Raw genomic sequence first — 57044 nt, 5'->3', positions numbered from 1 at the left:
CACTCATCTCCGCCACTGTGATTAACCTGCTCTCGCCAAATCGCGTGCTCATGCTCAACGAGCGCCTTGCCGTTTTCCGCTCGAAAATTACGGACATTTTGGCTGGAAAGACGCTCAAGACCAGCGGCATACGCAACAACACGCACTGCTCTGTCCTTGCCGTACACTGCAGGGACGGCTCCTCCTGCATCAATCCTCCTGCGGACTTCGAGCTGAAAAGAGACGACGTCATCTATCTCATAGGCGATAACCAGGCCCAGCAGCTCTACAAGTCGTACTATGGCATTGTGATGCCGGACGAGCCCGCGAGCGCCCAATGGCAGGCTGGTATCCAGCTGGAGAAAAGGGAGCAGGCCTGAGCATGTGCGAAAGGTGCAAAAATCCCGCGACCATCCCCTTGGCGTGTATTGTGCTTTGCGCAAGATAGGGCTAGAAAATTCCCCTCATTAGTGCTGCACTTGCAAACCATGTCCGTACCCAGGGTCCGGACAAGTGGAGATTTTCGTATGGGGATGAACGACTACCTCAAAAAGATTCTGCTTAGTCGCGTCTATGACGTGGCCAGCGAAACACCTCTCGACAAGGCCGAAACCCTGTCAAAACGTCTGGGCAACACTGTTTTGCTGAAGCGCGAGGACACCCAGCCCGTCTTTTCCTTCAAGCTGCGCGGCGCCTACAACAAGATGGCGCAGCTCTCCAGTGATGAGCTCAAGCGTGGTGTCATTGCTGCCTCGGCCGGAAACCACGCCCAGGGCGTTGCCCTTTCCGCAAGGCACCTTGGCTGCGAGGCCACCATTGTCATGCCTGAAACAAGCCCTGCCATCAAGGTCCACGCAGTGGAACGCCTCGGCGGCAAGGTGGTCCTCTCTGGCGAATCCTTCAGTGACTGCGCCCAAAAGACCAGGGAGCTCATAGAGGAAACAGGAGCAGTCTTCATTCCTCCCTTTGACGACGAGGAAGTCATTGCCGGCCAGGGCACCATTGCCATGGAAATTTTGCGCCAGAATCCCGGCCCCCTGGACGCTGTCTTCGTGCCCATTGGTGGCGGCGGCCTGGCCGCTGGCGTCAGCGTCTACATCAAGCAGCTGCGCCCGGAGGTCAAGGTCATTGGCGTTGAGCCTGTGGACAGCGACGACATGCGTCGCTCCATTGCAGCCGGAAGGCCTGTGGAGATGCGCGAGGTGGGGCTTTTTGCGGACGGTGTCGCAGTGAAGCTGGTGGGCCAGAAGACCTTCGAGCTGTGCCGCGACTGCCTGGATGACATTGTTCTTGTGGACACGGACGCCATCTGTTCCGCCATCCAGGACATCTTCGAGGACACACGTGCAGTGGCAGAGCCTGCGGGAGCCTTGTCCCTGGCTGGCCTCAAGGCCTACGCGAAGGAGCACAACCTGCACGGGGCACGCCTTGTGGCCATAGTGAGTGGCGCAAACATGAATTTCGACCGCCTTGGCTACGTGACGGATCGCGCAGCCATCGGTTCGGCCAGCGAAGCCCTTATTGCCGTGGACATTCCCGAAAAGATAGGCTCCTTCAGGACCCTCATCCACTGCATTGGCAAGCGCAACATTACCGAAGTCTGTACCCGTTTCTCGGATCCTGTACGCGGACACGTGCTTCTCGGCCTTTCCCTTGGCAGCGCAGACGCCAAGGAGACAGTGCTGGATGATTTGAGAAAGGCCGGCTTCGGCATCATGGATTTGAGCAACAACGAGCTTGCGAAGCTGCACATACGCCACCTTGTGGGCGGCAATGCGCCCAACATCAAGAACGAAAAGCTCTACCGCTTTGTCTTCCCGGAACACCCTGGCGCGCTTTTGAACTTCATCGATGCCATGCACATGGACTTCAACATCACCCTCTTCCAGTACCGCTACCACGGCGCGGACTTTGGCCGCGTGCTGGTGGGCATAGATGTGCCGAAAGACAAGGAAGACAAGTTTGCAGCCTTCCTTGAGCGCGTGCACCTCATGGGCTACCCCTACGTCAACGAGACGGACAACGATGCCTACCGCATCTTCCTTGGCTGGCACGACGGCGAAAAGTAGAGCCTACATACATTGGACATGGAAAATCGGGCGGATCCTCAAAAGAGGAGCCGCCCGATTTTTCATTGTGTGGCAAAGCCCTTGGCTAGAAGCCTGCTACAGCCCGCAAGAGGATGAGCAGGACAGGCAAGAGAGCCAGGAGGAATTTGGTTCTGGTCGGTTTGGCAAAAAGGAAGGCCCAGCAGACAAGGGATCCTGCTGTCACGAGAAAGGGCCCGAAGCGGAGCAGGGCCGAGTAGCCGCCAAAGCCCATCTGGGCTGCAGAGGAAAAGGCCACAAAGCCTGCGTCCAGAAGCTGGAAGGTTGCGCCAGCCAGAGCAAAGGCCAGGGCCATGCGCAGTTCGGCCACTTCCTTGTCGCTCAAGGGGCGGATTTCCTCTGCCGTGCCGGGAATGACTTCCCTGGACTTCATCTCCCTTTCCCTGTTCCGTTCCGAGGCCGAGAGCCCTGGCAACCGCAAGAAGAGAGCCAGAACGGCAAGGCCGCCGGCAGGCATGAGGGCTGCGCACGACTCGCGCCAGGCGTTTTGCAAAAGGATGGAGATGGCTGCCTCCCTGGTCATCTGGTAGGGGAGGCCAAGGAAGGGCCAGTTGCGCAGGACAAGGGTGGCAAAGAAGCAGACGCAGGCCGCAAACGCGAACAGTCCTGCCCAGACTGCCCACTTGTCGATTTTTTTCGCAGAATCCTCATCCATGTCCACAAGGGCTGTCTGAAAGAAGGGACGTGCCACTCTGCGCGCGACAAGAAGAAGGAGAATGCCGCAGCTCCAGGCTGCAAAGCTTGTGATTGTGGAGCGCCAGGGAAGGGAAGTGAACTCGAAGGGGGAGGGGACAAGCTGCGGCATGGCTGCTGGCAGGGCACGTAAGGAGACGTAGCCGTGGCCAGCGATGTCAATGAGGCCGAAGATGGCAGTGACAAGGGCAATGGTTACAAAGAGCTCGCCGCACCCTGCCATGGCAGAGCGCAGGCGTCTGCGCCCGAGAAAGAGGCAGAGAGCAGCCATGAAGGGCAGAACTACCGCCGCCTCGGTTGCGACGGACAAAAGTGAGGCTGCAGCCTGCCAGACAGGCAGCCAGACTGGTGCTTGCATGAATATTCCTTGATGTGCACCCCTGGGGACAGGGGGGAGGGATTTTTGTTTGCGGGGTCTACTTTCTGCGCAGGCGCAGAAGGATTTTCTGACCCTGGGGGCTCTTGAGATAGTGGAAGAGCCTTGAAGCCGCAGGGTCGAAACGTTTTGTGTCCAGAATGGGGGCAAGGGCCTTTTCCCAATCTTCGGGGAAGGCTCCTTCCCTGGGATGCATGATGGTGCACACTTCCTCTGCTATGCCGAGGTAGCGCGCTGGTTTGGAAATTTCCTCGCCCTTCAGGTGGCGCGGAAAGCCCGACCCGTCCAGACGCTCGTACATGTCGGAAACGGTTTCCTGCACGGGCAGACCGGCAAAGTCAAGACCTGCCAGGGAGATGGCTACCCTGCGGCTTGTGTCCCCTGTGCCCAACAGAATCTGATTGCTCTTGCGCGTGGCATTGCCGAACAGGAAGAGCCTGCCTGCAAGGGAGAGGATCTGTGCTGTCTTTTTGCTTTTGTCGTTGTCCAGTTCGGCAACAATCTGGGCTATGTCCGCAACCAATGTGGCAATCTTGCCAGCGTGGGGATCCAGAATGCCGGCAATCTTGTGCAGTGCAGCGGCATTTTGCTCGACCATGAGTTCGCATCTCTCTCTCAGGGCAAGGCGGTTGCTCATGTCCCTGTAGACAAGGATGACGCCAGCAAGAAAGCCGTCCTCATCGATGTAGGGCGTTGCCAGCACCTGAAAGCTGCGCCACACGCCCTTCTCGCAGAGTCTTGTCTCGCCTTCCATGGCCCTGGGCGTTTCCCAGATGAGGGCTGTCCTTTGCGCAATATCCGCGGAGAGATCCTGGGGAAGATCGTTGGTGGTAAGATGGGCAAGGCTCCCCGTCTCCTCCCTGCCCGCAAGGTGTGCAAAGCTTGTGTTGGCAAGAAGGATGTTCCTGTCAAAGTCCGTGCACACCATGGCAAGGTTCATGCCACTGTCCACGGCCTGCAGGACCTGACCTTGCTGAAGCGTTCTTGCTGCCTCGCTCCTTGTTTTCTCTGTTATCTCCCGTTCGCGCTGCCTGAAGACAAAAAGCCAGAAGAGGAACAGGGCAAGGAGCAGGACTACGGCCTTAAGGCAGGTTGCCACAAGACCTGTCCTTTGGGCATTGGGGGCCGCAAGTTCCGCAGCCTGTTCCGGCAGGGCAGAGACAAGGAAGAGCTGAGTGGTCAAAAAGCGTTTTCCCACACTGTAGACAGAGCTTCCAAGCCCCGGGATGCGGTAGAGGCCGAAGGCTATGCCGCTTTCGGTGGCGGCAAGTTCTTTCAGGGTGACCTTTTGCGTGCCCGTGCGCGAGAGTGCCACAAGGCTTTCGTCTGGCTGCAGTTCAAGGACTGCGGTGCGCACGCTGCTTTTCTCGCTCAAGGCGGCCTGTACCCTGTCCATGGCGTCGCCAAGGTCAATGGTCACGACCAGGATGCCCACATTGTAGGTCAGCACATTACGCTTGTCCGTGAGCACCATGGGGACGGCTATGTCCACGCACAGCTTGTCCTCGCTCACGTAGGCGGGCAGCGAGAGGGCCGGGTTGGCGCTGCCCTGCATGCCAGGCACAATGGTCTTGGAAATATCGAGGAATCTGGCAGGAAAGGTGGTGGTACCAAGACAGGGCATGCCCTCCACGGAGAAGAGGTAGGCTGCCATGAAGTTGTAGCGGTCTGCCAGTTCGCGAAGCTGTGTGCGCATGGCATCTGCGTCCGCGGCAAAGGAGCGCAGCCTTTCCATTTCCTCTGCGCTGCGCCTTTGCGCGAGCAGGGCCAGCATGGATTTTTGTTCCTCGCTCCTGCCTGTGAGCGAAAAGAGCACGTCTCTGCCAAGTCCCATGCCGCTCACCCTGCTTGTGAAGGTCGAGAAGGTGCTGTTGTCCGCAAGGACACGCAGGGACTGGGCAAAATCCCTGACCCAGACCCTCTCCATGGTGTCCTGGCTCTTTTCGAGCTCGCCTATGACCCGGGTCAGGTAGAGGGTGCTTCCCCTGTTGCTGTCCTCCCAGAGAGAAACAAGACCCCAGAGCGCCAGAAGGCAGGCGAGGACAAATGATGCCGCAAGGAGAAGTCCGGATTTTCCCTTGAATGTGATCATATCTAGCGTTCCGTGAGGGCGTTTTGCTTGGCCTTGAGAATGGGCTTCATGAGATACTGCAGGATGGTTTTCTTGCCTGTGAGAATGTCCGCCTGCACGATCATGCCCGGAATGATGGGCAGGATCTCGTTGTTGTGCTCCAGATAGGTTCTGGAGGTCCGTATCTTGGCAAGGTAGTAGAACTCGCCCTGCTTGCCCTCGATGGTGTCGGCACTGATCTGTTCGAGCTTGCCCTCGAGGCCGCCGTAGATGGAAAAGTCGTAGGCAGTGACCTTGATCATGACATTCTGGCCTGGCCTCAAAAAGGCCACGTCCTGGGGGCGGACCCTGGCTTCCACAAGGAGGGTGTCGTCCAGGGGCACGATGTCCAGTATGGGCTCGCCGGGCTTGATAACACCGCCAATGGTGTTGATGTAGATCTGCTTCACTATGCCGCGCACAGGGGAGCGCACATCCGTTCTGGTCACGCGATCGCCGCCTGCGGCCAGGGTTTCCTGCAGGGTGGTGAGCTCCACGCGCCGCTTGTTGATTTCTTCGGTGATGGTGTTGCGGAACTCTGCCACGTGGGATTCGATGCGATGCCTGGCCTCGGCAGCTGCAGCCTGGGCCCTAGAAATGGAGGCGCCGAGCATATCGATCTGGCCCTGCAGTTCGACCACACGCGATTCCATGTTCAAAAACTCCAGCCGCGAGAAATTGTTCCTGCGCACGAGCTGTTCGGCAGCGTCGCGCTGCTGTTTGGCAAGACTCAGGCTTTGCTGAAGCTGCTCCCTGTGCGTTGTCTGCTCCTGGATCTCGCGGTCACGCTGGATGAGCTGGTTGTTCAAAACCTCTCTGTCCACTTCAAAGCGTTCCTTGCGCGATGTCCAAAGGCTCTTCTGGTCGCGCACAATCTGCTGGGCCTGCTGCATGATGGATGCATCGGGCCTTGTGCCAAAGTAGTCCGCAGCCCAGGCGTAGAGGTCCTGTGGGAAGACGGGCTCCTCCCCTTTGAGTTCAGCCTCAAGGCGTATGAGGGCAAAGACGTTGTCCATGCTGCGCTGCATGGCGTCCCTGTAGGAGGAGGCTGCCATTTCATTGTCTATCTGGGCAATGACATCGCCTTTTTGCACAGTGGAGCCGTCGCGAACAAGCATGGCGCGCAATATACCGCCCTCGAGGTTGGATATGGTCTGGGTGCTTTGCGAGCCTACCACGCTGCCTTCGGAATGGGTGACCTCGTCGATTTTGGAAAAACCAGCCCAGACAAGCAAAATGGCAAAGAAGACGATGGTGACAGTGGAGATAAAGCGCGCGCCGACCTTTGGCCTGCGGCTAAGGGCTGCGTCCACGTCACCCGCGTACTCTATGTCGTCCGGGGTCAGTCCCTGCAAGGGGGCGTCGAGGGCAGAGAAAAGCCCCTGTCCCTGCATGGTCGTGCTGCGCGCCCCCTGTCCCTGCTGGCGCTTTCCCTTCACAAGGTCGCCCACAAGGCTTGCCAGGGATCGATCCGGGGTCTGTTCGTTTTTGCTCTTGTGCACCAGGGAGAGGAGGAAGGAGAGAAAGCCCCGGACATTGGAAGATTCCGCGGCAATATCCTTTTTTTGAGGGGTACCTTGGCCTGGGGCAGAAGGCGCATTTAAGGGACGCCTTGTGGGAAGGTGCTGGGCATAGGCCTGGGCCCTGGCCTGTTCGAGGGAGAGCGGTGGCTGCGCAGGCGGGGCACTTTGGGCAGGGGTTGCAGGAAGAGGACCCTTTTCCATCCTCTCCGCAGCGGCAAAGATGTTGGCAACAGGCACGGCACTTCCGCCTTGTCCCAGGGGCTCTTCGGAGGGGCTTGCAGTCTGCTCCTTTTCGGTCAGCGAGGGGACGAGGAGTGCGCCTTCCTGTTCCCTTGGCGCAGCAAACCTGTCCTGGTTTGGGGCAGGGCTGATTCCTGCTTCCTCGTCCTTTTTGGGGGGCAGGACAAGGCTTGGCCTTTGCAGGCCCTGCCCCGCAAACTTGTTTAGTCTTGCAGCAGACGAGGCTCCGCGTATGCCCTGGTAGCGGGTGCCTCGCGCTTTGCTTGTCTGTTCACTCATGACTGACTATCCTGCGTATTTTCCCTGGAAGTTCCAGGCTTTGGCGTCACATTGGGCTGTGTGCGAAGGATTTTGGGCTGGAGCCGCGTTCCTGCCTGCCCGCTTCCCTGTGCAGGTCTTGTCGCTGTCTGGACTCTCGGTCCCTGCGCCGGCTTTTGCTCGTGCGCTTCGGGCTGCGTGCGCTGCGCAGCCTGGGGATGGAGCGCCCGGGAATTGGGAGTCTGGGCGTTGGACGTCTGGGGGGCAGTCTGGCCCTTGGGGTGGAAGAGCTCGCAGGCATCCCTCGGGCCGTCGTAGACAATGCGCCCTTCCTTCAGGATGATGAGACGATCCACAAGGCGCAGCATGCTCAGGCGATGGGTTATGAGGATGAGTGTCCGCCCCCTTGCTATCTGGGCCAGGCGCCTTTGCAAAAGGCGCTCGGAGTCCGTGTCCATGTTGCTCGTGGGCTCGTCCAGAATAAGCACTTCCGGATCGTGGACAAGGGCTCTTGCCAGGGCAACGGCCTGACGCTGACCTCCGGAGAGTTCCTTGCCCTGTTCGCCCACCTGGGCAGCAAATCCTGCAGGATTGTTGCGCAAGAAGTCCGTTACGCCTGCAATGCTTGCCGCGCGCAGGACAAGGTGATCGTTGATGGTGGGATCCCCAAGGGCTATATTGTCCCGTATGGTGCCGTAGAAGAGCACAACGTCCTGGGGAAGGACACCCACGCGGCTGCGTAGCTCGGAGGTGGCAAACTGGCGTATGTCCACACCGCCGAACTTTACTGCTCCCTCCTTGGGCTGGTAGAGACCTGTGAGCAGCCTTGAGAGGGTGCTCTTGCCTGAGCCCATGGTGCCTATGATGCCCACGTGCTCGCCGGGCTCTATGTGGAGGCTCACCTGATCGAGGGCAAGGCGCTGGGCCTTGGGGTAGGCAAAGCTCACCTTTTCCAGGGTCAGGGAGGGGCGCAGCATGCCGAAATCCAGGGGAGTCTTCTCGGCCTCGTTTTCCGAGGGCAGGGCCATGAGCAGATCCAGGGCCTTCAGGGCCACGTGGCTGTTCTGCACGCGGGTAAGCAGGGACGCCACCTGCATGAGGGGAGCCATGGTGCGGCCAAGGAGGATGTTTGCGCCAATGAGCGCACCCATGGTCATGAGCCCTTCCTCGATGCGGTACACGCCCCAGATGACCAGTATGACAGAGACGAACTGTGTTATGAGAAGCGAAGCGTTGACTGCCAGGTTGTTGAACTTGCGTGACTCGGAATTGGATTTGGCCGAGAGTCCCACAATGGCTTCCCACAGCCTTTGCATGCGGCTTTCCGCCTGGCTCGACTTGATGGTTTCAAGGCCGTTGACTATCTCCACAAGCAGCGCGTTTTTCTGCATGCTCTGCTTGTAGGAGGCCTCGGCGCTGCGGCGGGCAAGGCCCTGTATGGCTATGCCAAGGCCGACCAGTACAGGTATGGCGCAGATGGGCAAAAGGCACATGGGTCCTGCAATTATGCCTATGAAGATGATGAAGATGGCGAGGAAGGGCACATCAATGCATGCAAGAAGCGTCGAGGAACTGAAGAAGTCGCGCAGCTGCTCGAATTCGCGCAGGTTGTTGGCAAGGGCTCCAGTGGATTCCGGCTTGTTGTCCAGGCGCATGCTGAGCACCTTGTTCATGAGCGTGCTCGAAAGGACAACGTCTGCGTTTCTGCCAGCCACATCCACGAAATAGACGCGCATGGAACGCAGGGCAAAGTCGAAGATGTAGGCAATGAGCACGCCGGTGGCCAAAACCCAGAGTGTTTCCATGGCCGCGTTGGGCACCACACGGTCGTACACGTTCATGACAAAGAGCGGAGTGGCCACGGCAATGAGGTTCGTCACAATGCTTGCCAGGGCCACGTGGCGGTAGATGGGCGCGTAGTAGCGCAAAACGTCCCAGAACCAGCGCTTGCCCCTGGCAATGGTAAACGCGTTTGTGCGCTCGTCGGGCTTGCTTTCCACAGAGGCAAAGAGCGCATAGCCGCTGTACTCGCCCTTCAGGGCCTCAAGGGGAACGTTCTGGGCCGCATTGTCCGTTTCAGGAAAGATGACCTGGATGTGCTCGCCCTTCTTGCTTACAAGCACGCAGGCGCGATCGTTGCTCAAGAGCAGGATGCAGGGAAGAGTCAGGGCAGGAATGTCCTCGAGCCTTGGACGGTAGAGAATGCGACCTGCAAGGCCAGCCTTGCGGGCAACGCGCAGGCAGCCTTCCGGTGTCACATGGCTGCCGTTGAGGCCTGCCATGAGAAACTGTGGCGAGACAATGACGCCCTTGAGACGCAGGAGAATGGACATGCAGCGCAATATTCCAGGCATGAAGTCCACGTTGGAGGGCCTTAGGGGATCGGTCACAAACTGCTGTCCCTGTGCAGCTGTCCCTTCCTCCCTGTTTGCCCTGGCAAGGATGGCTGCCGCCTGCCCGTCAAGCCTTGGGCCCTGTTCCATATTTTCGGCAGACCCTTTTCTGTCTGCGCTGCCCTCAAGGCCGGAGTCCCGGGCACTATTTCTTGTTTTCCTGTCCTCGCTCATACTGCACCGCCACTTGTCCGTTATGCTCTGTCAGACCCTGGCCGCTGCCTTCAGGGCATGGGGCGCAGGGACGAAAAGAGAAATAAGTCCATTTGCCAGGGCCGTCAATTTGCAGGCCGGGAGCGGTACACAAGACCGGATTTCTGCACTAAAAAGGGGGCATTGCGCGTTTTGCGCAATGCCCCCCTTGAGACTTTTGTGTCAACTTTTGGACAGTCGACTAGTACTCTTCTTCACCTTCCCACTTGATGTAGCCGGGGTTCACGTCAACCATGCAGTTGACGATGAGTTCCACAAGGCCACCGTAGGCAAAGCTGTTCTTGGTGTAGAGGTCGTTCTCTTCCAGAATGTCGCGGATCTGGCCCTTGCAGTTGGAGCAGGGAGCGCAGATGTACTTCTTGGTCTCGGGTCCGAGGCATTCCTTGAAGGCTTCGCTGATCTGCCAGAACTTCTTGCGGCCGGAGATGTTGGTACGCCAGACGTTGGTGTTGTTGCGGGTGATGATGGCAAAGCCGGAACCGCCGCCGCAGCAGTAGTTGTGCACGCCGTTGCAGGGCATTTCCCTGAACTGGGGAGCGATGACGCGCAGGATTTCGCGCTGGGGCTCCACAACACCCATGAGGCGCACAACGTTGCAGGGATCGTGCAGGGTGACGGGGAAGTTGTTGCGCGAGGGATCGAGCTTCAGCCTGCCCTGCTTGATGATGTCGCGCAGGGTCACGTAGCAGGTTTCTCTCGGCACCTGCATGTCGTAGGGAACGACGCGGTCGGCAATGACAGTCAGGGCCTTGGTGGCATGGCCGCATTCGCCGATGACGATCTTCTTGACACCGAGTTCCCTTGCTGCCTCCATGTGCTGGATGGCGATGCGGGCGGTCTGGGCGTCGTCGTAGAAGACGCCGTAGTTCACGCCGTCGTAGCCCAGTGTGCGGCTGGACATGGTCCAGCTCAGGCCTGCGGCATTGAAGATCAGGGAGAAGGCTGCCACGTTTTCGGGCCAAGCCATGATTTCGCCGGCATTGTGGATGAGCATGATGTCCGCACCCTTCTTGTCGAAGGGGGTCTCGATGCCAACGCCCGTGATTTCGGAGTAATCCTCGTCGATGAACTCAACGTTGTCTCTCACGATTTCGGGGGTCATGCCGGTAGAGGAGCCCTTCTGCATCTGCAGTTCGGTGCCCTTGGTGTGCAGTTCCTGGGGGCTGATGCCCAGTTCCTGGCTGAAGATCTTGCGTATTTCGCGGGCAATGAGGCCGTTGTCAACGCCGATGGGGCAGACCTGGGCGCAGCGACGGCAGAGGTTGCAGCGATAGGCCAGTTCGCCCAGACGCACCACGGTCTTCCAGTTCAGGGGCATGTCGCCGTAACGCAGTTTGGCGAGAGGCTCCTTCTTGATGTACTGGTGGTAGATGCGGCGGAAGATTTCCGAGCGGAAGTTGGGGCGGTACATGGTGTGACCGCCGCTCATCTCGTACAGATGGCAGGCCTCGGAACAGGAGTTGCACTGGGCGCAGGTGTCCATGCTGGCTTCGAGCATGTTCACGAAGGTCCAGTTGTTCTCCGTGGAGAAAAGCTTGCGCATGCCGGAAAGGAACTTGTCGACCAGTTCCTGTTCCTCGAGGGCGTTCTTCGGACGGGGGATGTTGAGAACGGAAACGCCGTCCAGAAGATCGCAGGCGTAGTCTTCCTTCATCTTGTCGGAGAAGGGCTTGCAGGGAAGCTTTTCTATATCAAGGGGAAGATCCGGAATGTCATTGAGATCATATTCAATGAGCTGGCCTTCCTTGGTGGATATATCGGTCAGTTTCAGATTGGATGTCATATGTGGTAAACCTCGTTACGCGTCTTTTTTCTGTTCCTGAGCAGGGTATCCGGAAGTGGCCACGTCGACCCAGGTCTTGTCCTCGCCCTTGGGATTCATGTGGGGAGCAGCCCAGGTGACCTTGTACTTCAGAGCGGCGTTGATGAGATCCTGACGCTTCTTGCTCATGCTGGTAGCCACGTCTTCCCAGCGGATGTCGTGGTAGAGGAAGTACTTGAGCAGAATGTGGCTCATGAAGGTGATGGGGATCCACAGCATCAGGAAGAAGCCAATGACCATGTGCAGGACAAAGCCACCGCTGCCGAGAGATTCAAAGTTGAAGGTCAGGGCATTGTAGACGAAGTCGCTGGCAAGTTCCGCGAAACAGGGATTGGTCACCCAGGTGATGAAGCCGGTCAGGCCAAAGAAGGCGAACAGGCCCAGGTCGAAAAAGTGTTCGGGGGTGGAGAAGGTGCGCAGTCCGGGGTCACCGACACGACGCATGATAAGGCCAACACCGCCACCAATGAGGCACAGGCAGCCAACGAAGGAGATGATATCGATGAGGCCGTAGATGAGCCAGATCAGGGTGCTGGTCTCGTGATCAAGGCCAAACATGCGCAGGATGGCGGTGAAGATCAGGATGATGGCTCCGCCCATGAGCATGTAGAGGCCAAGGTGGAAGGGATAGGTGCGGTACCACAGGGGACGATTGTGCTTGAAGGTGGCTTCGAGGAAGAGAACTTCCATCAGAAGAGCGCCGAGATCGCCCAGATGGTTGGGCTTGTGCTCATGCTTCCACCAGTCGGTATCCTCCATGTAGCTGCCACCGTGTTTGGCCTTGGCACCTTCATGCGGAATGGGGTAGAGTTCCCAGCGAGCATGCATCGGCGTTTTTTTCATATAGTTTCTGATTTTGAGAAACGATGTGATTGCACAGCCGATGAGTGCGAGGTACCCCAGCAAGTAAAAGAGTGTAATCATGCGTCTACTCCGGTTTGGGCATAAGCCCGTGAATTATGTTCGCGCAAGGTCTGCGATTCGCACGATGCGGAATTGAAGCCTGCTGTCTTTTCCCTCAGGCACATGGAAGACAGCTTTGTGCCGCGACCACGACCAGGGCTGAATATTGCTGTAAGAGCCTGTTTTGCCGCATCAAATCGCAAAAACGAAAGTTTGCGGCTTTGCATCGGGCCAAATTGGCTGACCAATACCTTAAACAATTTTGAGAAAAAAGCAAAGAAACGTTTTTTTCGGAAGGGGTACAAACACCCTTTTTTCATGCCCTGCTATATAGTGCTTTTGTTGTAAAAACATTGAAATTTCAATGTCTTGAAAGGAGATTTTGCAGGGAAGGCCCTTGTTTTTTGCAAAAGGGGACCAACAAGGCCTGCTCACAATTTTGTCAGGGCAAAAAAAGGGTATGAAAATGGGACCGCCTCTCCCAGGGGGGAAGGCGGTCCCTGAATACGGCTACCGAACCTTGGGACTAGCCCTGGTACAGGGGTTCTTCAAGGGTATCGAGGAACTTGTTGGGCTTTTCCTTCTGCTCGGGCACGGAAATTTCCGCGTTGATGTACTGGCGAAGGCCAGTGCCTGCGGGGATGAGACGGCCCACAATGACGTTTTCCTTGAGGCCGGCCAGGTGGTCCACCTTGCCCTTGAGGGCTGCTTCCGTGAGCACCTTGGTGGTTTCCTGGAAGGAAGCCGCGGAGATGAAGGAGGAGGTGGTCAGCGATGCCTGGGTGATGCCGAGCACCATGGGCTCTGCCGTGGCAGGCTTGCGGCCCTCGGCAATGGCCTTCTTGTTGATGGCCCTGAATTCGCCCTTGTCCACCTGTTCGCCTTCCAGAAGGCTGGTGCCGCCGGAGTCGATGACGCTGACCTTGCGCAGCATCTGGCGCACGATGGTCTCGAAGTGCTTGTCGTCGATGGCAACGCCCTGGAAGCGGTAGATATCCTGGATCTCGTTCACAAGGTAGCTTGCCAGATACTTTTCGCCCTTGGTGCGCAGGATGTCGTGCAGTTCGGGGCTGCCCTCTGTGAGGGTTTCACCTGCCTCCACGAAGTCGCCGTCGGCAGCAGTGATGTGCTTGCCGCGCGGTACCAGGTATTCCTTGGCCTCGCCGATGTCGGGCGTGACAATGAGCCTGCGCTTGCCCTTGCTGTCGCCACCGTAGGTGACGGTTCCGGAAATTTCCGAAACAACAGCCATGTCCTTGGGCTTGCGCACTTCGAAGAGTTCTGCAACGCGCGGAAGACCACCCACGATATCCTTGGTCTTGGAAGTTTCGCGGGGACGGCGGGCAATGGTCTGACCCTGCTTGACCTCGTCACCGTTCTTGACCATGACGATGGCGCCTGCGGGCAGGGAGTAGGTCGCCTCGGTCTCGGTGGTGCCGTGGCGGCGCATCTTCTTGGCGCCCGTGACAGGATCCACGATGCTGATGGAGGGCTTGTAGGCCGTGGTGCGGAATTCCATGACCGTGAGGGCAATGTTGTTGTTGGTCTCGTCGACCTTTTCCTGCACGGTCTTGCCCTCGATGAGGTCGTTGAACTGGACGATACCGTCTTCCTCGACGATGAAGGGCTCGTAGAAGGGTTCCCACATGGCCATCACATCGCCCTTGTTCACTTCCTGGCCATCCCTGACCAGAATGCGGGCACCGGAGGGGATGTTGTCCTTCTGGGTCTCGCGGCCGCTGGCGTCCACGATGACAAACTGACCGCTCTTGCCGATGTTGACCAGCTCGCCTTCGGGGTTTTGCACTGCGTGCAGATGCACCAGCTTGACCTGACCGGAGCCCATGGCCTCGATCTTGCTGCGTTCGATGGTGGAGGATGCCGTACCACCGATGTGGAAGGTACGCATGGTCAGCTGGGTACCGGGTTCGCCAATGGACTGGGCTGCGATAATGCCCACTGCTTCGCCTATGTTCACCATGTGACCACGGGCAAGGTCGCGTCCGTAGCAGCGGGCGCAGATGCCGTGCTCAGCAGCGCAGGTGAGAGGCGATCTCACGGTGATGGAGGTCACGCCGTGCTCGTCGAGAATCTTGGCCTCGGCGTCCTTGATCTCGGTGTTCTCCTTGAGCAGGAGCTCCTGGGTCTGGGGATCGCGCACAGGGTAGAGGAGCACGCGGCCAATGGCGCGCTGGGACACACGGGTGCGGACCTCGCCGCCTTCCATGATGTCCGTGAGCTCGATACCGTCAACAGTGTTGCAATCCTCCATGGAGATGACCACATCCTGCACGACGTCAACCAGACGCCTGGTAAGGTAACCGGAGTTTGCGGTCTTCAGAGCGGTATCTGCCAGACCCTTGCGTGCGCCGTGGGTGGAGGTGAAGTACTGCAGCACCGAGAGACCCTCACGGAAGGATGCCGTGATGGGGGTTTCGATGATTTCGCCGTTAGGCTTGGCCATAAGGCCGCGCATGCCTGCGAGCTGACGCATCTGGTCCTGGTTGCCTCGGGCACCGGAGTTGGACATCATGTAGATCGGGTTGAAGCTCACGTCCTCCACGGTCTCGCCCGTGAGGGGATTCGTGCGCAATTCGTGGCTGATCTCCTTGTTCATCTCCTGGCTGACGCTCTGGGTAGCCTGGGTCCAGACGTCGACGACCTTGTTGTACTTTTCGGTCTTGGTGATGATACCGTCGCGGTACTGGCCCTCGATGTCGTCCACCTCTGCCTGGCTCTTGGCAAGGATCTCTTCCTTCCTGTGGGGAACAAGCATGTCCTTCAAGCCGATGGAGATGCCGGAACGGGTCGCGTACTCGTAGCCCATGTTCTTGATCTTGTCGCAGAGCAGAACAGTGGCCTTTGTGCCGCAGGTCTTGTAGGTGGCGTCCACCAGTTTGGCGATGTTCTTCTTGGTGAGCACAAGGTTCACGTGGGAGAAGTCCATGCCCTCGGGCAGGATGTTGCCAACCAGCACACGGCCGGGGGTAGTTTCGACGAGCTTGCCGTTGATGCGCACCTTGATGATGGCCTGCAGGCTCACGATACCCTGATCGTAGGCGGACTCGACTTCCCATGTGTCACAGAAGACCATGCCTTCGCCTGGCTCGAAGCGCTTGGCACTGGTCATGTAGTACAGGCCAAGGACCATGTCCTGCGAGGGGACAATGATGGGGCCGCCGTTTGCGGGCGAAAGAATGTTGTTGGTGCTCATCATGAGCACGCGGCACTCGATCTGCGCTTCCACGGACAGGGGAATGTGCACTGCCATCTGGTCGCCGTCGAAGTCTGCGTTGTAGGCTGTGCAGACCAGAGGATGCAGACGGATGGCCTTGCCTTCCACAAGCAGGGGCTCGAAGGACTGGATGCCGAGCCTGTGCAGCGTAGGTGCGCGGTTGAGCATGACAGGGTATTCCTTGACCACATCGGCCAGGATATCCCAGACCACCACTTCCTCTCGCTCGACCATCTTCTTGGCGCTCTTGATGGTGGAGGCCAGGCCCCTTTTCTCGAGTTCGGAGTAGATAAAGGGCTTGAACAGTTCGAGAGCCATCTTCTTGGGCAGACCGCACTGATGCAGTTTGAGGTACGGGCCCACGCAGATGACGGAACGGCCGGAGTAGTCCACGCGCTTGCCAAGCAGGTTTTGACGGAAACGGCCCTGCTTGCCCTTGATCATGTCGGACAGGGACTTGAGTGCCCTGCCGTTGGTGCCGGTGATGGCGCGGCCGCGGCGACCGTTGTCGAAGAGGGCGTCGACCGCTTCCTGGAGCATGCGCTTTTCGTTGCGGATGATGATTTCCGGAGCGCCGAGTTCCATGAGCCTTTTCAGGCGGTTGTTGCGGTTGATGACGCGGCGGTAGAGGTCGTTCAGATCCGAGGTGGCGAAACGGCCGCCATCCAGGGGAACGAGGGGACGCAGTTCCGGGGGAATGACAGGAATGACTTCCATGATCATCCACTCGGGCCTGTTGTTGGATTCGATGAAGGCCTCGACTATCTTGAGGCGCTTTGTGATCTTCTTCTTCTTGGTCTGGCTCTTGGTCTCGTCGCCCTCCTTATGGAGTTCGGCGCGCAGAGTCGGGAGATCGATCTCTTCGAGCAGGGAACGGATGGCCTCTGCGCCCATGCCGACCTTGATGCAATCCTCGCTGCCGTAGTGCTCAATGATCTGCAGATACTGATCCTCGGAAATGACCTGCTGTTTGGTCAGGGTGGTCTGACCTGGATCGAGCACGATGTAGCTGTCGAAGTAGAGGACCTTTTCAAGGTCGTTCATGGTCATGTCGAGCAGCGTGCCGATCTTGGAAGGCAGGGTCTTCAAAAACCAGATATGGGCAACGGGGGCAGCAAGTTCGATGTGGCCCATGCGCTCGCGGCGCACCTTGGCGGCAATGACTTCAACGCCGCACTTTTCGCAGACAATGCCGCGGTGCTTCATGCGCTTGTACTTGCCGCAGTTGCACTCGAAGTCCTTCACAGGGCCGAAGATGCGGGCGCAGAACAGGCCGTCACGCTCGGGCTTGAAGGTCCTGTAGTTGATGGTCTCGGGTTTCTTTACTTCGCCGTAGGACCATTCGCGTATGGCTTCCGGAGAGGCTATGGAAATCTGTATGGCCTTCAGGTTGCGCACATTGGTGGCATTGCCCGAAGTTCCACGGTTGGAATAGAGATCATCCATGCTCATATGCTGTATGTTCCTTGCTTTGATACGGGCTGACCGTATAAGCGTTTAGTTGCATGAAGGTCTGAACCAAAAGCATTGTTCCTCAAAAAAGCCTGCCTGAGGCTTGCATGTGCCCCGGGATATGAATCCCGGGGCAGGCGGAACTATCTTTCGTTGAAGGGCACAAGACCAAGCGGACGCTGCCGCTTCTTGCTTTCTTCCTGATGCAGGGTCACGTTGAGGCCAAGGCTCATGAGTTCCTTGACCAGAACGTTGAAGGATTCGGGCAGTCCTGCTTCGAGGAAGTTGTCGCCCTTGACTATCTTCTCGTACATCTTCACGCGTCCGGTCACGTCGTCCGACTTGATGGTCAGGAATTCCTGCAGGAGATAGGAGGCGCCGTAGGCTTCCAGACCCCAGACTTCCATTTCACCAAGGCGCTGGCCACCGAACTGTGCCTTGCCGCCCAGAGGCTGCTGAGTCACGAGGGAGTATGGACCAGTGGAGCGGGCGTGGATCTTTTCGTCGACAAGGTGGTGGAGTTTGAGCATGTACATGACACCCACCGTAACCTTGTTCTTGAAGGCTTCGCCAGTGCGGCCGTCGTAGAGAACGGTCTTGCCGTCGTTGTTGAGGCCCGCACGATCCATCCAGCCCCAGATCTCTTCTTCGGTTGCGCCGTCGAAGACAGGTGTCCTGGTGGTGATGCCCTTTCTCAGCTTGCGCACGGACGCAGCGAATTCCTCGTCGTCCATGCTGTCCACAAGCTTGCTTATTTCCGGAGAATTGAAAGCGCTCTTCACATCGTCGCGAACAACCTGCATGGCAGTGCCGCTTTCCACAAGCTTGGCGAGCTGGCGGCCCAGTTCCTTGGCACCCCAGCCGAGGTGGGTTTCCATGATCTGGCCGATGTTCATGCGCGAAGGCACGCCCAGGGGGTTGAGCACAATGTCAACCGGACGTCCATCGGCAAAGAAGGGCATGTCCTCCTCGGGGAGAATCATGGATACGACACCCTTGTTGCCGTGACGGCCTGCCATCTTGTCGCCCACGGAGATCTTGCGCTTGATGGCGATGTAGACCTTGACCATACGGATGACGCCAGGGGGCAGATCGTCTCCTTCCTGCACCTTCTCGCGCTTTTGCTCGTAGATGGCGTGCACGTAGGCAATCTGGCGCTGGTGTTCCTCAAGGATCTGGAGAACCTGATCGTTCACCTCGCGGCTCTTGAACAGGCCTGCCAGCCTGTCTACGGGCATGAGGTCAAGCTGTTCCCTGGTCAGGGCTGCATTGGCATTCACAAGAACGCTGCCCTTCTTGCCACCCATGACGGTCTGGGCAACCTGCTTGCCGACAACGATGGGAGCAAGGCGCTCGCGGGTCTGGGTCACGAGAACGCGGGTGTGATCGATTTCCTTCTGATCAATGCGCTTGATCTCGTATTCCTCGATGGCCTTGGTGCGCTCGTCCTTCTCGCCGGATCTGCGGTTGAAGACCTTGACGTCGATGACGGTGCCCTCGATTCCCGGAGGAACCTTGAGGGAGGAGTTCTTCACATCCCTGGCCTTTTCGCCGAATATGGCGCGCAAGAGCTTTTCTTCCGGGGTGAGCTGGGTTTCGCCCTTGGGGGTGATCTTGCCCACAAGGATGTCCTCGGTCTTCACGGAAGCGCCGATGCGGATGATGCCGCTGTCGTCAAGGTTGCGCAGCATTTCCTCGCCGACATTGGGAATGTCGCGGGTGATTTCTTCTGGTCCGAGCTTGGTATCGCGTGCCACCACCTCGAATTCGTCGATGTGGATGGAGGTGAAGGTGTCTTCCTTCAGGGCCTTCTCGGAGATGAGGATGGCGTCTTCGTAGTTGTAGCCGCACCAGGGCATGAAGGCCACGGTGAGGTTCTTGCCAAGGGCAAGGGTGCCGTCCTCGATGCCCGGACCATCGGCCAGGACATCACCCTTGTGCACGCGCTGGCCGGGCATGCAGGTAGCCTTCTGGCCAAAGCAGGTGTTCTGGTTGGACTTGTGAAATTTCTGCAGATCGTAGGCAACAACCCTGCTCTTGTGGTGGAAGATGCTGCCACCGTCCTCCACTTCCTCGTCGTAGTGAACAATGATGCGCTCGGCATCTGCATAGCGCACGACACCGTCGGCCTTGGCAAGGATGCAGGCGCCGGAGTCCCTGGCAACAGTCACTTCCATGCCGGTACCCACGATGGGGTGTTCGCTGCGCAGAAGTGGCACTGCCTGACGCTGCATGTTCGAACCCATGAGGGCGCGGTTTGCGTCGTCGTGTTCGAGGAAGGGAATGAGGGCTGCGGAGATGGAGACCATCTGGCCGGGAGCCACGTCCATGAGGGTCACGTCTTCCCTGGGTGCGACCATCACTTCGCCGCGGGCGCGGACAGTGAGGAATTCATCGAGAAGACGTCCTGCCTCGTCCACGCGGGCATTGGCCTGGGCCACGACCTGGGCGCCTGTTTCACGGGTGGCGTCGAAGCTGATGATCTCGTCGGTCTTGCAGCAGTCGCGCACCACTGTGTAGGGCGTTTCGATGAAACCGAAATCGTTGACCCTGGCGTAGGTGGTCAGGGAGACGATAAGGCCGATGTTCGGGCCTTCGGGGGTTTCGATGGGGCAGATGCGGCCGTAGTGCGAAGTGTGCACGTCGCGCACTTCAAAACCTGCGCGCTCGCGGGTCAGACCGCCGGGGCCAAGGGCCGAGAGACGGCGCTTGTGGGTCACTTCCGAAAGGGCGTTGGTCTGGTCCATGAACTGGGAGAGCTGGCTTGTGCCAAAGAACTCCTTCAGGACTGCGGCCACGGGCTTCGGGTTGATAAGGTCGTGGGGCATGAGGGTGGAGACTTCCTGGCCGCTCATGCGCTCCTTGATGGCGCGCTCCATGCGCACAAGGCCAATGCGGTACTGGTTTTCCACCAGCTCGCCCACAAGGCGCACGCGACGGTTGCCCAGATGGTCGATATCGTCCGGCGGGCCGTTGCTGTCCTTGAGCTTGCACAGCTCGAAGATGGCACGCAGGATATCGTTGTCCGTCAGGGTGCGGCTGGCAACCATGTGGCCGTGACCATCGTCCACCAGGGTCTCTTCATCCTTGAAGCCAAGGCGCTGGTTCAGCTTGTAGCGGCCCACGGGAGAGAGGTCGTAGTAGTCGAGGTTGCGGAAGATGTTGGCAAAGTAGGAGGCCGCAATCTCGGGAGTGGGCGGAGAGGACGGACGCAGGCGGCGGTAGATTTCCTCCTGGGCCTTGACCATATCAGTGGTCTTGTCCATCACCAGGGTGTCGCGGATGCTCGAAGAGACATTGGGGCCCTTGGTGTGGAGAAGGCTGATGCTCTTTACGCCAGCCTCGCGCAGGGTCTTGAGCAGGGCGGGAGTGACCTCGTCCGCAGCCTGGGCCAGAACTTCACCTGTGTTGGGATCCACAATGTCGTCGCCAAAGAAGGTGCCCTCGATGTTTTCGGGGTTGATTTCGATGGCGGAAATGCCGCTGTTGCAGATGTTGCGCCAGGCACGCTTCGTGATGTTCTTGCCTGCCTCGCACAGGATCTTGCCTTCCGGATCGTAGATGTTGGAGTAGGCGGGTTCCTTGCGGTAGAACTTGTCCACATACTCGGGCTTCACTGCCCAGAAGAGGGCGTCGGGCATGTAGGCCTGGCGGCCGCGCAGATCTTCCGGCACTTCGAGATAGTAGGTCTCGCGATCCTCTCTCGGGTAGAAGTAGTCAAGGATGTCCTGCTTGGACATGCCCATGGCCTTGAAGAGGATGGTGGCAGGCATCTTGCGGCGACGGTCGATGCGGACATAGAGGATGTCCTTGTGATCGAAGTCGAAGTCGAGCCAGGATCCGCGCATGGGAATGATGCGGCAGGAGTAGAGAACCTTGCGGGAGGCGTGGGTCTTGCCGCTGTCGTGTTCGAAGATGATGCCGGGCGAGCGCTGCAGCTGGTTCACGATGACGCGCTCGGTACCGTTGACGATGAAGGTACCCTTGTCGGTCATGAGGGGCAGGGTGCCAAAGTAGATATCCTGCTCCTTGATGTCGCGCAGGGTACGCTCGCCTTCCTCGCTCACGTCATAGGTCACAAGGCGCACCTTGATGCGCAAGGGTGCCTCGTAGGTCAGGCCCTTGGAAATGCATTCGGCCTGGTCGTACTTGGGCTCCTGAATTTCGTAGCTCTCGAATTCGAGTCTGGCCGTCTTGTTGAAATCCTGGATGGGGAAGACTGTGTGGAAGACACCTTCCAGACCCACTTCAGGGTCGCGTTGCTCGGCCGAAACGCCTTCCTGGAGGAATTTGCTGTACGAGTCTATCTGAAGATTGAGCAGGTGGGGTATGGGAGCGGAGACCTTGATCTTACCAAACTGCTTGATGAGTTGTCCCATGCGATGATCCTCTGGTTTGTGCTACCTTGGGAGACAAGGCTGCCTTGATCAGTGAGGCAATACAGGCAAGAAGAAAAAAAGCGCAAAACAAGCCTAGCCTTGTCCCCTCGATTTTTTTTCGGGAGAATAAGGCTGGCCTGGAGTCGGTACTCTAGAAAATGCCGGACATGTGAAAGGAAAGTGTCAATTCCTGGGTATGACCTCTGGTCGGGATACGGGATCCCGTGCTGAGGATAGGGATATGCCGTGCAAAAGTTGGATTGAAACCCATATACCCAAATGTCCAAAATGGCAAGAACAAATTTGCACAAAAAAAGAGGGACAACCAGATGGTTGCCCCTCGAAAAAATTCGGTCCTTGAACCTACTTCACTTCGACGGTAGCACCGGCGTCGGCCAGCTGCTTGCGGGCGTTCTCGGCGTCGTCCTTGGACACGGCTTCCTTGATGGTGGAAGGCAGGTTGTCGACCTTGTCCTTGGCTTCCTTGAGGCCGAGGCTGGTCAGGGCGCGCACAACCTTGATGACGGCGATCTTGTTGGCACCGCAGTCCTTCAGGATAACGTCGAATTCGGTCTTCTCTTCAGCTGCAGGAGCGGCTTCTGCGGGAGCAGCAGCGGCAACGGCAACGGCGGGAGCAGCAGCGGACACGCCGAACTTCTCTTCGAGCTCCTTGATCAGGGCAGAGAGTTCGAGCACGGACATGTTGGAAATAAATTCAATGACTTCTTCTTTGGTAACGGCCATGGTGATGTCTCCTTCGTGGAAATCGCAGGCTTTGTTTGCAGGTTGACTAGGCAGCTTCGCCGCTCTTCTTCTCCTCGATGGCCTTCAGGGCATAGAGGAGACCGCGCACAACGTTGGCGCAGAGGCTGACGAAGTTGGTGGGTACGGCGTTCATGGTGGCAAGCAGCTGAGCCAGGAGCTGTTCGCGAGAAGGCAGCTTGGCGAGTGCTTCCACATCGTCAGCCGTCATGAGCTTGCCGTCGAGGCTGCCACCACGGATGACGAGGGTCTTGCTGTTCTTAGCAAGCTTGCTGAGCGCCTTGGCCACCGCCACTGGGTCGTCGAAACCAAGGGCAACAGCGGTGTTGTCGTGGAACTGGTCCTTGACAACGTCGTGTTTTCCGTCAGTGAAGGCGATGCGACCGAGAGTGTTTTTCACGACGTGATATTCGCCGCCTGCATTGCGCAGTTCCACTCTCACATTTGTCGACTCCTCCACTGTCATACCCTTGAATTCGGTCATGACAGCGATGGAAGCAGCATCAGCTCTTTCCTTGATGCCGTTGATAATCGCTGCTTTTTCAGACCTATTCACGTGATTCACCTCACGTTTTGAGAGGGGTGCCAGGGGGAAGTCGAGCCAAAGTCTAGGCAGGGTTTACGGAAATACTTCCTACCGGCCATCTTCGACCCGATTTCCTTGTTCCATAACCAGGCAGGAATACTCCTGCCGTACCAGAAGACGGTGCCTTAGGCAGCGCCTTCGAGAAATTTCTTGACCTGGGACATGTCTACCTTGAAGCCGGGGCCCATGGTCGTGGACACAGACATGGACACAAGGTAGTTGCCCTTGGCAGCAGAGGGCTTGAGACGCACAACGGTCTCGAGCAGGGCCTTCAGGTTGCCGAGGATCTTCTCTGCACCGAAGCTGACCTTGCCGAGAGGAGCGTGCAGCACGCCGGCCTTGTCAACGCGGAAGTCCACGCGACCGGCCTTCAGTTCGGAAACGGCCTTGGCAACGTCAAAGGTAACGGTGCCGGTCTTGGCATTGGGCATGAGGCCACGGGGGCCAAGCTGACGGCCAACGCGGCCGACCAGGGCCATGACGTCGGGGGTAGCCACTGCTGCGTCAAAGTCGAGGAAGCCCTCGTCCTTGATCCTGTTGACCAGATCCTCTGCACCGACCACGTCTGCACCGGCTTCGCGGGCCTCGGTCTGCTTTTCGCCCTTGCAGAACACGGCCACGCGCACGGTTTTGCCAAGCCCATTGGGCAGGGTCACGGCGCCACGGACCATCTGGTCGGAGTACTTGGGATCGACGCCGAGACAGATGGCGACGTCTACTGTTTCGTCAAACTTAGCGAAGGATGCGGCAAGGGATTTGGAGACTGCATCCTGCACCGAGAAGCGATCCTCGGGGCGGATGTCCTTGCGGGCATTGTTCAGATTTTTGCCGTGCTTGGGCATTGCTGTTTCCCTTTATGTATCTCCTGCCCTGGACAAATGCTTGTTCAAGGGCAGTGCAACTGATAACAGGTCCCTTTTGGGGGACTACTTCACATCAACACCCATGCTGCGGGCAGTGCCCTCGATGCATTTCATGGCAGCTTCAAGGGAAGCAGCATTGAGATCGGGCATCTTCAGCTTGGCGATTTCTTCCACCTGGGCCAGGGTAAGCACGCCAACCTTGTTGCGGTTCGGCACGCCGGAGGCCTTCTCGAGCTTGAGTGCCTTCATGATGAGCACGGAGGCAGGCGGAGTCTTTGTGATGAAGGTAAAAGAACGGTCTGCATACACGGTGATGATCACAGGGATGATCATGCCCTTCTGATCCTGGGTGCGGGCATTGAACTCCTTGCAGAAGCCCATGATGTTCAAACCGTGCTGACCCAAAGCCGGACCCACTGGCGGAGAGGGGTTGGCCGCTCCGGCGGGGATTTGCAGCTTGACTTTGGCAACAACTTTCTTGGCCATTTGAGAGTATCCTTGGATATTGTCTGTACGAACTTGGAATAGTGAACGCGGCTTTCGCTAGCCCTTGGAGACCTGAACGAAGTCGAGTTCCACCGGGGTCTGGCGGCCAAAAATGGACACGGAAACGCGCAGTTTGCCCTTGTCGTAGTTCACATCGTCCACAATGCCGTTGAAACCGGAGAAGGGGCCGTCCATGATGCGAACTTCCTCGCCGCGATCAAAGCTGAACTTGGGCCTTGGATCGTCCTGGCGGGTTTCGACTATGGACAGGATGCGCTCGGCTTCCTCTTCCTTCATGGGGGCAGGTCTTGTCTTGCCTCCAAGGAATCCGGTCACCTTGGAAATGTTCTGCACAAGGTTCCAGGAATGTTCGGTCATGATCATGTGAATCATGACGTAGCCCGGATACAGCTTGCGTGTCGTTGTTCTCTTTGAACCTGTCTTGGAAAGTTCTATGACGCGTTCGGTGGGAACAACGCAGTCCAGTATCTGGCCGTGGTCCTGTCCAGTCCTCATGTATTCTTTGACCGTCTTTTCGACGCGCTGCTCAAATCCTGAGTAGGTATGGACAAGATACCAACGGGGGCGTTTGCCAGTTTCGGCACCCTCTATGTCATCAATGATGATTTCGTCGTCCATGTTGTCACGCTTTTACAAGAGGAATCAGGAGAGGAAGGACTTGATGATGGAGGACAAGCCCAGATCGACGAGGCCGAGAATCACCGCCATGACGGCCACAAAGCCAAGGACGGCAAAGGTAGCCTTGCGCGTCTCGGCCACGGTGGGCCACGTCACCTTGCGCAGCTCGGCTCTGGAGTCCTCCACATAGCGCATGAAGCGCTGCACGGGATTGGGCTGCTCTACCTTGGGTTCCTGCGCTTTCGGGGCTTGTGCGGTCTTTTTGGCCATGGCTAATACTCGAAGGTGAAAAAAATGGCAGGGCAGGAGGGATTCGAACCCCCAACTTGCGGTTTTGGAGACCGCCGCTCTAGCCGTTAGAGCTACTGCCCTGCACAGTCCCCGGAAAGCAGGTTCCGGGGACAGAATATGTAATTATCTGACTTCGCGATGCACAGTGTGACGCTTTTCCCAAGGACAATACTTCTTGAGCTCGATGCGCTCAGTGGTATTCTTCTTGTTCTTTACAGAAACGTAGTTCTTGCGTTTGCACTCCGTGCAGGCGAGGGTGATGTTGACTCGCATGGTACTACTCGATGATTTCGGTCACCACGCCAGAACCCACGGTGTGGCCGCCTTCGCGGATAGCGAAGCGGAGGCCCTGGGCCATGGCGATGGGTGCGATGAGCTCAACAGTGAAGACGCTGTTGTCGCCGGGCATGACCATTTCGACACCTTCAGCAAGCTGAATGACACCAGTGATGTCGGTGGTGCGGAAATAGAACTGGGGACGGTAGCCGGAGAAGAAGGGAGTATGACGGCCGCCTTCTTCCTTGGAGAGGACGTACACCTGGCCCTTGAACTTCTTGTGAGGAGTAATGGACTTGGGAGCAGCGAGAACCTGGCCGCGCTCCACTTCGTCACGCTTGGTGCCACGCAGGAGGGCGCCGATGTTGTCGCCGGCTTCGCCCTGGTCGAGCTGCTTGCGGAACATTTCAACGCCGGTGCAGGTGGTCTTGGTGGTGGGACGGATGCCCACGATTTCCACTTCGTCACCAACCTTGATGACACCCTGCTCCACACGACCGGTCACAACGGTACCACGGCCGGAGATGGAGAACACGTCTTCGATGGGCATCAGGAAGGGCTTGTCGAGTTCGCGCTTGGGCTCGGGGATGTAGTCGTCAACTGCGTCGAGAAGCTCGAAGATGGGCTTCACTGCGGGGTCGTCGAGGCTGTCGGCATTCAGAGCGTTCAGAGCAGAGCCCTTGATGATCGGAATGTCGTCGCCGGGGTAGGAGTAGGAAGAGAGCAGTTCGCGCACTTCCATTTCCACGAGCTCGAGAAGTTCGGGATCGTCCACGAGGTCGCACTTGTTCAGGAAGACCACGATGGCGGGCACGCCGACCTGACGGGCGAGCAGGATGTGCTCACGGGTCTGGGGCATGGGACCGTCGGTAGCGGCAACCACCAAGATTGCGCCGTCCATCTGGGCAGCACCGGTGATCATGTTCTTGATGTAGTCAGCGTGGCCGGGGCAGTCCACGTGAGCGTAGTGGCGCTTCTCGGTCTCGTACTCGACGTGTGCGGTGGCGATGGTTATACCACGAGCCTTTTCTTCGGGGGCCTTGTCGATTTCGTCATAGGAAATGAAGGAACCCTCGTTCTTGAGGCTGGCAACCTTGGTGATGGCTGCAGTCAGGGTGGTCTTGCCATGGTCGATGTGGCCGATGGTGCCAATGTTTACGTGGGGCTTACTGCGGACGAACTTTTCCTTGCCCATGTTAATGTCTCCCTGGAAATGAAGAAATTGATTTTGTGCTGAAATCCGATTAGACAAACAGCCCGCGTATAAAGCGTGCAGCTTTGCGGGCGTTTGCATAAACCGTCCCTGACTACCAGGGATAACTTGAGTGCAGAAGAAAGTTGTGTGAGGAAAGTAGTGTGGAGCGGGAAACGGGACTCGAACCCGCAACCCTCAGCTTGGAAGGCTGATGCTCTAGCCATTGAGCTATTCCCGCATACAGGCGCCGGATCGTGTCTCCAAGACCCCAAACGGTCTGGAAGGAGTTCTACCGCACCGTAGTCACCGACTTTCGTCTTCTACAGCCAAGGCAGTTTTGCAAGAACCCCGAGAAGGGCTGCTGGTGGTGGGGGGTGGATTCGAACCACCGAAGTCACTGACGACAGATTTACAGTCTGTTCCCTTTGGCCGCTCGGGAACCCCACCACATAATTCGTATGTTCTGCTGCCAGGCACTGAGGGGAAATCCCTGGTCTTGTGTCGGGCAGCTGTTTGGCAGAATGGAGCTGGCGATGGGAATCGAACCTACAACCTGCTGATTACAAATCAGCTGCTCTGCCGATTGAGCTACGCCAGCACACGAGTCGATGTATTTACCCAAAAACTTCGGGCTTGGCAAGCAAAATTTTGCAATTTTCAAAATTTTTTTTGCATCCGGGTGACATTTGGGCCTTGCTGGCCGCCATGCGCCGATTGCGTGCGACTTATACACGCGCAATACTCAATCGGTCAAGCCCTGCGAGATCCTTTTTTGTAAAAAATTCGCAAAAATGTTTTTTGGCGAGCATGTGTCGCACTGCTTCCCCTTGTGCAAGGCCGTGTTCGAGAAGAACCCAGCCGCCCTTTTTCAAGAGCCTTCTGGCCTCGCAAACGCAGGCCTCGAGCAGTTCAAGGCCTGCGTTGTCCGCAAAGAGGGCAGATCCCGGCTCGTATCTGCGCACCCCTTCCTCCACTGCCGGATCATCCTTCGCAATGTAGGGTGGGTTGGCAAGAACCATGTCGAGGGAGGCATCGGGAAGAGGGACGTTCTTCATGTCTGCCTTAAGGACCACAAGCGATTGCGCACCCAATCGGTCCCTGTTTTTTCTGCAAACCGAAATGGCCAGGGGCGATTTTTCCAGAAGATAGCCTGCAACCCCCGACCTTTCCAGGGCAAGGCTTATGCCAATGCAGCCCGTTCCTGCGCCAAGGTCAGCAATGAGAAGGCTTTTCCGTTCCCCTGCAAGCTCAAGGGCTGTCTCGACCATGAGTTCCGTTTCCGGGCGGGGAATGAGCACACCCCTTGCTACGCCAAACTCCCTGCCAAAGAACTCCCTTTTTCCTGTCAGGTAGGCTATGGGCTCGCCCAATAGCCTGCGACCTGCAAGGTCCTGCAGAAAAGATGCCTTCTCGCCCTCCACATTGTCCCTGTCGTGCAGGCGAAGGAACAAACGATCCTTCCCAAGGATATGGGCAAGAAGTATCTCTGCCTCAAGGCGGGGATTGTCCACGTGGCCCGCAAGAAGGGCAGTTGTCCCTGCAAGAAGGGTTCTGATGCTTTCTTCCATGTACAAGACGGGGGCCACCCAAGAGGGCAGCCCCCACTCCTCAATGAATCAGTGCTTAGGCGTTGTCGGCTTGTTCGGTCTCGCTTGTTGCGACCTCCGAGCCTTGCGCCTTTCTTTTTGTGCTTTTTGACCTTGTCCGCGGCTTCGGTTTGGCTGCCCTTGCCTCTTCGCTGAAGGCAATCTCGTAGATTTGGCTGTAGTAGCGCACGGGAATGATTTCCAGCTTCTCGCGCAGATCTGCAGGGATGTCCACAAGGTCCTTTTCGTTTTGCCAGGGGATGATGGCCTTCTTGAGACCGCGGGCCATGGCTCCGAGCAGCTTTTCCTTGATGCCGCCAACAGGCAGCACCCTGCCCTTGATGTCGATTTCGCCTGTCATGCACAGATCCGAGCGCACAGGCGCGTCCTTCAGGGCAGAGAGCAGGGCAGTCGTCAGGGTGACGCCGGCAGAGGGACCGTCCTTGGGGGTAGCCCCATCCGGGACGTGCACATGTATGTCGTGCTTGTCGTCAAAGCCGGCATCAAGACCGAAGGTCGGTGCGTGGCTGCGCAGATAGCTTATGGCAGCCTGGGCGCTTTCCTTCATGACATCGCCAAGGGAGCCTGTGAGCAGGACCTTGCCCTTGCCTTCCACCACAGCCGTCTCGATGGTCAAAACCTCGCCGCCTGCCCTTGTCCAGGCAAGGCCGTAGGCCATGCCGGGGAGAAGGGTGTCCTCGAACTCCTCGTCCAGGAAGATGGCAGGCCCGAGAAGCTCCTTCAGATCCTTTCCGCAGACAGAGAAGGGAGGCTCTTCGCCTTCGGCCTTCCTGCGGGCAAGCTTGCGGCACACAGCCCCAATCTGGCGCTCGAGTTCGCGCACGCCTGCCTCGCGGGTGTAGTTCAGGATGATGCCTTCGAGGGCGTCTGAACCGATGTTCACCTCATCCATGGCAAGGCCGTTGTCTGTGACGCGCTTTTTCACAAGATAGCGTTCGGCAATGGCTTTCTTTTCCTGCATGGTGTAGCCAGGCAGGCGGATGATTTCCATGCGGTCGCGCAGGGCAGCCGGAATGGTTTCGAGCTGGTTTGCCGTGCACAGGAACATGACCTTTGAAAGATCAAAGGGAACGTTCAGATAGTGATCGCTGAAGGTGTTGTTCTGTTCGGGATCCAGCACTTCGAGCAGGGCGGACTGGGGATCTCCGCGGAAGTCGGTGCCAACCTTGTCGATCTCGTCAAGGACAATGACAGGGTTCCTTGTACCCGCATGACGCAGGGCCTGGATGATGCGGCCAGGCATGGCTCCTATGTAGGTGCGCCTGTGGCCGCGTATTTCCGCCTCGTCGTGCATGCCGCCAAGTGAGAGCCTTTCGAACTTGCGGCCAAGGGCCCTGGCAACGGATTTGCCAAGGCTGGTCTTGCCAACCCCTGGAGGGCCCACAAAGCACAAAATGGATCCGTGGGTGTCGGGATTGAGCTTGTGGACGCTCAGGTATTCCAGAATGCGGTCCTTGATCTTGGCAAGACCGTAGTGATCTTCGTCCAGGATTTGCTGGGCATTCTTGATGTCGAGATTGTCGTCAGAGAGCTTTTGCCAGGGCAGTTCGCTCACTGTCTCAAGGTAGGTGCGGATGATACTGGCCTCGGCAGCGTCCCCGTGCATGAGGGAGAGTCTGCGCAGCTGCTTGTCCGCCTCCTTCTTCACATCCTCCGGAAGGCCAGCCTTCTCGAGAGCTTCCTTGAGTTTTTCAATCTCCTCGGCCCCGCCTTCCTCGGCGTCTCCGAGCTCGTGACGTATGGCCTTGAGCTGTTCGCGCAGATAGTAGTCCTTCTGCGCCTTGTCTATGCCTTCCTTGGTGGAAGACTGGATGCGCATCTGGACTGTTGCGACCTCGACCTCGCTTTGCAGCTTCTCTGTCACGCGGCGCAGGCGTTCGACCGGATCCGGGATTTCCAGAAGCTTCTGGGCCTCGTCGGTCTTCATGCGCAGATTGGCAGCCACAAGGTCCGCAAGGCGCCCGGGTTCGTCCACGCTCTGCAAGAGCTTCACAAGTTCGGGGGAGGTCACGCCCCGCAGGGCCATAACCTTCTCGCACAATTCCCTGGCAACGCGCAGCATGGCCTCGACAGTGGCATCGTGCTCGACCTCGGGCTCAGTGACATAGTCCACCTCGGCCTTCAGATAGGGGCCTGTGGTTGTCAGCTTGCGCACCCTTGCCCTTGCAACACCCTGTACAAGGGCCTTGATCCTGTTGTCTGGCATCTTCAGGATGCGCAGGACCTGCACGACAGTGCCTGTGGTGTAGAGATCGTTTTCTGCAGGATCGTCGTCCTCCTCGTTCTTCTGGGTCAGGGCGAGCACAAAGTGCGGGCCGTTCACTGTTGTTTCAATGGCCGCAACAGAGCGATCCCTGGTGATGAAGAGCGGCAGGATCATGAAATTGAAGAGAACCACATCGCGCAGGGCAACGACAGGCAGAACGTCCGGCAGATCGCGCGCAGGGTCCTGCTGTTCCCTGGGATCAAAGGGCCCTGCGGAACGCGGGCGTTCCCTCTTTTGGGCCTCTTCCCTGGGAGATCTTTTGCGGTCCATCCGGTAGGGAGTATGCACCCTGGCCCTGCGCACGCGCAGGGTATTCGTATCTTTCTTGTCCTCGTCCACGGTCTGTTCCGGAGTCTGCCCGTCGGGCTTGTCTTCGGCCGGCATGGAGAGATCCTTTTTCTCGTCAGACATAGGTACCTCTGGTGAAACCTCGATATTCCCCGCATGGTCCGGGCCTGGGAGTGATTGCCCGCGCATCCTAAAGAAATGCCATGCAAGGATGGCACGCAGGACGGCATGGAGGGGATAAGGGAGTTTTTGTCATAGATAAGCAGCAATTTTCGTTAGGCAAGAGGCAGGCTGGGAGAGAGGCTTGGAGAGCATCCCCGAAAGGACGGGAGAGGGGCGTGCAAAAAGCGCCCGACCGGCCTGCAGTGCGGATTTGCCGGGAAAAAGATCTTGACCGCGAGCCAAGTTGCGTGTATGGGGTCTTTCCTTGTGTCTCCAGTACTTCCCTCTTTTGCCCCAGCTTTTCGCCGGGCAGGGAAGAGCTGGACTTTTGCCTTTTTCCAACCGTCTGCCCCTCATGCCCTCAACAGGGCAGGCATACGGCGCATCCCAAGCAAACGCATGTAGGGTATCAGTTGTGTTTGAAAGTCTTTCCGACAGACTCAGCAACGTATTCCGTTCCTTTCGCGGGATAAGCACACTCAATGAGGAGAACGTCAAGGCAGGGCTTCGCGAAGTCCGCCTGGCTCTGCTCGAGGCCGACGTAAACTACAAGGTCGTCGGCAGCTTCATTGAGAAGGTGCGCGAGAAATGCCTGGGCCAGGAGGTGATCCGCGGCGTTTCTCCGCAACAGCAGGTGGTCAGCATAGTCAATGAGCAGCTCATTGAGCTTCTCGGCGGCGATACCACTGCTCTCTCCCTGCAGGGACAGACTCCGGCAGTCATCATGATGGTCGGCCTGCAGGGTTCGGGCAAGACCACATCTGCTGCCAAGATTGCCAACTACCTGCGCAAGCAGAAGATGCGCCCCTACCTTGTGCCGGCAGACGTCTACCGCCCCGCGGCCATTGACCAGCTTGTTGTGCTGGCAAAGCAGCTTGCCATGCCCTACTTCCCCTCCACCACGGACATGAATCCTGTGGAGATTGCGAAGCAGGCCATGGAAAGGGCCCGCGAGGAACAGGCATCGGTGGTCATCATCGATACCGCGGGCAGGCTCCATGTCGACGAAGTGCTCATGCGCGAGCTCTCGGACATCAAGAGTGCGGTCAATCCCCAGGAAATCCTCTTCGTGGCAGACGCCATGACTGGTCAGGATGCCGTAACAGTTGCCGAGACCTTCAACGAAAAGCTGGGCATAAGCGGCGTGGTTCTGACCAAGATGGACGGCGACGCCCGTGGCGGTGCAGCACTCTCCATCAAATCCGTGACAGGAGCCCCGGTCAAGTTTGTGGGCATGGGCGAAAAGCTTTCCGAACTGGAAGTCTTTCACCCTGACCGCATAGCCGGCCGTATCCTGGGCATGGGCGATGTGGTCACCCTGGTGGAAAGGGCCCAGGAGACCATCAAGGCAGAGGAAGCCGAAGAGCTGGCCAAGAAGATGAGAAAGGCGACCTTCGATCTGGAGGACTTTCTCGTGCAGATGCGCAGGGTCAAGAAACTGGGCAGTCTGCAAAGCATCATGAAGCTCATTCCCGGCATGAGCGGCCTGAGCGAAAAGCTGGCCGAGGCTGGCAATCTGCCGGAAAAGGAGCTGGCCAGGGTAGAAGCCATCATTCAGTCCATGACGCCCCAAGAGCGCCACGACCCCGATATTCTCAACGGAAGCCGCAGGGCCCGTATTGCAAGGGGTGCCGGCGTCACAGTCCAGCAGGTCAACAATCTGGTCCGCCAGTTCGAACAGATGCGCAAGACCATGAAGACCATGATGGGCGGCAAGGGCAAGATGCCCAAGGGGCTGGGCCAGGCCATGAAGGGCCTGGGCCGCGGCGGCATGCCCATGGGGATGCCGAACATGCCGAACATGCCGGGCATGCCTGGTATGCCCGGACTTCCCGGAGGAATGCCCCAGGACATGCCCGAGGGCGCCGAAGGGGCCATGCTCTCCCAGGCAAAGCTTGACAAGCTTGCCAGGGACAAGAAGAAAAAACGCAAGGATCGCCGCAAGGCCCGCCGCAAGTAGGCCACCAGATCCTGCTTTACCATTTTGTGGAAATACGTATATTCCTTCGCACGTCGAAGCATTATCAACCAAATAGGGAGAAACAGCCAATGGCCGTTAAAATCAAACTGACCCGTCTTGGAAGCAAGAAGCATCCTTTCTATCGTGTGGTTGCAGCCAACGATGAGACCGCCCGCGATGGCCGTCCCCTGGAATTCCTTGGCTACTACAACCCCATGACCCATCCGCATCAGGTGAAGCTTGATGCCGAAAACATCAAGAAGTGGCTCGCCCGCGGCGCCCAGCCCACCGACACCGTGCGTTCCCTGCTGAGCAAGCATCTGAACGCTGCCGAACAGGCCTAGGGTATCTGCGGCCCATGCCGCAGGAAACGATTTCGATCAGGAAGGGATGCTGACTTCCCCGTACCCGGACAGTACGTGGACGCGCAGCATCCCTTTTGGAAATTCCCGGCCCTCAAGGGGGCCTTGCGTCGGGAGCACAGTCCCGATTGCGCGCAACCTCCGGGGGCTTTTGGCGGAAAACCATGAAGGAACTTCTCGAGGAAATTGCCAGGGGGCTTGTGGATCATCCAGAGGCAGTTCGGGTGAGGGAGAGTGCTCAAAGGGACGGCGTTCTTCTGACTCTGAGCGTAGCAAGCGGGGATCAGGGCAAGCTCATAGGCCGTCAGGGACGCACTGTGCGTGCCCTGCGCACCTATTTGCGGGCAGTTTCACACAAATCGGGAAGACATATGACCCTGGAGATTTCCAAATAAGTGGCAAAACACATCTGTCTTGGCCAGATTACAAGGCCCCATGGAGTGCGCGGCGAAGTCTGCGTGGACTGGTATGCCGAGGACACGGCCTACCTCGATGGCGAGATATTTCTGGAATTTCCCGATGGCAGCGCAAGGACGTTTGCAGTGAGGTCCTGGAGACCTCACAAGAACGGCCTGCTTGTCTGCCTTGAGGGCGTCAATGACAGAAATGCCGCAGAACTCCTCCGTGGCGTGCAGGTGTGTGTAGCCAGGGAAAGTCTCCCGGAACTTTCGGACAACGAAGCCTACATAGAGGATCTCTTCGGCAGGAGGGTTGTGCTGGCAGACGGCACCGAGGTCGCTGTCCTGCACCACATCGAAATGCCTGCCGGCCAGATGCTCTTTGCCCTGCGCGACGCTGAATGGGAGTACCTCTTTCCTGCAAGGGAGGAGTTTATTGTCTCCCTGCAGGATCCGATAGTCATAGATCCGCCACAGGGGCTTTTGGAAACCTGCCGCATACCCCTGCAGAAATAATCGCGCCTATATGCGCATCCTAATGCAAAAGGCCATGCTCCCCCGGACAGGGAGCATGGCCTTTTGCATTGTTCTTTTGCGTTTTTTGCCTATTTGCCGTGCAGGATGGAGAAAAGCCTTGCAAAGGTTATCTCCATGCTCTGCCTTGGCTGCGTGCCGGTCTTGATGGCGATTTCCGCATCCAGAACGCAGGTCATGCACTGGGCAAGGCGCTTTGCGCCTATGCGTTTGGCCATGGCAGCGTTCAGTGAGTAGACAGGTCTTCCCACATAGCCGTCCACCATGAGCAGCCAGAGGGTGCGGAAATTCCAGGCAAGAAGCCCAAGGATCAGAAAGGCCTGATCATCCAGATCGCCTATCTTGGCAAGCTCGCTCCACACAAGCCTTTCCTTGCCCTGCATGAGATAGTTGAGGCAGGAAAAGGTCTGGCCTTCTGCGGACCAGTCCGCTGTTCCCAGAAGGTTGGGGGTGACAGAGGTTCCGGGCTTTGCCAGAAGGGCCAGCTTGTCCAGTTCCGCTGCCACCACACCGGCAAAGCGCGGCGTGTTCTCGCACAGGGCATTCAGGGTCATGTTGTCGAGGGCTAGCCCGCGGGCCCTTGCCTGTGCTGTCACGTAGGTTCTGATGTTCTTGTCCGTAAGGCCTGCGTCACCCCAGGTCCAGCCCATCTTGGTGGCAAACTTCATGCATTTGAGCTTGTCTATGACCTGGGGGACCTTGATCTTGCCCTTTCCGTCCTGGGCATTTTCCAGGCAGAAGATGGGGAAGGAGCCAGTCAGGGGCCTTGCAAGCATCTTGTCCAGAAGCTTCCACACATCCGCGTGCCACAGATGGGCCTGGCGGACCACAACAAGGCGCACGGAGCCAAAGAGATCGCGCAGGTTCAGGGCCTCCCAGAAGCTGTTGTCCGGAGGCTCGTCCCCCCAAAAGCAGAGTCTCTTGAAGGGACCATCCTGAGGGGCCCAGGCCCTAGCCCTGGCCTCTACTTCCTCCAGCAGGATTTGCGAATCCGGGCAGGAAAGGAAGAGAAAGCCCGGGCGTTGGGACTGCGCCTGAGCACGCTGACGGGCGGCTTGGGCCATTACTTTGCCACGATGTTGACGAGCTTGCCGGGAACGACAATGACGCGCACGACATTCAGGCCGGCTGTGAACTTCTGCACGGACGGATGGGCAAGGGCTGCCTCTTCCAGGGCCTTCTTGTCAGCGCCGGTGGGCAGATCCACAGTGCCGCGCAGTTTGCCGTTGACCTGCAGGGCAATGGTCTGGGTGTCGCGCACAAGGGCTGCCTCATCGTACTTTGGCCAGCTCTGGGCGGACACAAGCCCTTCCTGACCCATGACGGACCACAGCTCCTCGCACATGTGGGGAGCAATGGGGGACAGGGTGGTGAGCACTGTGGCCATGGCAGAGGAGAACACCCTGCGGCTGCCCTCGTCCTGGCCCATCTTGGCCCTGTAGAGATACATGGCGTTCACAAGTTCCATGATGGAGGCAATGGCAGTATTGAACTGGCAGCGTGTGCCCATGTCCTCGCCTGCCTTCTTGATGGTCGAGTGTTCCTTGCAGCGCAGATCCCTGGCCTCAGCGTCCACTGCGTCCTCGGACGTAGACGAGGCTGCAGGCACGGGAAGGAGCAGGTTTTGGCTGTCCTCGAACAGGCGCCAGATGCGCTGCAAGAAGCGGTTTGCACCCTCGATGCCGGACTCTGTCCAGTCGAAGTCGCGCTCCGGCGGGGCTGCAAAGAGGCAGAACAGGCGCACGGTGTCAGCACCGTATTTGTCGATCATCTCCTCGGGATTGACGATGTTGCCCTTGGATTTGCTCATCTTGCTGCCGTCAAGCAGGACCATGCCCTGGGTGAGCAGACGCTGGAAGGGTTCGTCCAGATTGTCCGGGTAGAAGCCAAGGTCGCGCAGGGCCTTGGTGAAGAAGCGGGCGTAGAGCAGATGCAGGATGGCGTGCTCGACACCGCCGATGTACTGGTCCACGGGCATCCAGTAGGAGAGGGCGTCCTTGTCGAAGGCTTCCTTCTCGTTTCTGGCACTGGTGTAGCGGGTAAAATACCAGCTCGATTCCACGAAGGTGTCCATGGTGTCGGTTTCTCGCCTGGCCTTGCCGCCGCACTTGGGGCAGGTGCATTCCACAAAGGATGCGGTGGCGGGCAGGGGCGATTTGCCGTCCGGGAAGGTCTTGACGTCCAGGGGCAGCATGATGGGCAGGTTCTCTGCCTTTTCGGCCACAATGCCGCACTTGTCGCAGTAGACAACGGGGATGGGAGCACCCCAGTAGCGCTGGCGGGAGATGTTCCAGTCGCGCAGGCGGAACTGTGTTGTGCCCTTGCCAAGGCCCCTTTCCTGCAGGGCTTCAACGATTTTTTTCTTGCCTTCCTCGTTGGCAAGGCCGTCAAATTCGCCGGAATTGACCATGATGCCGGGTTCGGTCATGGCGCATTCCCAGGAGGCTGTGTCCTCGATCTCGCCTGTCTTGCTGACCACCTGGGTGATGGGCAGATTGTACTTGCGCGCGAAGTCGAAGTCGCGCTGGTCGTGAGAGGGAACGCCCATGACAGCGCCTGTGCCGTAGCTTGCGATGACAAAGTTGCCGAGCCAGATGGGGATCTTCTTGCCTGTGAAGGGATGGAGCACGTAGGCGCCTGTGGCAATGCCCTGCTTTTCCAGGGTCTCGGACTGGCGCTCGATGCGATCCATGTTGCGCACCTTGTCGATGAATTCCTGGATTTTGTCCTCGTTGGGCAGGCCCTTGATGATTTCCTGCACCAGGGGATGCTCTGGTGCCATGGTCATGAAGCTCACGCCAAAGACAGTGTCGGGCCTTGTGGTGAACACGGAGATGCTCTTTTCGCCGCCCACGGGCTTTTCCAGCGGGAAGACGATTTCTGCACCCTCGGATTTGCCGATCCAGTTGTGCTGCATGGCAATGACGCGTTCAGGCCAGCCACCCTTCAAAAGCTCCAGATCCTTCAGAAGCTCGTCTGCGTAGGCTGTGATGCGCAAAAACCACTGGGTGAGGTCCTTTTGCTCAACGGGCGTGTCGCAGCGCCAGCAGCAGCCTTCCACGACCTGTTCGTTGGCAAGCACGGTGTGGCAGGAAGGACACCAGTTCTGGGGGGCAGCCTTTCTGTAGAGCAGGCCCTTTTCCAGGAATTTGATGAAGAAGAGCTGTTCCCAGCGGTAGTATTCGGGACGGCAGGTGGCGAGCTCTCTTGCCCAGTCGTAGCTGTAGCCAAGGCGCTTCATCTGGCCGCGCATGTTGGCAATGTTGGAATAGGTCCAGCTGGCAGGATGGGTATTGTGCTTGATGGCAGCGTTTTCGGCAGGCAGGCCGAAGGCGTCCCAGCCGATGGGGTGCAGGACGTTGAAGCCCTGCATTCTCTTGGCCCTGGCCAAAACATCGCCTATGCAGTAGTTGCGCACATGCCCCATGTGCAGATTGCCCGAGGGATAGGGGAACATTTCGAGCACATAGTATTTGGGCAGGCTGCTCTCGTGGGTACAGGCAAAGGCATGGGTTTCTTCCCAGCGCTTCTGCCATTTCAGTTCGATTTCCTGGGGATTGTATCTTTTCATGTTTTTTTTTCGGTGGCACGGGCCTTTTTGCCCCTGCAAACAAGGATTTTTGATCAGAGGGAGGACGGGGAAAGCTTCCCTTCCTCAACGGCATTGGCAATGCTGTGCAGGATGCCGTTGATGAACTGGTAGGAGTTCTCGTCTCCGAAGTCGTGTGCAAGGATAATGGCCTCGGAAAGAATGATGCGCGAATCAATGGCCTCGGGCTGCAGAAGCTCAAAGACGCCGAGGCGCAGGATCACAAGCTCGGTCCTGCCGATGCGGTCAAGGCCGCGTCTGGCAAATTCGGCAATGATGCTGTCGAGCCTGTCCTGCTTCTCCCACACACCGCGCACAAGCTGCCAGCCAAAACCCTCGGGCTTGCGCTCCGGGCGAGGTGCTGGTGCTTCGCTCTCGGATTTGCCTTCCTTCACGGGTTTTGCGTCTTTCACTTCCCTTGCGTCCCTGGTTTCGGGATCTCTTGCCGCGTCAAGGCAAGAGAGGAAGAGGTCCTGCAGTTCGGAAAGTGTTTCTGCGTTGCGAAAATAGAGGCTGTAGAGAACCTGGAAGGCTATCTCCCTGTGGTTGTGTCTGCATTTTTTGCCCATTATGCGCTCCGTCCGCACCCTAGATCTGCTCGAGCACGCGGATGGTTTCAAGCATGGCGGAAGCAGCTTCCACGCCCTTGTTGCCGGACTTTGCACCGGCCCTGTCGATGGCCTGTTCCAGGGAATCGCAGGTCAGAAGGCCAAAGCCTAAGGGGATGTCCTTTTCAAGGCTCACCAGTGCAAGACCCTTGGCAGCCTCGCTGCAGACATAGTCGAAGTGGGGGGTGCCGCCGCGGATCACTGCGCCAAGGGCCACAATGCCGTCGTACTTGCCGGAGGCAGCCACCTTCTTGCAGGCAATGGGCAACTCAAAGGCGCCGGGCACGCGGATGATGGTGGCATCGTCCGCATTCATTCCGTGACGAGTCAGAAAATCCATGGCTCCGCTGACAAGATGCGAAACCACAAAATCATTGAAACGGGTGGCAACAATGGCGACCTTGAGGCCTTGGGCTGTCATCTGCCCTTCGATAATGTGCGGCATGTTCTCCTCCGGTCCGGGAGACTGGTTTGAAGGTTGTTTGAAAGATATGGGGAAAAATTTGTTATTTCTGGATGGTAGAATTTCTAGACAAAGCCATGCTGGGCCAGAAATTCCATGCTGATGCCTGGCCTTGCCCTGTCTTCGTCCTGCCTGTCGCTAGAGTCCCTGCCCTGTACACAAAGGCAGCGGCGCACGTACTTTCCAAGGACATCCGTTTCCATGTTGGCCATGTAGCCGGGTTTCCACAGTCGCATGCTGGTGCGCTTTTGTGTGTCCGGGATGACGTTGACGGAAAATTCCTCGTGCGTGCAGGTGTTGATGGTAAGGCTTATGCCGTCGAGGCAGACAGAGCCCTTGGGGATGACCTCGGCTGCGAATTCGGACGGGTAGTGGAAGACACAGCAAAGGGACTGGCCTGCGGGCTCTATGGACACAACTCTTGCCTGGCAGTCCACGTGTCCGGACACAATGTGTCCCCCAAGGCGGTCGCCAAGGCGCAGGGCGCGCTCGAGATTGACAAGGGAGCCGTGGGAAAGGCGTCCGAGATTGGTGCGGCGCATGGTTTCCGCCGAGGCATAGGCCGTGAAGGAGGCAGCGTCAAAGCTTTCAACGCTCAGGCACGCACCGTTCACGGCAATGGATTCGCCGTGGACAAGGGTTTGCCTTGCAAGTTCCGTACGGATGGTCAGGCGGCACTCCTGGCCTGATTTGGCTATGGAGGCTATTTCGCCGGCTGTCTGCACAAGACCCGTAAACATGGGCTAGTCCTGGCGCTGGCCGGGAATCTGGGGAAAGTTTTCGTCGCACAGCCACAGGCTGGACTCGCCGTGCAGGGTCGAGAGCTCGCCAATGCTGGGCGCAAGCCAGGAATTGGCCGGCAGATAGGCCATGGCCATATCGAGGCCCACCAGGCGGGTACCCACGTTCTTGAGCCTCAAGACCTCGTCCAGGGTGTCCGGGGTCCTGCCGTCAAAGAGGGGACGGGCTTCCCTGTCGCCTATGATGGTGTTGGCCATATGCAGGAAGAAGAGATCCACAAGACCTGCTTCCATGAGCCTCAGGCCCAGACGGCCGCCGCCCTCGCACAGAAGGTAGGGCATGCCCATGCTGTAGAGGGCCTTCATGAGGTAGTGGAGATGGTCGTCAACGGGAGCGTCCGGCCCAAACTCGCTGGCAAGCACAGTCACACCGATGTCGCGCAAGGCCTTTGCCCTGTCGCTCTTTCCTTCCTCGCAGTTGACAAAGAAGATGGCGTCCTCGGCCCTTTCGCGCAGAAGATGGTACTCTGCAGAAGAGTCGGGCAGGGTGGTGGTGAAGACAATGGCCTTGGGCTGACGTCCGCCAGCATGGATGCCCCTGGCAGTCAGCTGGGGGTTGTCCTTGCGGAAGGTGCTGCCGCCAATGAGGATGGCGCCACCTGCCCGGCCTATGCCGGAGCGCAGACGGTGCACGTCGCTGCGGGCTTCCTCGCCGGTGATCCAGCGGGAGTTGCCTGTGCGGGTGGCAATGCGACCGTCAAGAGTGGAGGCGAGCTTCAGCATGCCGAAGGGGCGCTTTTGCTCAAGCCAGGTGAGATAGTCGGCAACCACAAGGCGGCACTCGGGCTCGAGCACACCCTCGATGACATCCACGCCAGCCTCGCGCAGCCTCTGGGCTCCGCCCTGGGCCTTGGGATTGGGATCATGTGTGCCAATAACCACGCGGGAAATACCGGCCTTGATGATTGCTTCCGTGCAGGGACCGGTCTTGCCCTGGTGATTGCAGGGCTCAAGGGTGACCACCATGGTGCAGCCACGCGGGGAAATACATCTGCGCTGGGCATCCTGCAGGCAGGCGACTTCCGCGTGGGGGCCGCCGGCATGGTTGTGGTGCCCCCTGGCAACAATGACACCGTCGTGCAAAAGCACGGCTCCCACGGAAGGATTGGGGTAGGTGTCGAAACGACCCTTGCCGGCTTCAAGAATGGCCTCTCTCATGGGGAGGGCAAAGCGATGGGTACTGCTCATGATCTTTTCCTTGAAATGCGTCGTTGCCCGCAGGCCCTGTGCGCTCACACACCCATGCGGATGCATGATGGCCTGCTATGCCTCGGCCACACTGTCCTTGTGCAAAGGAGAAGTTTTTTCACAAGGGCTGGCCGATTGTCTGTATCCTGTGAAAGCCGCGTGCGCGGTGCGTAGCCTTGCCTAGAGGGCAGGCAGTTCGAAGTCGAGAGATGGCTTTTCCATCTTCTCCATGCGTATGCCGGCTTCCTCAAGCATAGCTGCGGAGAGTTCGTCCGGGTAGCTTTCGCAGTAGTAGATGGTCTTGACCCCGCAGTTGATGAGCATTTTCGAACACTGCGAACACGGATGGGTGGTGCAGAAGATGTCTGCTCCATAAACAGGGACTCCGTGCACGGCAGCCTGGACTATGACGTTCTGCTCTGCATGTATGGCCCTGCAGATGTCCAGACGCTGGCCCGAGGGGATGCCGAGGTTTTGGCGCATGCAGCCTGTATCCAGGCAGTGGGCAGTGTTTGCCGGTGCGCCGTTGTAGCCGGTGGCAAGGATGCGCTTGTCCTTGACAAGGACGCAGCCTACCCTGCGGCGCAGGCAGGTGGAACGTGTGCTCACCATATACGCAATGCGCATGAAATAGACAGGCCATGGTATGCGCTGACTATGGGCCGCACAGGCCAGGGGATCCGGGATGGTCTGCATGGGGTATCCTTCTTGTCGCCTGCCGCGTGCAATGCTGCGCGGCAGGCAAAAAACAGGCAGGTGCCAGCAGGTTGCAAAGGAAGAGGCTGCCGGCGTGCAGCAAAGAAGCATACACGTTGCAGGCAGCGAAAACAAGTTGCCATTTTCCCGAAAAATTGGGGAAAACGGCCGCCATGGCCCCTGTACGCCAAGGGGGAGCCCTTGCCACGCGGGCAAAGGCTCCCCCCTGGAAGAAGTCGTCAAAAAATATGCTGCGTCTTGCGCCGGGCCGGGATTTGCCTACCAGGTGAAGATGGGGAAGGAGCTTGCGAAGTCCTGCACTTCCTTGCGTGTCCTGGCGATCACGTTTGCATCGCCAATGTTGTTCAAAACGGTCACGATGAAGTTCCCCACAGTCTTCATGTGCTCTTCCTTCATGCCCCTGGTGGTCAGGGCGGCAACGCCAATGCGGATGCCGCTGGTCACAAAGGGAGATCTGGTCTCGAAGGGCACGGTGTTCTTGTTCACGGTGATGCCTGCCTCGTCGAGGGCGTGTTCTGCGTCCTTGCCGGTGTACTCCTTGTCACGCAGATCCATGAGCATGAGGTGATTGTCCGTGCCACCACTGGTGAGCTTGAAGCCTGCGTCGAGCAAAAGTTTGGAGAGCACCTGGGCGTTGCTTATGACCTGCTTGCTGTAGGTCTTGAAGCCGGGGCGCAGGGCCTCGCCGAAGGCTACGGCCTTGGCTGCTATGACGTGCATGAGGGGGCCGCCCTGGATGCCGGGGAAGATCTGGCTGTTCAGGGGCTTGCGCAGATCCTCGCTCGCAAGGATCATGCCGCCTCTGGGGCCGCGCAGGGTCTTGTGGGTCGTGGTTGTGACCACATGGGCGTAGGGCACGGGAGAGGGGTGCAGGCCTGCTGCGACAAGGCCTGCAATGTGGGCCATGTCCACCAGAAGCTTTGCGCCCACCTCATCGGCAATGGCGCGGATGCGGGCAAAGTCGATGATGCGGGGGTAGGCAGAGGCGCCGGCAACGATCAGGCTGGGATGGCAGGCCTTTGCCTTTTCCTCCAGGGCATCGTAGTCGATGCGGCCGGTTTCCCTGTCCACGCCGTAGGATTCCACCTTGAAGAATTTTCCGGAAAAGTTCACCGGAGACCCGTGGGTCAGGTGTCCGCCGTGGGAAAGATTCATGCCGAGAATGGTGTCGCCTGGCTTGATGAGAGCAAAATAGGAGGCCATGTTGGCCTGCGAGCCGGAATGGGGCTGCACATTCACGTATTCGCAGCCAAAGAGCTTTTGGGCACGCTCGATGGCAAGGTTCTCTGCCATGTCCACAAATTCGCAGCCGCCGTAGTAGCGATGGCCCGGATAGCCTTCTGCGTACTTGTGGGTCAGGGCACTGCCCTGGGCCTGGCGCACGGCCGGAGACACAAAGTTCTCGGAGGCAATGAGCTCGAGCTTTGTCAGCTGCCGCTCGCTCTCCAGGGCAATGACACGGGCAAGTTCCGGATCTTCAAAGAGGATTTCGTCCATTGGAGGCTCCTGGGATTGTCGCCTGCCTTGGGCAGGGCTGTTTGGCAGACAAAAGGCTTTTTTGGGCCTTGGCCTGCAGCAGAAAAAAAGACTCGCAGCCCTTGCTTGTGTGCAAAGGCTGCGAATATCTCAGGCAAATCTTGTGCCCTGCAGGACTAGTCGGTCCACTTCTTCAGGACAATGCTGGCGTTGGTGCCGCCAAAGCCGAAGGAGTTGCACAGGGCGTACTCACAGGCCACATGGTTGGCCTTGTTGGGCGTGTAGTCGAGATCGCACTCTTCGTCCGCGTTTTCCAGATTGATGGTGGGCGGAATGATCTCTTCCTTGAGGGCAAGGGCCGTGAAGCAGGCCTCGATGCCGCCGGCTGCGCCCAGAAGGTGGCCGGTCATGGACTTTGTGGCGGAAATATGCAGGTTCTTGGCGTGGTCGCCAAAGACCTTTTTCATGGCGCGCGTCTCGATGACGTCGCCCTGTTTGGTGGAGGTGGCATGGGCATTGATGTGGCCTACGGCCTCGGGAGCAATGCCTGCGTCCTTCAGGGCGTTGCGCATGGCCCATTCCATGCCTGTGCCGTCGGGCTCGGGAGCGGTCATGTGGTAGGCATCGCAGGAAGCGCCGTAGCCGACGATTTCCGCGTATATCTTGGCGCCGCGTGCCTGGGCGTCCTCAAGAAGCTCCAGCATGAGCAGACCGCAGCCTTCGCCAATGACAAAACCGTCGCGATCCTTGTCGAAGGGACGGGAGGACATGGTGGGATTGTCGTTGAAATGGGTGGAAAGGGCCTTTAAGGCTGTAAAGCCGGCAACGCCAAGGGGCGTCACGGTTGCTTCGCAGCCACCGGAGATGCAGGCGCGCACGCGGCCGAGAACCATTTCCGAATAGGCTGTGCCCAGGGCATGGCTGGCAGAGGCGCAGGCCGAGGTGGTGACGTAGTTCGGGCCCTTGATGCCGAACTTGATGCCGAGTTCGCCTGGTCCCATGTTGGAAATGAGCATGGGGATCATGAAGGGCGAAATCTTGTTGGGGCCGGATTTGAGCAGCTTTTCCTGGTAGATTTCAATGGTGCGCAGACCGCCGAGGCCCACACCCATGATGACACCGGTGCTGTGCTCGTTCTCCGGGGTGACCACAAACCCGGAGTCTTCCATCAGCATGGAGCCAGCGGCAGAGGCGAATTGGGTGAAGCGATCCATATGCCTTGCCTGTTTGGCAGAAACATATCTGGTCGGATCGAAGTCCTTCACTTCTCCGGCCACCTTGGAGTCGTACTCGGTGGCGTCAAAAAGCGTAATGGGGCCAATACCGGATTCGCCAGCCTTGATACGGTCCCATGTTGTAGCCATGTCCAGACCAAGGGGCGAGAGACCGGCAAGACCGGTGATAACGACGCGGGGTCGAGCCATTGCTCCTCCTCCATTCTGATGAATTTTTGCTCGTTGAAACAGGGGCAGGGCCATGATGGCCCTGCCTCGAAAAAAACGGAAAGTGAACTAGGCCTGCTTGGCTTCGATGTAGCTGATGGCGTCCTGGACCTTCTGGATCTTCTGGGCGTCGTCATCGGCGATTTCGATGTCGAACTCTTCTTCCATGGCCATGATCAGTTCGGTCAGGTCCAGGGAGTCTGCGCCAAGATCTTCGACAAAGCTGGCTTCGGGCTTCACTTCGTCAGCGGTCACGCCAAGCTGGTCCACGATGATTTTGGTAACCTTATCGGCAACGTCAGACATGTTTTCCTCCAGGTAGTGTTGGTTTGAAGTCGGGATACGTGTCCCGAATATCAGCAGTACATGCCGCCGTTGACGGCCAGAACCTGGCCTGTGATGTAGGCGGCTTTGGGTGAGGCCAAAAAGGCCACGGCATTTGCCACATCGTCGGCAGTGCCCAGACGCTTCAGGGGGATGGCTTCCGTGTACTGGGCGCGCTGTTCCTCGCCGAGAACGGCAGTCATTTCCGTTTCGATGAAGCCGGGGGCCACGGCGTTGACACGAATGCCACGGGCAGCCAGCTCCTTGGCGTTGGACATTGTCAGTCCGATGATACCGGCCTTGGAGGCACAGTAGTTCGCCTGGGCGGCATTGCCCATCTGTCCGACGACAGAAGAAATATTGATGATGCAGCCAGAGCGGTTCTTGCTCATGATGCGGGCCGCTTCCCTGGTGCACACGAAGGCACCGCGCAGGTTCACGGAAATGACCGCGTCAAAGTCCTCGTCCTTCATGCGGATGAGGAAACCGTCCTTGGTGATGCCGGCATTGTTCACAAGCAAGGCCAGATTGACCTTGCCCTTGATTTCGTTCTGGAAGAACGAGGCGACGGCCGCGGCGTCAGCCACATTGAGGCAGTGGCACTGGGCAGCCCCGCCCAGGGCCTCGATTTCCTTGACAACGCCCTCGGCCTGCTCGGGACGGCTCACATAGGTGAGAAGAATCTGGTAGCCGTCTTTTGCAAGGGCCAGGGCAATGGCGCGGCCTATGCCGCGGGAACCACCGGTCACAAGGGCCGTGGGTGCTGTGGCGGAAAGGGTAGTCACGATCGAACTCCGTATGATGCCGGTGAACAGGGATTGGCAGCCATGTGGACGGCTTGCTGTCCGCTAGAAGCGCAAAAGCGCGCCGCCCCAGGTCAGGCCGGAGCCAAAGGCAGTAGTCAGAACCAGCTTGCCCTTGGCAAGGCATCCCTGTGTCTTGGCCTCGGCCAGGGCAATGGGTATGGAAGCAGAGGACGTGTTGCCGTAGTGGGAAAGATTGGTAAAGACGTGATCCGTGGCAATGCCGAGGCGTTCGCCAACGGCTTCCACAATGCGGATGTTGGCCTGATGGGCAACAAGCAGATCCACGTCTTCGACGGTGTAGTTGTTGCGTGCGAGCAGGTCCTTGCAGATGCTCGTCATGTTGCGCACTGCAGCCTTGTAGGTCTCGCGCCCGTTCATGCGGATGAAGAAGCCCTCGTCCACGGGATCGCCCATCTTGTAGGCGCAAGCTGTGCCGCCGCCAACCACGATGAGATCACGGCCGTTGCCATCGCTTAGGCACTCCACGTCCTCAAGGCGTGCCAGGGCGTTTTCGGCCTCGCCGCTGATGACCATGGCGCCGGCTCCGTCGCCAAAAAGCACGCAGGTGGACCTGTCCTGCCAGTTCACGCGCCTTGTCATGGCCTCTGCGCACACAAAGAGGATTCTGGCCTTCGGGTTTGCCTGCAAAAAGGCGTGGCAGACCGAGAGACCGTAGATAAAGCCCGTGCAGGCAGCGGAAATGTCAAAGGCCATGACAGCACCAGCGCCCAGATTTCCGGCAATGATGCAGGAAAGGGAAGGGCTCAGGTGGTCTGGCGTGCCTGTAGCCACGATGACGTGGGTGAGCGAGCTTGCCTCAACGCCTGCTTCGGCCAGGGCATCCCTGGCTGCCATGGTGCCGAGATCGGAGGCATTTTCCCCCTCGGCTGCCACATGGCGGAAGCTGATGCCGGTCCGTGTGCGTATCCACTCGTCGCTTGTGTCCACAACACGGCTCAGGTCGTCGTTGGAGAGGATCTTCTCGGGGGAGTGCAGGGCAAAGGAGTGGATGTAGAGATTTGTCATGGCGGTCCGATTATGAACAGCCTCGTACCAGGGTACGGGCTTTCAGGGGGAGCGTGCTCCCCATTGGGGTGCATGGCCTGCAGTAGCAAACACGCAAGGGGTATTATAGGCCCTCACCTGCCTGCTTCGCGGAAATTTTGCGGAACCAGTGATTCCTAAAGGGCGCGGGAAAAGCGGGTCAGCTCCTCGTTGGCAAGGATGGTTTCGCCAAGCTTGGCTACCGTTTCCTTGCGCACAAAGGTTCCGGCCATGGAAACGGCCGAGGTGATGGCGCGGCTGTTGGACCTGCCATGGCAGACAATGGCCAGGTTTTTCAGGCCCAGCAGGGGCGCTCCCCCGTATTCGGCGTAGTCGATGGTCTTGCGGAACTGCTTGAAGGCATTTTTCGCAAGCAAGGCGCCCATCATGGGCATGATGCCGCTTTTGAAGACCTTCTTGAGCATGTTGGTGAGCGATGTGGCAAGGCCTTCGCTCATCTTGACGACTATGTTGCCCACAAAGCCGTCGCAGACCACGACGTCTAAATCCCCGGTAAAGATGTCCCTTCCTTCCGCGTTGCCCACGAAATTGAGGTTCTTTGCCAGTTTGAGGAGCTCGTAGGCCTCCTTCACCTGGGAGTTGCCCTTGCCCTCTTCCTCGCCAATGGACAATATGCTCACCCTGGGGGAGGCATAGTTGAGAATGTCCCTCGCGAAGGCATCGCCCATGAGGCCGAACTGGAAGAGATGATAGGGGCGACAGTCCACGTTTGCGCCTGCGTCGAGCAGGACAACAGGCTGCTTTTCCGTGGGAAGAATGGTGCACAGGGCGGGACGCTCCACACCGTGGAGGCGACCGATGGTAAACATGCCACAGGCCACGGCCGCACCGGAATGTCCGGCACTGACCACAGCGTCCGCGACCTGCTGGCGTACCAGGGTACAGCCGATCTGGATGGACGACTTCTTCTTGCGGCGCAGAACATCCGCAGGACGTTCGTTCATCTGCACGACCTCGTCGGCCTGAACAATATCGTACTCTGCGCCGGAAGTGTCTGTATGGGCAAGCACTTCCTTGATGCGCTCCGTTTCTCCCACAAGGAGAACCTTGAGATTGTTCGTACGGGAAGCCTCAAGGGCTCCCGGTACGATGACCGAGGGCCCGAAATCGCCGCCCATGGCGTCCACTGCAATGATGGGGGACTGGCTCATGCTTGCGCTCGCTTCGTCCGGATACTCCCGAGCACGCTGTCCGGACCCTGGTCCGACATTGGGCAGATGCAGGAAGAAGTCTCCAAGAAATCTGAAAGGATGTCCCTAAAGGGTGTCCCTACTTGCTGCCGAGAACGGTCTTCAGGCCTTCGTAGTTCTGGGGCAGGGTGTGACCGTTGTAGGTGTGGCAGTTGGGGCACACGGTATGGGGCAGGGTGGGCTCGCCGCAGTGGCAGAAGATCACGGAAGGCACGGCCACACGGTCGTGGGAACGACGCATGCCCTTGCGGGAGCGCGACTTTTTGTTTTGCTGAACAGCCATTGGAAGTTCTCCTTGAGAATATGGTCCGGCCGTTTCTGTCTGGCAGAAGGCGCGGGAAAAATGCAATAGACAAAACTCCCCCGATGACGGGGGCTTTTTCAAAGAAGCCTGCTTTAGCAAAAACTTTGTCTTCTGTCTATGCTTTTTCTACCTTGAGCCCGCGCAGGACAGCAAGCCTCGGATCCCCCTCGTCCTTAGGGCAGGAGCAGGGGCCCTGGTTCAGGTCTGCTCCGCAGTGGGGGCACAGTCCCTTGCAGTCCGGGCGGCACACAGGCGTTGGGGGAAGGGCCAGGGCGAACTGCTCCCAGGCAATGGCTGCAAGATCCAGCATGAGTGCCCCGTGCTCAAGCAGAAGATGGTCGTCGCCCTCGGAAAAATCGTTTTGTGCAAGCGTTTCCCCTTCGTCTGGGGCCTGCACATAGTCTTCAAAGGGCTCGTCAACTTCGACTTCCATGTCCTTTGCGCAACGGCAGCAGGGAACAACGACCTTCGCACCAATGCGGCCGCACAAAAGCCAGCCCTCGTCCGTGGGAAGGATGGTCAGCTGCATGCACGGCGCGCTGACAAGCCGGCAGTCCATGCGGAATTCCTGCAGGGGATCTTCCCAGACATGGGTCTCGTTCACTTCATAGCGCTTCCCCTGCGGGGGAATGTCGCGCAGGGGAATGTGCAGGGGATTCTTGTGTGGCATGAGTTGCGTCTCCGTGAAACGTGGTTGTCCTGTGCCCTTTGCCTGGGATCAGGGGGATGCCCCCTAGAGTTCCGTGACAAGGAGAAGCACTGCGAGGGTGACAAAGATGAGGGTGCAGGCCTTGTTCAGGATGACCTGTCCTTTGGCAGTGCGGTTGAAGCGGGAAAAGATGCGGCCGGCAAGCAGGGAAACCGAGGAAAAGGCCACAACGGTTGCGGCCATGAAGATGAGGCCCAGCTGCAGGCACTGCATGCCTATGCTGCCCCTTGAGGGATCGCAAAACTGCGGAAGCAGGGCCAGGAAGAACATGGTCACCTTGGGATTGGTGATGTTCATGATGATGCCGCGCCGATACAGTGCAAGGTAGCCCGGAAAGTCCGGGGGCTTTCCCTGATGCTGCACTGCAGCTGCCTTCCACGAAAGCCAGGCAAGGTAGAGAAGGTAGACGGCGCCAGCACACTTTATGAGAGTGAAGGCCAGGGGAGAGGCCTTGATGAGAGCGGCAATGCCAAGGGAGACAAGGGCTGTGTGCACGCAAAGGCCAGTCACAAGGCCTGCCATGGTGGCAAGGCCAGCCCTTGCTCCGTGTACTGCGGACTGGGCCAGCACAAAGATGATGTCCGGCCCCGGAGCGTAGCCTAAGAGCAGGGCTGTGAAGAAGAAGGACGTGGCTGTGAGTGCTGAAATCATGATTTTCTGCTGGAAGAGAAAAAGGCGAGCTTGTCGTATCGCGCCATCTTTTTGACCCTTGCCTCAAGGCGCAGGGCTTCGGGCCTAGAAGAACAGGCGAGGCTTGCCTCAAGGACAACGGGTCTGCGCCCCCTCGTGTAGCGCGCGCCCCCGGAAAGGAGGCCGTTGTGCTGGGCAAGGCGTCTTGCCACATCCCTTGCTATGCCGCAGTAGAGGGTTCCGTCCGCGCAGCGCACAAGGTAGACGTGCCATGCGCCATCATCCGAAGCAGGGTTGCAGTTTTGGCACTCCTTGTCAGACAAGCCAGGAGACCAGCGCAAGACAGACAATCCAGGATCCTATGCGCCAGGGCCAGGGATTGGGCACGTGCCCTGTGAGAAGGCGGTGCGTGTTGTAGTAGAGGCCTGCTCCGGCTGCCAGGATATAGAAGAAGGCAAAGCCCAGGGCTGCGAGAAAGCCCCACTGGAAAAGACAGGTGAAAAACAGCACCATGGTGATGAAGTTGGCAAGCTGCATGCCCCGGCAGGCATCGAGCCTGTTGTCCCGGAACTGGAAAACGGTGAATCTCGCGCCACCAGCGCGCTGCCCGTTTCCACTGTATGTATTGTACTGCCCGTAACTGTAGTTGCGGGCTGGCTCGTGCGTGGAATCGCCCACGTATTCGGCCTCGAGAACTTCCTTCTTGTTGTCGTCGGGCATGTGACACCTCACAATTGCTGTGCCAGAAAAGACAGTGACCCTGCATGGGTCGGGACGCGCACACCTTGGCAGGAAGCGCTATCCGAAAAAAGTATACGTTTCTTGCCCCGCACGGACAAGGCCCGGGCCAGGCAAGGCAGGGTATCCTAGGGCTGGGGGAATTCCTCGTCCTCGCCGCTTCCTTCCTCGTCTGCCGGATCCTCGCAAGGAGCAGGCCCCTGGGGGGATTGGTAGAGTATCTCCTTGTCCACGGGCCCCCAGTCCTTGACGGAGAGTTCGGGGGTGATGAAACCGTAGTGGTTTTCCCTGCGCACTGTGAAGACTACGCGTATGGGTTTGCCGACAAGGTCTGCGCCAATGCGATCCGCCATGCCCCAGCCCTTGGCGTGGAGTATGGTGCCGTCCTCGAGGTCCCTGATGTTCATCTCGAGGCTGTCCTGGCGGGAGCGGAAGGTCTGTCTGCTTGTGATCTCCACAGGCTTCGACACGAAGACAGGCTCTGTGTTGCCCGGACCAAAGGGTTCCATGAGCCCGAGTTCCCTGGATGTGGTGCTTGAGCCCACGTTTTTCAGGGCTGTCTCGCCGTCAAGCCAGATGACCTCCTCGCCCGGAGCCTGCAGGCGCTTTCTTGTCGCCTCCTGGAAATCCTTGCGGAAGGCCTCGAGGAAGCCCGGCATGATGCGCACGCCTGCAGCCTGCCTGTGTCCCCCGAAGGCCATGAGGTGTTCGGGAATTTCCGAAAGGCAGGCGTAGAGGTCAAAGCCGGGAATGGAGCGGCCGGACCCTTTGAGGGTGTCCTTGTCATCGCAGATGATGATGCAGGGCACGTGGAATTCCTCGATGATGCGCGTGGCCACAATGCCGATGATGCCGGGATGCCACTGCTTGCCGTAGAGCACAAGGCCGCACTTGCCGCTGTTTTTTATGTGCTGCTGTGCCTGGGCGCGGGCCTCGTCGAGAATGATGAGTTCTGTGTCGCGCCTTGTGGAATTGAAATCGTTGAGCTGTTCCGCGAGCTCCAGACCCTTCTTGTAGTCCGTGCAGCGCAAAAGCTGCAGGGCCACGCGGGCGTGGCGCATGCGTCCTGCCGCGTTGATGCGCGGGGCAAGCTTGAAGCTCACCTGGGAGGCAGAGACAGGGGCGTTGATGTGCATGCCGGAGACTGCCTTGAGTGCGGCTATGCCCGGGCGCTTGGGACGCTCGAGGCGTGCGAGGCCTGCGCGCACAAGGATGCGGTTTTGCCCTGTCAGGCGCATGACGTCCGCAAGGGTGCCAAGGGCAACCAGATCGAGCACGCGGTCCATCTTGAAGGATTTGCCTGTGTGCTTGCGCAGACGCATGTTCACTGCGGCCATGAGGAAGAAGGCAACGCCCACGCCAGCAAGATGGGGGCAGGGCACCTCTTCCGGGGCGCACATGCGCGGATTGAAGAAGAGTGTCGCAGGGGGAAGGGGATCCGGGGGCAGGTGGTGATCCGAGACCACCACGTCCATGCCCAGTTCCCTGGCCCTGGCAATGGCCTTGACGTCGGCTATGCCGGAGTCCACGGAGAGGAGAAGCTGACAGCCCATTTCGGCCAGCTTCTCGATGGCGTTCACGTTGATGCCATAGCCCTCTTTATGGCGATCCGGAATGTGCCAGAGCACGCTGAAACCGTGGTACTGAAGTATGTCCAGCACAAGGGCCGTGGAGGTGGTTCCGTCCACGTCGTAGTCGCCCCAGACCACAAGCTTCTTGCCTTCCAGAAGGGCTTTGACGATAAAGTCTGCGGCCTCGGGGATTTGCGGCCACTGATTGGGATTGATCAGGCCTGACAGGCGGGCGTCGAGGTAGGCGTTGACGTCGTTTTCCTCGACAATGTTGCGACGCCAGAGCAGTTCCTGCAAAAAGGTGGATATGTTCAGTTTCTCAGCCAGCGCAGGGGAAGGCTTGGGCTCGGGGCCCTGTCTCATGTACCAGATAGCCATTTCTTGTTCCAAAAAAACGATTGAAAAGGAAAAACGCGTACGCTGCGCAAGAAAGACGCGCAGGGATTTGTGTCGTTGGTGTTTTGCTGCCCCATAAGGCGTGCGCCCTGGGGCTGCCCCTGAGGGGCAGAATGTGGGGGAAGAGGGGATACGGGTTTGCCTAGGCTTCGATTTCTTCCAGGATGGCCCTGGCTGCGGCAACGGGATCGTCCGCTCTTGTGATGGGGCGGCCCACGACCAGATAGTCTGCGCCGTTGGCAACGGCCAGGGAAGGCGTCATGACGCGCGCCTGATCGTTGGCAGCGGATCCTGCAGGACGGATGCCGGGACAGAGAACCTTCAAGGATGTTGCGGACTTGATGCGGGCTGCCTCGTGCCCGGAACAGACCACGCCGTCCAGGCCCCAGGAATCGGCAAGGCCTGCCAGCTCCATGGCAAAGTCCTGCGGAGCCCTTGTGATGCCGGGCATGCTCCCTTCTCCAAAGCTTGTGAGCACAGTGACGCCAAAGATGAGGGGTCTTTCCTCGCCTGCCTCGTCAGCAGCTGCCCTGGCGGCCCTGCACATGGCCTCGCCACCTTGCGTATGCACAGTGAGCAGCTTTGCCCGTGTTTTGCAGGCAGAGCGCACGGCTGCGGCTACGGTATTGGGAATGTCGTAGAACTTGAGGTCCAAAAAGACGGAAAGGCCCATGGCGTCAAGCTCGTTCACAAGGGCAGGGCCGCTTTTGACAAAGGCTTCGAGGCCCACCTTGCACCAGGAAAGGGTGCCGGAGAGATTGCGCGCGCAGGCAAGAAGATCCTTCGGGTCGGAAAAATCCAGTGCTACGATAAGTTCTGCCATATGCTTTTTCCTTACCCCCTGGCGTGCAGAAGGTCGTCGATGGCTGCCCTGTTCAGGGCTGTTTTAAGAGTCGCGGCAAGATAGAGGGCGCGCAGGCTTTCGTAGGCCCTGTCGAGGTTGTCGTTGACAAGAACGCTGTCGAACCAGCGAGCCTCGGCTATTTCCCTTTTGGCATTGCCAAGGCGGGTGGCGATCACCTCCTCGCTGTCCGTGCCCCTTGAACGCAGTCTGCGCTCGAGTTCTTCAAGAGAAGGCGGGAGGATGAAGACTGTAGCTGCGTGGGGCAGGCTCAGCTTCAGCTGGGCAGCACCCTGCACGTCCACGTCGAGAAGCACATCCTGTCCCCTTGCAAGGGTTTCCTGCAATGGCGCAAGCGGAGTGCCGTAAAAGTTGCCGTGCACTTCGGCCCATTCGGCAAAGCCGCCCACGCTGCGCATCTGGGCAAAGCGCTCCCTTGTCAGAAAGTGGTAGTCCCTGCCGTCGACCTCGCCTTTGCGGGGGGCGCGGGTGGTGCAGGAAATGGAAAAGCCGAAATCGGGGAATTCCCTGAGCAGCCTGTGCACCAGGGTTGTTTTGCCGGCTCCCGAGGGGGCGCTGAGTACAAGTGCAGTTCCGAGACGCATGATGATCCTCACCACAGGGCAGTTATTCCAGGTTCTGGGCCTGTTCGCGGCATTTTTCCAGTTCGTTCTTGTAGTCCACGACCAGGCGCGAGAGCTGGACATCGGGCACCTTGTTGCCGCAGGTGGTGATTTCGCGGAAGCATTCCTGCAGGGTAAAATCCAGGCGTCTGCCCACATCCGCGTCGCTGGCAAAGAGTTCGCGCATGCGCTCAAGGTGGGTGTTGAGCCTTGTGAGCTCCTCGGTCACGTCCAGGCGGTCGAGCAGGATGACTGCTTCCTGCAAAAAGCGCGTTTCCGCCAGTTCGCCCAGATTGTGTACGGCAAGCTCTTCCATGATGCGTTCGCGCAAAGCCTCGGCACGCTCTTCCTTGATGGCAGGCGCGCGCTCGCGGAGGATGTCCGTCCACTGCTCAAGGCGCAGGACCCTGGCGAGTAGATCGTGGCCAAGGGCTGCGCCCTCGGTCTCCCTGGATTCGTTCCAGTCCTCAAGGGCAAGGGCAAGGCCCTTTTCCAGGGTGAGGACCACCTCTTCATCCACGTCCTCGGCCGAGGAGATCCACAGCTCAGGTATGGTAAGAAGGGCGTTGTAGTCGGGCTGGAAACTGTCGCCGCGCTCGGTAGCCAGAGCCACAACAGAGGCCAGCATGCCCCTTGCCCTGGCCTTGTCGAAATGAAGATCCGGATCCGCTGCAAGAAACTGCAGGTTCAAATCGATGTTGACCCGTCCCCTGGCAGCGTATTTGCGCACCATCTTGTCAAAGCGGTTTTCCAGATTGGCGACACTGGGGGGCAAGGTCCACTTGATATCCAGCCTTTTGCCGTTGACGCTGCGGATTTCCCACTGCTGGGTAAAAAGCTCGTTTTCCATGATGCAGCGTCCGAAGCCCGTCATGCTTCTCATATCTGTCCATCCTCGCAAAGAAGAAAGCCCTGGTGTTAGCCCCTGCCACTTGCCATGAAAGGGCAGCTTCCCTGGGGGAAGGCATTTGCACAATCAATGGCAACAAGGCACAAGCCTAAAGGAAAAAATGGGCAAGTTCAAGGTGTCACGTTTGCTTTCCGCTTCTTTCTTCCACAAGGCAAACAGCCGGGCGGATGGACGCGCATGGTATGGTTGATGGCGCGACTGTCCCATGGAGATTGCGGAAGAGACGGCGCAAAGCCCTCAATAGGGGGGGCCAAATGAAGCGAATACTTTTCGTTTTGCTGCTGATACTGCTCTCTTTGCTCTTGAAGGGGGACACGAGACAAAAAAACTCGGCAGGCAGTCTTGCACGGGGGACGTTCACCCAAAGCGCCGTGCAAGACCCGGTTCCTGTTACCATCAAGAGCCGGGGGTCTCTTGACCGAACCTAACTTACATCGCCTGCGTATGCCCCATTCGTAAGAGTGGGGTAAGCAGGCGTGTGCTGCCTGCTTCAGCTCCTACGGCTGATGAGCTGACAATATTTTCTTGTATGAAAAATTTTTATTGCAATCTATTCTGTAAAAAGATAAATTATATCCATTGAGCAATGTACCCCCCCCCTTTTTTTTCAAAATGGAAGTTTGGAAAGTGAATTTTAAGGTGTGTCCGCATGCTCAAATCATTCGCAGGGCCTTGTGATAGCCTGATGGTCAGTCACACCCTCCAACCTGTAACCGGTCGACTGCAACCATGAGATGCACTACTCCTACCTTCATCGTTGAACTGCCTCTGCGTGTCGACGACCGCCTTGAGCGCTTTCTCAAAAACGCGTTCGAATTTGGCTGGTCGCTCTACAACGCTACGCTGACTTCAGCATTGGACTGTCTCAAGCGCATGCGCGATAGCCAGTCCTGGAAGGATACCTGTGAAATGGAGAAGGGGCCTGAGCGCAACAGGCGGTTCAGCGAAATCCAGCGCAACTATGGGCTGACCGAATTTGGGCTTAAAACCGTTGCCAACAATCACAGAAAGGCAAGCGGGCGCGACCAGTTGGGAGCGCATGAAGCCCAGTGTATAGGGAGAACTGTCTGGCGCGCTCTCGAGCGCTATCTGTTCAAGAAAAACGGAAGACCGCGCTACAAGTCTCGGAAGCGGGGGCTCAACACTATCGAGGGCACTGACAACCACGAGATAATCTACAAGCCTGAGAAACAGGTTGTGTACTGGCGAAAGCATACTCTGCCTGTCATCTACAAGGAAACACCCTGGCTCAGGGAGGCTTTATACGAACAGCCGGACCTTGCGGTCCACAAACGGGTGAAATATTGCCGTTATCGTACGCCGTTCCCTTAATGGCAAGAAGCGCTGGTTTGTGCAGATTTGCCTGGAAGGGATACCCCCTGTGCGCTACAAGTACGCTTCCAAGTCCGAGGTCATGGGTATAGATCCGGGTCCAAACAAAATTGCCTGTTTTCATCCGCAGGAAGCCGCAATCCATGAGGTTGCTCCGAATGTGGACATGAAGGGGAAGGAAATACGCCTTCTGCAGCGCAAGATTGATCGCTCCATGCGAGCCATGAACCCGGACAACTATGAAGATGACGGACAAGCCAGGGAAGGTGTTCATGAATGGAAGGTCAGCAAGCGGTGTGCCCGCTTGCGCGCAAAGCTTAAGGAGCAGTATCGCGTAACGGCAGAAACAAGGAAGCGTGATCATGGCACGCTTGCCAATCAGCTGTTCCAACGGGCTGGAAAAATCAAAATCGAAAAGAATTCCTATCGTTCCTATCAGAGAAATTTTGGACGATCGACGCAACGCTCGGGAATGGGCGAGTTCGTTCAGCACCTCAAGCGCCGGGCCGCAAGTGCTGGCTGTGTGGTGGAGGAACTCAACGCATACACCCTGAAGATGTCGCAATACGATCCATTTACCCTGAGTTCCCGGGTAGATTTTCTCACCACACATCGTGCCCCCTAAAAGTTTCCAACGCGGGGGTATTCCTTTGCGGGGTGAACCTTCAGGAGTTTGTAGATGTCGTTCTGAACCTTGGTCGGCTCAGAGGGGATAACTACCCTTTGGAAGATTTTTGCATGTTGATTCGCCATGTTGGAGAGCACTGCGTCAATAGAGTACTTGCTGGCGCGAATCTCCAACTGTAATGTTTGTAGCACTGCAATTGCAATGAATGTGAGCAACAAGTGTCCTCTAAGTGTCTCCTCCTTTTCAATAAACAAAGGTAATAGTGAGGCGTAATTTTTAGCAATATCAAATACTTGTTCTATTTCTTGCCGTACGTAATATGTTGAGAGGAGCTC

General features: G+C 58.1%; 50 protein-coding genes and 4 tRNA genes (1 of these 54 running past the window's edge). 9 read left to right on the top strand and 45 right to left on the bottom strand.

Annotation, left to right across the window (positions count from 1 at the left end):
- Both B5F76_RS00265 and ilvA read left to right on the top strand, forming a co-directional pair.
- Positions 1 to 359, top strand: partial view of a potassium channel family protein gene (locus B5F76_RS00265; RefSeq protein ID WP_239406899.1) — the end only. The gene continues 1417 nt to the left of window position 1, outside the view; the window shows 359 of its 1776 coding nt (coding positions 1418-1776); its start codon lies off the left edge, out of view; it ends in the stop codon at positions 357 to 359.
- 147 nt (positions 360 to 506) lie between these two features.
- Positions 507 to 2048 (top strand): threonine ammonia-lyase, biosynthetic, encoded by a 1542-nt coding sequence (ilvA, locus tag B5F76_RS00260; protein ID WP_342633794.1) that lies wholly within the window; start codon positions 507 to 509, stop codon positions 2046 to 2048.
- A gap of 85 nt (positions 2049 to 2133) precedes the next feature.
- On the opposite strand, the gene B5F76_RS00255 is transcribed toward ilvA, so the two are convergent.
- The 6 genes from B5F76_RS00255 to B5F76_RS00230 all read right to left on the bottom strand — a co-directional run bounded on the left by B5F76_RS00255 (position 2134) and on the right by B5F76_RS00230 (position 12558).
- Entirely contained in the window at positions 2134 to 3138 is a 1005-nt protein-coding gene (locus B5F76_RS00255; protein ID WP_087349511.1) for a hypothetical protein, read from the bottom strand.
- A gap of 58 nt (positions 3139 to 3196) precedes the next feature.
- A complete protein-coding gene (locus B5F76_RS00250; protein WP_087349509.1) occupies positions 3197 to 5248 on the bottom strand; it encodes an HD domain-containing phosphohydrolase in 2052 nt (683 codons plus the stop codon).
- Positions 5249 to 5250: 2 nt separating this feature from the next.
- On the bottom strand, positions 5251 to 7308 hold the full coding sequence (locus tag B5F76_RS00245) for an HlyD family type I secretion periplasmic adaptor subunit (RefSeq protein ID WP_239406898.1): 2058 nt from the start codon (positions 7306 to 7308) through the stop codon (positions 5251 to 5253).
- Positions 7305 to 9854 carry a type I secretion system permease/ATPase gene (locus B5F76_RS00240; RefSeq protein ID WP_204218281.1) on the bottom strand — a complete coding sequence of 850 codons (2550 nt, stop codon included), beginning with the start codon at positions 9852 to 9854 and terminating at the stop codon, positions 7305 to 7307. Before B5F76_RS00240 ends, B5F76_RS00245 begins: the two co-directional genes overlap by 4 nt.
- A gap of 220 nt (positions 9855 to 10074) precedes the next feature.
- A complete protein-coding gene (locus B5F76_RS00235; RefSeq protein WP_087349507.1) occupies positions 10075 to 11676 on the bottom strand; it encodes a (Fe-S)-binding protein in 1602 nt (533 codons plus the stop codon).
- A gap of 15 nt (positions 11677 to 11691) precedes the next feature.
- Positions 11692 to 12558 (bottom strand): respiratory nitrate reductase subunit gamma, encoded by an 867-nt coding sequence (locus B5F76_RS00230; RefSeq protein ID WP_239406897.1) that lies wholly within the window; start codon positions 12556 to 12558, stop codon positions 11692 to 11694.
- A gap of 183 nt (positions 12559 to 12741) precedes the next feature.
- Here B5F76_RS00230 and B5F76_RS14700 point away from each other — a divergent pair, with 183 nt between their 5' ends.
- A complete protein-coding gene (locus tag B5F76_RS14700) occupies positions 12742 to 12966 on the top strand; it encodes a hypothetical protein (RefSeq protein WP_162608602.1) in 225 nt (74 codons plus the stop codon).
- A 178-nt stretch (positions 12967 to 13144) separates the two neighbouring features.
- Here the strand turns inward: B5F76_RS14700 and rpoC are convergent, their stop codons facing one another.
- The 16 genes from rpoC to lon all read right to left on the bottom strand — a co-directional run bounded on the left by rpoC (position 13145) and on the right by lon (position 30925).
- Complete coding sequence (gene rpoC, locus B5F76_RS00225; protein ID WP_087349503.1) at positions 13145 to 17305, bottom strand: DNA-directed RNA polymerase subunit beta'; 4161 nt, start codon at positions 17303 to 17305, stop codon at positions 13145 to 13147.
- A 143-nt stretch (positions 17306 to 17448) separates the two neighbouring features.
- On the bottom strand, positions 17449 to 21684 hold the full coding sequence (gene rpoB / locus B5F76_RS00220; protein ID WP_087349501.1) for a DNA-directed RNA polymerase subunit beta: 4236 nt from the start codon (positions 21682 to 21684) through the stop codon (positions 17449 to 17451).
- A 363-nt stretch (positions 21685 to 22047) separates the two neighbouring features.
- Positions 22048 to 22428, bottom strand: coding sequence for a 50S ribosomal protein L7/L12 (gene rplL, locus B5F76_RS00215; protein ID WP_087349499.1), 381 nt, complete (start codon positions 22426 to 22428; stop codon positions 22048 to 22050).
- Positions 22429 to 22474: 46 nt separating this feature from the next.
- On the bottom strand, positions 22475 to 23002 hold the full coding sequence (rplJ, locus tag B5F76_RS00210) for a 50S ribosomal protein L10 (RefSeq protein WP_087349497.1): 528 nt from the start codon (positions 23000 to 23002) through the stop codon (positions 22475 to 22477).
- Between the two features lie 155 nt (positions 23003 to 23157).
- Entirely contained in the window at positions 23158 to 23874 is a 717-nt protein-coding gene (gene rplA, locus B5F76_RS00205; protein ID WP_087349495.1) for a 50S ribosomal protein L1, read from the bottom strand.
- Between the two features lie 84 nt (positions 23875 to 23958).
- The gene (gene rplK / locus B5F76_RS00200; protein ID WP_087349493.1) at positions 23959 to 24381 is read right to left on the bottom strand and encodes a 50S ribosomal protein L11; all 423 of its coding nucleotides are present in this window, start codon (positions 24379 to 24381) and stop codon (positions 23959 to 23961) included.
- Positions 24382 to 24438: 57 nt separating this feature from the next.
- Positions 24439 to 25020, bottom strand: coding sequence for a transcription termination/antitermination protein NusG (gene nusG / locus B5F76_RS00195; protein ID WP_087349491.1), 582 nt, complete (start codon positions 25018 to 25020; stop codon positions 24439 to 24441).
- A gap of 24 nt (positions 25021 to 25044) precedes the next feature.
- The gene (gene secE / locus B5F76_RS00190) at positions 25045 to 25290 is read right to left on the bottom strand and encodes a preprotein translocase subunit SecE (RefSeq protein WP_087349489.1); all 246 of its coding nucleotides are present in this window, start codon (positions 25288 to 25290) and stop codon (positions 25045 to 25047) included.
- Between the two features lie 25 nt (positions 25291 to 25315).
- Positions 25316 to 25392, bottom strand: a tRNA-Trp gene (locus B5F76_RS00185).
- Between the two features lie 42 nt (positions 25393 to 25434).
- Positions 25435 to 25584, bottom strand: coding sequence for a 50S ribosomal protein L33 (rpmG, locus tag B5F76_RS00180; protein WP_087349487.1), 150 nt, complete (start codon positions 25582 to 25584; stop codon positions 25435 to 25437).
- Positions 25585 to 25588: 4 nt separating this feature from the next.
- Positions 25589 to 26782 (bottom strand): elongation factor Tu, encoded by a 1194-nt coding sequence (tuf, locus tag B5F76_RS00175; protein WP_087349485.1) that lies wholly within the window; start codon positions 26780 to 26782, stop codon positions 25589 to 25591.
- Positions 26783 to 26944: 162 nt separating this feature from the next.
- Positions 26945 to 27020 (bottom strand) — tRNA-Gly (locus B5F76_RS00170).
- Positions 27021 to 27144: 124 nt separating this feature from the next.
- A tRNA-Tyr gene (locus B5F76_RS00165) sits at positions 27145 to 27229 on the bottom strand.
- Between the two features lie 75 nt (positions 27230 to 27304).
- Positions 27305 to 27380: transfer RNA gene (locus B5F76_RS00160), tRNA-Thr, on the bottom strand.
- Positions 27381 to 27507: 127 nt separating this feature from the next.
- Positions 27508 to 28350 (bottom strand): peptide chain release factor N(5)-glutamine methyltransferase, encoded by an 843-nt coding sequence (prmC, locus tag B5F76_RS00155; RefSeq protein WP_087350179.1) that lies wholly within the window; start codon positions 28348 to 28350, stop codon positions 27508 to 27510.
- Positions 28351 to 28405: 55 nt separating this feature from the next.
- Entirely contained in the window at positions 28406 to 30925 is a 2520-nt protein-coding gene (lon, locus tag B5F76_RS00150) for an endopeptidase La (protein WP_087350176.1), read from the bottom strand.
- A gap of 595 nt (positions 30926 to 31520) precedes the next feature.
- Between lon and ffh the strand changes: the two genes are divergently transcribed.
- The 4 genes from ffh to rimM all read left to right on the top strand — a co-directional run bounded on the left by ffh (position 31521) and on the right by rimM (position 34341).
- Complete coding sequence (ffh, locus tag B5F76_RS00145; protein WP_087349483.1) at positions 31521 to 33065, top strand: signal recognition particle protein; 1545 nt, start codon at positions 31521 to 31523, stop codon at positions 33063 to 33065.
- Positions 33066 to 33154: 89 nt separating this feature from the next.
- On the top strand, positions 33155 to 33409 hold the full coding sequence (gene rpsP, locus B5F76_RS00140; RefSeq protein ID WP_087349481.1) for a 30S ribosomal protein S16: 255 nt from the start codon (positions 33155 to 33157) through the stop codon (positions 33407 to 33409).
- A gap of 182 nt (positions 33410 to 33591) precedes the next feature.
- A complete protein-coding gene (locus tag B5F76_RS00135) occupies positions 33592 to 33822 on the top strand; it encodes a KH domain-containing protein (RefSeq protein WP_087349479.1) in 231 nt (76 codons plus the stop codon).
- Complete coding sequence (gene rimM, locus B5F76_RS00130) at positions 33823 to 34341, top strand: ribosome maturation factor RimM (protein WP_087349477.1); 519 nt, start codon at positions 33823 to 33825, stop codon at positions 34339 to 34341.
- An 89-nt stretch (positions 34342 to 34430) separates the two neighbouring features.
- On the opposite strand, the gene B5F76_RS00125 is transcribed toward rimM, so the two are convergent.
- The 22 genes from B5F76_RS00125 to B5F76_RS00020 form a co-directional block, all read right to left on the bottom strand.
- Positions 34431 to 35423, bottom strand: coding sequence for a DNA polymerase III subunit delta (locus B5F76_RS00125; RefSeq protein ID WP_087349475.1), 993 nt, complete (start codon positions 35421 to 35423; stop codon positions 34431 to 34433).
- Positions 35423 to 37930 (bottom strand): leucine--tRNA ligase, encoded by a 2508-nt coding sequence (gene leuS, locus B5F76_RS00120; RefSeq protein ID WP_087349473.1) that lies wholly within the window; start codon positions 37928 to 37930, stop codon positions 35423 to 35425. Before leuS ends, B5F76_RS00125 begins: the two co-directional genes overlap by 1 nt.
- Before the next feature lie 53 nt (positions 37931 to 37983).
- Positions 37984 to 38517 carry a transcription antitermination factor NusB gene (nusB, locus tag B5F76_RS00115; protein ID WP_087349471.1) on the bottom strand — a complete coding sequence of 178 codons (534 nt, stop codon included), beginning with the start codon at positions 38515 to 38517 and terminating at the stop codon, positions 37984 to 37986.
- Positions 38518 to 38536: 19 nt separating this feature from the next.
- Positions 38537 to 39001, bottom strand: a complete 465-nt coding sequence (gene ribH / locus B5F76_RS00110; protein ID WP_087349469.1) for a 6,7-dimethyl-8-ribityllumazine synthase — start codon at positions 38999 to 39001, stop codon at positions 38537 to 38539.
- 83 nt (positions 39002 to 39084) lie between these two features.
- Positions 39085 to 39759, bottom strand: coding sequence for a riboflavin synthase (locus tag B5F76_RS00105; protein ID WP_087349467.1), 675 nt, complete (start codon positions 39757 to 39759; stop codon positions 39085 to 39087).
- Positions 39760 to 39762: 3 nt separating this feature from the next.
- Positions 39763 to 41007, bottom strand: coding sequence for a bifunctional diaminohydroxyphosphoribosylaminopyrimidine deaminase/5-amino-6-(5-phosphoribosylamino)uracil reductase RibD (ribD, locus tag B5F76_RS00100; protein ID WP_087350174.1), 1245 nt, complete (start codon positions 41005 to 41007; stop codon positions 39763 to 39765).
- A 180-nt stretch (positions 41008 to 41187) separates the two neighbouring features.
- Positions 41188 to 41703: a deoxycytidylate deaminase gene (locus B5F76_RS00095; RefSeq protein ID WP_087350170.1), complete on the bottom strand. Its 516-nt coding sequence runs from the start codon at positions 41701 to 41703 to the stop codon at positions 41188 to 41190.
- A 279-nt stretch (positions 41704 to 41982) separates the two neighbouring features.
- The gene (gene glyA, locus B5F76_RS00090; RefSeq protein WP_087349465.1) at positions 41983 to 43221 is read right to left on the bottom strand and encodes a serine hydroxymethyltransferase; all 1239 of its coding nucleotides are present in this window, start codon (positions 43219 to 43221) and stop codon (positions 41983 to 41985) included.
- 155 nt (positions 43222 to 43376) lie between these two features.
- Positions 43377 to 44624, bottom strand: coding sequence for a beta-ketoacyl-ACP synthase II (gene fabF, locus B5F76_RS00085; protein ID WP_087349463.1), 1248 nt, complete (start codon positions 44622 to 44624; stop codon positions 43377 to 43379).
- Between the two features lie 87 nt (positions 44625 to 44711).
- Complete coding sequence (acpP, locus tag B5F76_RS00080; RefSeq protein WP_087349461.1) at positions 44712 to 44948, bottom strand: acyl carrier protein; 237 nt, start codon at positions 44946 to 44948, stop codon at positions 44712 to 44714.
- Between the two features lie 50 nt (positions 44949 to 44998).
- The gene (gene fabG / locus B5F76_RS00075) at positions 44999 to 45751 is read right to left on the bottom strand and encodes a 3-oxoacyl-[acyl-carrier-protein] reductase (protein ID WP_087349459.1); all 753 of its coding nucleotides are present in this window, start codon (positions 45749 to 45751) and stop codon (positions 44999 to 45001) included.
- 63 nt (positions 45752 to 45814) lie between these two features.
- The gene (locus B5F76_RS00070) at positions 45815 to 46798 is read right to left on the bottom strand and encodes a beta-ketoacyl-ACP synthase III (protein WP_087349457.1); all 984 of its coding nucleotides are present in this window, start codon (positions 46796 to 46798) and stop codon (positions 45815 to 45817) included.
- A 155-nt stretch (positions 46799 to 46953) separates the two neighbouring features.
- A complete protein-coding gene (gene plsX, locus B5F76_RS00065) occupies positions 46954 to 47988 on the bottom strand; it encodes a phosphate acyltransferase PlsX (protein ID WP_087349455.1) in 1035 nt (344 codons plus the stop codon).
- 118 nt (positions 47989 to 48106) lie between these two features.
- Positions 48107 to 48310 (bottom strand): 50S ribosomal protein L32, encoded by a 204-nt coding sequence (gene rpmF / locus B5F76_RS00060; protein WP_087349453.1) that lies wholly within the window; start codon positions 48308 to 48310, stop codon positions 48107 to 48109.
- A 136-nt stretch (positions 48311 to 48446) separates the two neighbouring features.
- Entirely contained in the window at positions 48447 to 49001 is a 555-nt protein-coding gene (locus B5F76_RS00055; RefSeq protein ID WP_087349451.1) for a YceD family protein, read from the bottom strand.
- Between the two features lie 63 nt (positions 49002 to 49064).
- The gene (locus tag B5F76_RS00050) at positions 49065 to 49691 is read right to left on the bottom strand and encodes a LysE family translocator (RefSeq protein ID WP_087349449.1); all 627 of its coding nucleotides are present in this window, start codon (positions 49689 to 49691) and stop codon (positions 49065 to 49067) included.
- Positions 49688 to 49993: a GIY-YIG nuclease family protein gene (locus B5F76_RS00045; RefSeq protein ID WP_087349447.1), complete on the bottom strand. Its 306-nt coding sequence runs from the start codon at positions 49991 to 49993 to the stop codon at positions 49688 to 49690. Before B5F76_RS00045 ends, B5F76_RS00050 begins: the two co-directional genes overlap by 4 nt.
- Entirely contained in the window at positions 49986 to 50390 is a 405-nt protein-coding gene (locus B5F76_RS00040; RefSeq protein WP_087349445.1) for a hypothetical protein, read from the bottom strand. The genes B5F76_RS00045 and B5F76_RS00040 overlap by 8 nt, the downstream gene beginning before the upstream one ends.
- A 146-nt stretch (positions 50391 to 50536) precedes the next feature.
- On the bottom strand, positions 50537 to 52357 hold the full coding sequence (recJ, locus tag B5F76_RS00035; RefSeq protein WP_087349443.1) for a single-stranded-DNA-specific exonuclease RecJ: 1821 nt from the start codon (positions 52355 to 52357) through the stop codon (positions 50537 to 50539).
- A gap of 160 nt (positions 52358 to 52517) precedes the next feature.
- Positions 52518 to 53198: an orotidine-5'-phosphate decarboxylase gene (gene pyrF, locus B5F76_RS00030; protein ID WP_087349441.1), complete on the bottom strand. Its 681-nt coding sequence runs from the start codon at positions 53196 to 53198 to the stop codon at positions 52518 to 52520.
- A gap of 11 nt (positions 53199 to 53209) precedes the next feature.
- On the bottom strand, positions 53210 to 53821 hold the full coding sequence (gene gmk, locus B5F76_RS00025; protein WP_087350168.1) for a guanylate kinase: 612 nt from the start codon (positions 53819 to 53821) through the stop codon (positions 53210 to 53212).
- 22 nt (positions 53822 to 53843) lie between these two features.
- Positions 53844 to 54722, bottom strand: coding sequence for a YicC/YloC family endoribonuclease (locus B5F76_RS00020; RefSeq protein ID WP_087349439.1), 879 nt, complete (start codon positions 54720 to 54722; stop codon positions 53844 to 53846).
- 756 nt (positions 54723 to 55478) lie between these two features.
- On the opposite strand from B5F76_RS00020, the gene B5F76_RS00015 reads away from it, so the two are divergent.
- A complete protein-coding gene (locus B5F76_RS00015) occupies positions 55479 to 56081 on the top strand; it encodes a hypothetical protein (protein WP_087349437.1) in 603 nt (200 codons plus the stop codon).
- A gap of 49 nt (positions 56082 to 56130) precedes the next feature.
- On the top strand, positions 56131 to 56706 hold the full coding sequence (locus B5F76_RS00010; protein WP_087349435.1) for a hypothetical protein: 576 nt from the start codon (positions 56131 to 56133) through the stop codon (positions 56704 to 56706).
- Here B5F76_RS00010 and B5F76_RS14695 read toward each other — a convergent pair.
- A partial coding sequence (locus B5F76_RS14695) for a hypothetical protein (RefSeq protein ID WP_204218280.1) occupies positions 56703 to 57044 on the bottom strand: 342 nt, incomplete at its 5' end. The two genes, B5F76_RS00010 and B5F76_RS14695, sit on opposite strands and share 4 nt — an antisense overlap.

It is taken from the genome of Desulfovibrio sp. An276, assembly GCF_002159665.1.
Taxonomy (GTDB): domain Bacteria; phylum Desulfobacterota; class Desulfovibrionia; order Desulfovibrionales; family Desulfovibrionaceae; genus Desulfovibrio; species Desulfovibrio faecigallinarum.
Note: the sequence above shows the minus strand (reverse complement) of the source record. Positions and strands in the feature narration are given on the sequence as shown.

What these genes read in the sequence shown, in the direction of transcription:
- rplA (WP_087349495.1), bottom strand. Translation starts at nt 23,874, where the DNA reads ATGCCCAAGCACGGCAAAAATCTGAACAATGCCCGCAAGGACATCCGC.
- B5F76_RS00040 (WP_087349445.1), bottom strand. Translation starts at nt 50,390, where the DNA reads ATGCCCGACGACAACAAGAAGGAAGTTCTCGAGGCCGAATACGTGGGC.
- nusG (WP_087349491.1), bottom strand. Translation starts at nt 25,020, where the DNA reads ATGGACGACGAAATCATCATTGATGACATAGAGGGTGCCGAAACTGGC.
- rplL (WP_087349499.1), bottom strand. Translation starts at nt 22,428, where the DNA reads ATGGCCGTTACCAAAGAAGAAGTCATTGAATTTATTTCCAACATGTCC.
- B5F76_RS00240 (WP_204218281.1), bottom strand. Translation starts at nt 9,854, where the DNA reads ATGAGCGAGGACAGGAAAACAAGAAATAGTGCCCGGGACTCCGGCCTT.
- B5F76_RS00020 (WP_087349439.1), bottom strand. Translation starts at nt 54,722, where the DNA reads ATGAGAAGCATGACGGGCTTCGGACGCTGCATCATGGAAAACGAGCTT.
- rpoB (WP_087349501.1), bottom strand. Translation starts at nt 21,684, where the DNA reads ATGGGACAACTCATCAAGCAGTTTGGTAAGATCAAGGTCTCCGCTCCC.
- ribD (WP_087350174.1), bottom strand. Translation starts at nt 41,007, where the DNA reads ATGAGCAGTACCCATCGCTTTGCCCTCCCCATGAGAGAGGCCATTCTT.
- rpmG (WP_087349487.1), bottom strand. Translation starts at nt 25,584, where the DNA reads ATGCGAGTCAACATCACCCTCGCCTGCACGGAGTGCAAACGCAAGAAC.
- B5F76_RS00245 (WP_239406898.1), bottom strand. Translation starts at nt 7,308, where the DNA reads ATGAGTGAACAGACAAGCAAAGCGCGAGGCACCCGCTACCAGGGCATA.
- B5F76_RS00105 (WP_087349467.1), bottom strand. Translation starts at nt 39,759, where the DNA reads ATGTTTACGGGTCTTGTGCAGACAGCCGGCGAAATAGCCTCCATAGCC.
- B5F76_RS00135 (WP_087349479.1), top strand. Translation starts at nt 33,592, where the DNA reads ATGAAGGAACTTCTCGAGGAAATTGCCAGGGGGCTTGTGGATCATCCA.
- B5F76_RS00230 (WP_239406897.1), bottom strand. Translation starts at nt 12,558, where the DNA reads ATGAAAAAAACGCCGATGCATGCTCGCTGGGAACTCTACCCCATTCCG.
- lon (WP_087350176.1), bottom strand. Translation starts at nt 30,925, where the DNA reads ATGGACCGCAAAAGATCTCCCAGGGAAGAGGCCCAAAAGAGGGAACGC.
- glyA (WP_087349465.1), bottom strand. Translation starts at nt 43,221, where the DNA reads ATGGACGAAATCCTCTTTGAAGATCCGGAACTTGCCCGTGTCATTGCC.
- pyrF (WP_087349441.1), bottom strand. Translation starts at nt 53,198, where the DNA reads ATGGCAGAACTTATCGTAGCACTGGATTTTTCCGACCCGAAGGATCTT.
- fabF (WP_087349463.1), bottom strand. Translation starts at nt 44,624, where the DNA reads ATGGCTCGACCCCGCGTCGTTATCACCGGTCTTGCCGGTCTCTCGCCC.
- leuS (WP_087349473.1), bottom strand. Translation starts at nt 37,930, where the DNA reads ATGAAAAGATACAATCCCCAGGAAATCGAACTGAAATGGCAGAAGCGC.
- rpoC (WP_087349503.1), bottom strand. Translation starts at nt 17,305, where the DNA reads ATGAGCATGGATGATCTCTATTCCAACCGTGGAACTTCGGGCAATGCC.
- B5F76_RS00255 (WP_087349511.1), bottom strand. Translation starts at nt 3,138, where the DNA reads ATGCAAGCACCAGTCTGGCTGCCTGTCTGGCAGGCTGCAGCCTCACTT.
- gmk (WP_087350168.1), bottom strand. Translation starts at nt 53,821, where the DNA reads ATGCGTCTCGGAACTGCACTTGTACTCAGCGCCCCCTCGGGAGCCGGC.
- acpP (WP_087349461.1), bottom strand. Translation starts at nt 44,948, where the DNA reads ATGTCTGACGTTGCCGATAAGGTTACCAAAATCATCGTGGACCAGCTT.
- rplK (WP_087349493.1), bottom strand. Translation starts at nt 24,381, where the DNA reads ATGGCCAAGAAAGTTGTTGCCAAAGTCAAGCTGCAAATCCCCGCCGGA.
- recJ (WP_087349443.1), bottom strand. Translation starts at nt 52,357, where the DNA reads ATGGCTATCTGGTACATGAGACAGGGCCCCGAGCCCAAGCCTTCCCCT.
- ribH (WP_087349469.1), bottom strand. Translation starts at nt 39,001, where the DNA reads ATGCCGCACATTATCGAAGGGCAGATGACAGCCCAAGGCCTCAAGGTC.
- B5F76_RS00125 (WP_087349475.1), bottom strand. Translation starts at nt 35,423, where the DNA reads ATGGCCCAAGCCGCCCGTCAGCGTGCTCAGGCGCAGTCCCAACGCCCG.
- secE (WP_087349489.1), bottom strand. Translation starts at nt 25,290, where the DNA reads ATGGCCAAAAAGACCGCACAAGCCCCGAAAGCGCAGGAACCCAAGGTA.
- B5F76_RS00050 (WP_087349449.1), bottom strand. Translation starts at nt 49,691, where the DNA reads ATGATTTCAGCACTCACAGCCACGTCCTTCTTCTTCACAGCCCTGCTC.
- B5F76_RS00055 (WP_087349451.1), bottom strand. Translation starts at nt 49,001, where the DNA reads ATGCCACACAAGAATCCCCTGCACATTCCCCTGCGCGACATTCCCCCG.
- ilvA (WP_342633794.1), top strand. Translation starts at nt 507, where the DNA reads ATGGGGATGAACGACTACCTCAAAAAGATTCTGCTTAGTCGCGTCTAT.
- B5F76_RS00095 (WP_087350170.1), bottom strand. Translation starts at nt 41,703, where the DNA reads ATGCAGACCATCCCGGATCCCCTGGCCTGTGCGGCCCATAGTCAGCGC.
- B5F76_RS00015 (WP_087349437.1), top strand. Translation starts at nt 55,479, where the DNA reads ATGAGATGCACTACTCCTACCTTCATCGTTGAACTGCCTCTGCGTGTC.
- plsX (WP_087349455.1), bottom strand. Translation starts at nt 47,988, where the DNA reads ATGAGCCAGTCCCCCATCATTGCAGTGGACGCCATGGGCGGCGATTTC.
- prmC (WP_087350179.1), bottom strand. Translation starts at nt 28,350, where the DNA reads ATGGAAGAAAGCATCAGAACCCTTCTTGCAGGGACAACTGCCCTTCTT.
- B5F76_RS00070 (WP_087349457.1), bottom strand. Translation starts at nt 46,798, where the DNA reads ATGACAAATCTCTACATCCACTCCTTTGCCCTGCACTCCCCCGAGAAG.
- B5F76_RS00250 (WP_087349509.1), bottom strand. Translation starts at nt 5,248, where the DNA reads ATGATCACATTCAAGGGAAAATCCGGACTTCTCCTTGCGGCATCATTT.
- B5F76_RS14700 (WP_162608602.1), top strand. Translation starts at nt 12,742, where the DNA reads ATGGAAGACAGCTTTGTGCCGCGACCACGACCAGGGCTGAATATTGCT.
- tuf (WP_087349485.1), bottom strand. Translation starts at nt 26,782, where the DNA reads ATGGGCAAGGAAAAGTTCGTCCGCAGTAAGCCCCACGTAAACATTGGC.
- B5F76_RS00235 (WP_087349507.1), bottom strand. Translation starts at nt 11,676, where the DNA reads ATGACATCCAATCTGAAACTGACCGATATATCCACCAAGGAAGGCCAG.
- rpmF (WP_087349453.1), bottom strand. Translation starts at nt 48,310, where the DNA reads ATGGCTGTTCAGCAAAACAAAAAGTCGCGCTCCCGCAAGGGCATGCGT.
- nusB (WP_087349471.1), bottom strand. Translation starts at nt 38,517, where the DNA reads ATGGGCAAAAAATGCAGACACAACCACAGGGAGATAGCCTTCCAGGTT.
- rpsP (WP_087349481.1), top strand. Translation starts at nt 33,155, where the DNA reads ATGGCCGTTAAAATCAAACTGACCCGTCTTGGAAGCAAGAAGCATCCT.